The organism is Veillonella parvula (assembly GCF_047241225.1).
GTDB classification, from domain to species: Bacteria; Bacillota; Negativicutes; order Veillonellales; family Veillonellaceae; genus Veillonella; species Veillonella parvula_O.
Window position 1 is genome coordinate 1 of record NZ_JBKTIE010000003.1, and the last position, 57671, is coordinate 57671.

At 39.6% G+C, this 57671-nt stretch carries 50 protein-coding genes and 1 pseudogene (1 of these 51 running past the window's edge); 48 read left to right on the forward strand and 3 right to left on the reverse strand.

Annotated features, from left to right (window positions below; translation table 11 throughout):
* Positions 1-562: 562 nt before the first annotated feature.
* The 16 genes from ACLRYO_RS06055 to ACLRYO_RS06130 all read left to right on the forward strand — a co-directional run bounded on the left by ACLRYO_RS06055 (position 563) and on the right by ACLRYO_RS06130 (position 23012).
* On the forward strand, positions 563-934 hold the full coding sequence (locus ACLRYO_RS06055; protein WP_278467304.1) for a CGGC domain-containing protein: 372 nt from the start codon (positions 563-565) through the stop codon (positions 932-934).
* Between the two features lie 184 nt (positions 935-1118).
* Entirely contained in the window at positions 1119-2291 is a 1173-nt protein-coding gene (locus ACLRYO_RS06060; protein ID WP_021147518.1) for a M48 family metallopeptidase, read from the forward strand.
* A gap of 638 nt (positions 2292-2929) precedes the next feature.
* The gene (locus ACLRYO_RS06065) at positions 2930-3541 is read left to right on the forward strand and encodes a MotA/TolQ/ExbB proton channel family protein (RefSeq protein ID WP_004694376.1); all 612 of its coding nucleotides are present in this window, start codon (positions 2930-2932) and stop codon (positions 3539-3541) included.
* A complete protein-coding gene (locus ACLRYO_RS06070) occupies positions 3538-3942 on the forward strand; it encodes a biopolymer transporter ExbD (protein ID WP_329881084.1) in 405 nt (134 codons plus the stop codon). Before ACLRYO_RS06065 ends, ACLRYO_RS06070 begins: the two co-directional genes overlap by 4 nt.
* Positions 3943-3946: 4 nt before the next feature.
* Positions 3947-4693 carry an energy transducer TonB gene (locus ACLRYO_RS06075; RefSeq protein ID WP_413084743.1) on the forward strand — a complete coding sequence of 249 codons (747 nt, stop codon included), beginning with the start codon at positions 3947-3949 and terminating at the stop codon, positions 4691-4693.
* 177 nt (positions 4694-4870) lie between these two features.
* Positions 4871-6817, forward strand: coding sequence for a TonB-dependent receptor (locus tag ACLRYO_RS06080; RefSeq protein WP_390525538.1), 1947 nt, complete (start codon positions 4871-4873; stop codon positions 6815-6817).
* Between the two features lie 143 nt (positions 6818-6960).
* On the forward strand, positions 6961-8943 hold the full coding sequence (locus ACLRYO_RS06085; protein ID WP_413084744.1) for a TonB-dependent receptor plug domain-containing protein: 1983 nt from the start codon (positions 6961-6963) through the stop codon (positions 8941-8943).
* A 43-nt stretch (positions 8944-8986) separates the two neighbouring features.
* Entirely contained in the window at positions 8987-9940 is a 954-nt protein-coding gene (locus ACLRYO_RS06090; protein WP_413084745.1) for an ABC transporter substrate-binding protein, read from the forward strand.
* Positions 9933-10970, forward strand: a complete 1038-nt coding sequence (locus ACLRYO_RS06095; protein WP_302146598.1) for a FecCD family ABC transporter permease — start codon at positions 9933-9935, stop codon at positions 10968-10970. The genes ACLRYO_RS06090 and ACLRYO_RS06095 overlap by 8 nt, the downstream gene beginning before the upstream one ends.
* A complete protein-coding gene (locus ACLRYO_RS06100; protein WP_316709014.1) occupies positions 10970-11815 on the forward strand; it encodes an ABC transporter ATP-binding protein in 846 nt (281 codons plus the stop codon). The genes ACLRYO_RS06095 and ACLRYO_RS06100 overlap by 1 nt, the downstream gene beginning before the upstream one ends.
* Before the next feature lie 84 nt (positions 11816-11899).
* Positions 11900-12829 carry an ATP-binding protein gene (locus ACLRYO_RS06105; protein WP_287541489.1) on the forward strand — a complete coding sequence of 310 codons (930 nt, stop codon included), beginning with the start codon at positions 11900-11902 and terminating at the stop codon, positions 12827-12829.
* A 2-nt stretch (positions 12830-12831) separates the two neighbouring features.
* Complete coding sequence (locus ACLRYO_RS06110; RefSeq protein ID WP_316709012.1) at positions 12832-14847, forward strand: VWA domain-containing protein; 2016 nt, start codon at positions 12832-12834, stop codon at positions 14845-14847.
* Between the two features lie 3 nt (positions 14848-14850).
* Complete coding sequence (gene cobN, locus ACLRYO_RS06115; RefSeq protein ID WP_413084746.1) at positions 14851-18474, forward strand: cobaltochelatase subunit CobN; 3624 nt, start codon at positions 14851-14853, stop codon at positions 18472-18474.
* 1 nt (position 18475) lies between these two features.
* Complete coding sequence (locus ACLRYO_RS06120) at positions 18476-19387, forward strand: ABC transporter substrate-binding protein (RefSeq protein ID WP_413084747.1); 912 nt, start codon at positions 18476-18478, stop codon at positions 19385-19387.
* Between the two features lie 22 nt (positions 19388-19409).
* Positions 19410-21278: a TonB-dependent receptor plug domain-containing protein gene (locus tag ACLRYO_RS06125; RefSeq protein ID WP_413084748.1), complete on the forward strand. Its 1869-nt coding sequence runs from the start codon at positions 19410-19412 to the stop codon at positions 21276-21278.
* Between the two features lie 411 nt (positions 21279-21689).
* Entirely contained in the window at positions 21690-23012 is a 1323-nt protein-coding gene (locus ACLRYO_RS06130) for a pyridoxal phosphate-dependent aminotransferase (protein ID WP_413084749.1), read from the forward strand.
* 84 nt (positions 23013-23096) lie between these two features.
* On the opposite strand, the gene ACLRYO_RS06135 is transcribed toward ACLRYO_RS06130, so the two are convergent.
* Positions 23097-24023, reverse strand: a complete 927-nt coding sequence (locus ACLRYO_RS06135; RefSeq protein WP_413084750.1) for a transketolase C-terminal domain-containing protein — start codon at positions 24021-24023, stop codon at positions 23097-23099.
* Between the two features lie 47 nt (positions 24024-24070).
* Positions 24071-24871, reverse strand: coding sequence for a 1-deoxy-D-xylulose-5-phosphate synthase N-terminal domain-containing protein (locus ACLRYO_RS06140; RefSeq protein WP_413084751.1), 801 nt, complete (start codon positions 24869-24871; stop codon positions 24071-24073).
* A gap of 271 nt (positions 24872-25142) precedes the next feature.
* On the opposite strand from ACLRYO_RS06140, the gene wbaP reads away from it, so the two are divergent.
* From wbaP to ACLRYO_RS06235, 19 genes and pseudogenes are all read left to right on the forward strand, one after another.
* On the forward strand, positions 25143-26570 hold the full coding sequence (gene wbaP, locus ACLRYO_RS06145; RefSeq protein WP_413084752.1) for an undecaprenyl-phosphate galactose phosphotransferase WbaP: 1428 nt from the start codon (positions 25143-25145) through the stop codon (positions 26568-26570).
* 145 nt (positions 26571-26715) lie between these two features.
* A complete protein-coding gene (locus ACLRYO_RS06150; RefSeq protein ID WP_413084753.1) occupies positions 26716-28053 on the forward strand; it encodes an adenylyltransferase/cytidyltransferase family protein in 1338 nt (445 codons plus the stop codon).
* Between the two features lie 20 nt (positions 28054-28073).
* Complete coding sequence (locus ACLRYO_RS06155) at positions 28074-29126, forward strand: pyridoxal phosphate-dependent aminotransferase (protein WP_413084754.1); 1053 nt, start codon at positions 28074-28076, stop codon at positions 29124-29126.
* An 8-nt stretch (positions 29127-29134) separates the two neighbouring features.
* Entirely contained in the window at positions 29135-30337 is a 1203-nt protein-coding gene (locus ACLRYO_RS06160; protein ID WP_413084755.1) for a CDP-glycerol glycerophosphotransferase family protein, read from the forward strand.
* A 73-nt stretch (positions 30338-30410) separates the two neighbouring features.
* Positions 30411-31130 (forward strand): PHP domain-containing protein, encoded by a 720-nt coding sequence (locus tag ACLRYO_RS06165; protein ID WP_413084807.1) that lies wholly within the window; start codon positions 30411-30413, stop codon positions 31128-31130.
* Position 31131: 1 nt separating this feature from the next.
* Positions 31132-31698 carry a phosphoribosyltransferase family protein gene (locus tag ACLRYO_RS06170; protein WP_413084756.1) on the forward strand — a complete coding sequence of 189 codons (567 nt, stop codon included), beginning with the start codon at positions 31132-31134 and terminating at the stop codon, positions 31696-31698.
* Positions 31695-32549 (forward strand): LicD family protein, encoded by an 855-nt coding sequence (locus ACLRYO_RS06175; RefSeq protein WP_413084757.1) that lies wholly within the window; start codon positions 31695-31697, stop codon positions 32547-32549. Before ACLRYO_RS06170 ends, ACLRYO_RS06175 begins: the two co-directional genes overlap by 4 nt.
* Positions 32549-33532, forward strand: coding sequence for a glycosyltransferase family 2 protein (locus tag ACLRYO_RS06180; protein WP_413084758.1), 984 nt, complete (start codon positions 32549-32551; stop codon positions 33530-33532). The genes ACLRYO_RS06175 and ACLRYO_RS06180 overlap by 1 nt, the downstream gene beginning before the upstream one ends.
* Positions 33533-33571: 39 nt before the next feature.
* On the forward strand, positions 33572-34924 hold the full coding sequence (locus tag ACLRYO_RS06185; RefSeq protein WP_413084759.1) for a GumC family protein: 1353 nt from the start codon (positions 33572-33574) through the stop codon (positions 34922-34924).
* 8 nt (positions 34925-34932) lie between these two features.
* Complete coding sequence (locus tag ACLRYO_RS06190) at positions 34933-36048, forward strand: EpsG family protein (protein ID WP_413084760.1); 1116 nt, start codon at positions 34933-34935, stop codon at positions 36046-36048.
* Positions 36049-36070: 22 nt separating this feature from the next.
* Positions 36071-37609, forward strand: coding sequence for a lipopolysaccharide biosynthesis protein (locus tag ACLRYO_RS06195; protein WP_413084761.1), 1539 nt, complete (start codon positions 36071-36073; stop codon positions 37607-37609).
* Positions 37610-37619: 10 nt separating this feature from the next.
* Positions 37620-38546: a polysaccharide biosynthesis/export family protein gene (locus tag ACLRYO_RS06200; protein ID WP_413084762.1), complete on the forward strand. Its 927-nt coding sequence runs from the start codon at positions 37620-37622 to the stop codon at positions 38544-38546.
* Between the two features lie 30 nt (positions 38547-38576).
* Entirely contained in the window at positions 38577-39272 is a 696-nt protein-coding gene (locus tag ACLRYO_RS06205) for an IspD/TarI family cytidylyltransferase (protein WP_413084763.1), read from the forward strand.
* A gap of 3 nt (positions 39273-39275) precedes the next feature.
* Positions 39276-40301, forward strand: a complete 1026-nt coding sequence (locus tag ACLRYO_RS06210; protein WP_413084764.1) for a galactitol-1-phosphate 5-dehydrogenase — start codon at positions 39276-39278, stop codon at positions 40299-40301.
* Between the two features lie 18 nt (positions 40302-40319).
* Positions 40320-40991, forward strand: coding sequence for a ribulose-phosphate 3-epimerase (locus tag ACLRYO_RS06215; RefSeq protein WP_413084765.1), 672 nt, complete (start codon positions 40320-40322; stop codon positions 40989-40991).
* Positions 40992-41148: 157 nt separating this feature from the next.
* Positions 41149-42327, forward strand: a complete 1179-nt coding sequence (locus ACLRYO_RS06220; RefSeq protein WP_413084766.1) for an AAA family ATPase — start codon at positions 41149-41151, stop codon at positions 42325-42327.
* Positions 42320-42898 carry an RloB family protein gene (locus ACLRYO_RS06225; RefSeq protein ID WP_413084767.1) on the forward strand — a complete coding sequence of 193 codons (579 nt, stop codon included), beginning with the start codon at positions 42320-42322 and terminating at the stop codon, positions 42896-42898. The genes ACLRYO_RS06220 and ACLRYO_RS06225 overlap by 8 nt, the downstream gene beginning before the upstream one ends.
* A gap of 53 nt (positions 42899-42951) precedes the next feature.
* A complete protein-coding gene (locus ACLRYO_RS06230; protein ID WP_413084769.1) occupies positions 42952-43305 on the forward strand; it encodes a hypothetical protein in 354 nt (117 codons plus the stop codon).
* Positions 43306-43717: 412 nt separating this feature from the next.
* Positions 43718-44347 (forward strand): annotated as a pseudogene (locus ACLRYO_RS06235) (IS256 family transposase); the annotation flags it as partial.
* A gap of 136 nt (positions 44348-44483) precedes the next feature.
* On the opposite strand, the gene ACLRYO_RS06240 reads toward ACLRYO_RS06235, so the two are convergent.
* Positions 44484-44945, reverse strand: a complete 462-nt coding sequence (locus ACLRYO_RS06240) for an ArsR/SmtB family transcription factor (protein ID WP_077707904.1) — start codon at positions 44943-44945, stop codon at positions 44484-44486.
* A gap of 388 nt (positions 44946-45333) precedes the next feature.
* Here ACLRYO_RS06240 and ACLRYO_RS06245 point away from each other — a divergent pair, with 388 nt between their 5' ends.
* From ACLRYO_RS06245 to ACLRYO_RS06305, 13 genes are all read left to right on the forward strand, one after another.
* Positions 45334-46641 carry an FAD-dependent oxidoreductase gene (locus ACLRYO_RS06245; RefSeq protein ID WP_118091139.1) on the forward strand — a complete coding sequence of 436 codons (1308 nt, stop codon included), beginning with the start codon at positions 45334-45336 and terminating at the stop codon, positions 46639-46641.
* Positions 46638-46916: a ferredoxin family protein gene (locus ACLRYO_RS06250; RefSeq protein WP_004694335.1), complete on the forward strand. Its 279-nt coding sequence runs from the start codon at positions 46638-46640 to the stop codon at positions 46914-46916. The genes ACLRYO_RS06245 and ACLRYO_RS06250 overlap by 4 nt, the downstream gene beginning before the upstream one ends.
* A gap of 4 nt (positions 46917-46920) precedes the next feature.
* The gene (locus ACLRYO_RS06255; RefSeq protein ID WP_118091138.1) at positions 46921-47910 is read left to right on the forward strand and encodes an electron transfer flavoprotein subunit beta/FixA family protein; all 990 of its coding nucleotides are present in this window, start codon (positions 46921-46923) and stop codon (positions 47908-47910) included.
* On the forward strand, positions 47910-48911 hold the full coding sequence (locus ACLRYO_RS06260; protein WP_118091137.1) for an electron transfer flavoprotein subunit alpha/FixB family protein: 1002 nt from the start codon (positions 47910-47912) through the stop codon (positions 48909-48911). Before ACLRYO_RS06255 ends, ACLRYO_RS06260 begins: the two co-directional genes overlap by 1 nt.
* Positions 48912-49495: 584 nt before the next feature.
* A complete protein-coding gene (locus ACLRYO_RS06265) occupies positions 49496-50254 on the forward strand; it encodes an SDR family NAD(P)-dependent oxidoreductase (RefSeq protein ID WP_278604367.1) in 759 nt (252 codons plus the stop codon).
* A gap of 91 nt (positions 50255-50345) precedes the next feature.
* A complete protein-coding gene (locus tag ACLRYO_RS06270; protein ID WP_278604366.1) occupies positions 50346-50945 on the forward strand; it encodes a hypothetical protein in 600 nt (199 codons plus the stop codon).
* A 46-nt stretch (positions 50946-50991) separates the two neighbouring features.
* Positions 50992-51579 carry a hypothetical protein gene (locus tag ACLRYO_RS06275; RefSeq protein WP_316597954.1) on the forward strand — a complete coding sequence of 196 codons (588 nt, stop codon included), beginning with the start codon at positions 50992-50994 and terminating at the stop codon, positions 51577-51579.
* Positions 51580-51811: 232 nt separating this feature from the next.
* Entirely contained in the window at positions 51812-52762 is a 951-nt protein-coding gene (locus ACLRYO_RS06280; protein ID WP_316597953.1) for an ABC transporter permease, read from the forward strand.
* A complete protein-coding gene (locus ACLRYO_RS06285) occupies positions 52755-53564 on the forward strand; it encodes an ABC transporter permease (protein WP_008603309.1) in 810 nt (269 codons plus the stop codon). Before ACLRYO_RS06280 ends, ACLRYO_RS06285 begins: the two co-directional genes overlap by 8 nt.
* Positions 53565-53630: 66 nt before the next feature.
* Entirely contained in the window at positions 53631-55154 is a 1524-nt protein-coding gene (locus tag ACLRYO_RS06290; protein ID WP_316597951.1) for an ABC transporter substrate-binding protein, read from the forward strand.
* On the forward strand, positions 55147-55914 hold the full coding sequence (locus ACLRYO_RS06295) for an ABC transporter ATP-binding protein (protein ID WP_316597950.1): 768 nt from the start codon (positions 55147-55149) through the stop codon (positions 55912-55914). The genes ACLRYO_RS06290 and ACLRYO_RS06295 overlap by 8 nt, the downstream gene beginning before the upstream one ends.
* Position 55915: 1 nt before the next feature.
* Positions 55916-56656, forward strand: coding sequence for a dipeptide/oligopeptide/nickel ABC transporter ATP-binding protein (locus ACLRYO_RS06300; RefSeq protein WP_316597949.1), 741 nt, complete (start codon positions 55916-55918; stop codon positions 56654-56656).
* A 209-nt stretch (positions 56657-56865) separates the two neighbouring features.
* A protein-coding gene (locus tag ACLRYO_RS06305; RefSeq protein ID WP_278618649.1) for a hypothetical protein crosses the window boundary here: on the forward strand, positions 56866-57671 show its 5' portion. The gene runs 475 nt beyond the window's last position; only the first 806 of its 1281 coding nucleotides appear in the window; it begins with the start codon at positions 56866-56868; its stop codon lies off the right edge, out of view.

A 57671-nucleotide genomic window follows, 5' to 3' on the forward strand; every position in this document is an offset into this window, starting at 1 on the left:
GAGGATAGGAAGCCGCTGATTGCTTAAAGGCACACCTGAGGGTGTGTCTTTTTTTGTATATGGCTTCCTATCCTCCCAGGGGACCTGGTAAGCAGGGCAGTAGAAGATGGAGGAGCAACGCGACGACAGATTCACTGCATCACTTTCTTCCGAATGTAAGATTTACCGAACTGCGAAGCAGTGAAGGGAAATCCACAGTAAGGAAGCAAGTAGGGCAAGTTAAAGGTAATAAGAATTAAACGACGACAGATTCACTGCATCGCTTAGTTCGGAGCGTAAGATGGACATGTAGCGCAGCTACATAGGTCCTTCCACAGCGACGAACACCTCGTATCCTGGAGCAAAGAACCGTACATAAGAACTCGCTGATTAAGCTAAAGGCACACCTGAGGGTGTGTCTTTTTTTGTATGGATTTTTATTCTTTTAAGGGAACTAATGAGCAAAGCAGTAGACGTTGAAGGAGTTACTTATATAATTAGTATTAATTATCGTGCTTTGAAGCACATATTTTTCTCATGGATATGGTATACTTAGGCTTATATCATATTTATAGGAGGTCATATGGCTAAGAAAATTGCGGTTCTCGTGAATGAGGATACAATGCAGCGCTGTTCTTGTGGCGGTTGTTTGAAAGCATTTATGAATAAAGCGGATTCCTTTGAGCGTTATGCTGATGAGGATATTGAGTTGGTGGGGTTCACACATAGTGGTGGGGATCTAGCTAAGAAGATTGAGTCTTTTAAGAAAAAAGGTGTTACTACGGTACATCTTTCTACATGTACGCGTGGTAAGAATGAAAATTATGAAAGCATCGCAGAGCAGTGTGCTGAGGCAGGCTTTGATGTAGTAGGCTATACACATGGTGGCGCTGTTTCTAAAGATGGTAAAGAAGCGGTAGTACTTTCAGCTAAACCAGTAACGACAGATCAATAGTTTGCAATGTTTGAATTAACCATAATAGATTGCACCATCTTATGATAGATGAATGATTGTTCCATTATTCATTCTATATTTATCATGAAGTAATATTATATAGGTAGTGTGGAAATTCTGGCGTTTTCTTACATTATATATTGTTTTATTATATAGCTATATCATTGTTTAAGAGGTTGAGAGAATGAATAAGAAATTTACAGCGGCTACTTTATCTATTGCTATGGCAGTGACAATGGCACCTACTATGATGCAAACGGCTTCTGTTAATGCTGCGTCTGCTGCGGTACAATCTTTAGCTGGTGGTGCTATTGCTATGGCTTACGTATCTACTGCATTAAATAAAATGGATAATTCTGCAGAGGGGCAACAGGAGAGTTTGGCACGCACAAAAGAGAAAACTGGTTACTTAAACGATAGTGCCGCCCAAGAGCGTGTAAATCGAATTATGAAGACATTAGAGGCTACACCTAGTGTAAAACGTTCCTACGTTGTATATGCGAATCCTGATGAGGAGTTTAATGCGTTTGCCACACTTGGTCGCGTTATGTCCATTAACAAGGGTGCTCTAGATACGCTAGATGATGATCAATTGGCCTATGTAATGGCTCATGAAATCTCTCATGGCGAGCATAAAGATATTATTAATGGCGCTAAGAAGCAAATCGGTCTTTCTACAGCGGTCGGCATTGCTGCTGGCGGTAGTGAAGGTGCGGCTATTTTATCTAATGTGGCAGGTAACTACTTATCCAATCAAGTGTTTACGATGAGTCAAGAAAAAGCCGCTGATGAGTTAGGCTTTAAGATTTTAAGTGAGTCTCCATACAATGTGGGTGGTGCAGCTGGTTCTATGGCAGTACTGCGCAACAAAGTGGGGGAACACTACCGCGAAGGGCTTTCACAAGTGGTAGCACCTAATAACCATCCAAAGTTGTCCGATCGGGTGAACAATAATATTTCTCGTATGTACACATATTCTGGGAATCATGTAAACGTATCGAATGGTACTGTGTACGTAAACGGTGATAATATCTATACTCCAGCAGGTAGTGGCCGCTACACAGGCGAAGAGCGTGCTTATTACATGGCTGGTAAATTGGCACGATTGTATCATAACAATCAAGTGACACCAGGTTCTGCATCCTATAGTGGTGACACTGTAACGGTAGCTGGTCAATCCATTGTTTCTACGCCAAATGCAGATGTAGCATTACAAGTGGCAACAAATCTTAACAATGCATTTGTAAAGCCTGCAGGTTCTGCTGTTAATGCGAAAAAACCAGTGAAGGTTAAACAAGAAAAACCTAAAAAGGTAAAAGAAAATAAAAAGATAAAAGCTGATAAAGCTAAAAAATAAATGAGAGTTATAAATGGCATATAATTTGCTTTAAGGATTTATGTTATTATAATCAGAATAATCAGAGGACTGAGCCCATGAAGGCTTAGTCCTCTTTTTATATGGATTGTAATTTTTATAGTTTGAGTATAAGTTTATATGTTAATAAGTTTATAAGATGTATTGAGGGATATACGAGTAAGAAATAGACTGTAAAGATATTGTTGATCATAAGTATAATTATTATTCATGTGTAAATAAATTATATTCATAAAGCAATAATAGATTCATAAAAATACAGAGAATCTTTTGAGAATGGAAAGTGAATTGTAATGGGTTTATACCATGAAATATAAGAAATTATCTTGTTAAACATAGTTGCTATAGAAGGCTTTATTATATTTCTTGTAATATTTATGAATTATTTATGCGATAACTTAGTGTTGTCTATATATGGTGGATAGATGTATATTTAAGGTGGATGAAATATGTGCTTAGAATGGAATCCTATAGAAATACCATAACGGTAGGGGGTATAGGGTTATTGTACTTATACATGCTTTATAGGATAATGTCAATGTTGGTGGTTAATCTAATAATATAGATGACCATTTTTTTGTTAAATAATACGTAATTTTATACATTATATGGAGGCTATGATGGAGTATACAATTCACCTATTTAATGCAGGTGGTTTCGTTATGTATCCACTTGTACTATTCATGTTAGCAGCATGTACTATTTTATTTGAACGTATTCGTACGTACAGAAACATCAATCATGAGTTACAACAGTTGTCCGATAGCATTGATGCAGGTCGTAATAGTAATAATTGGTCTACTCTAGAAAATTCTATAAAAAATAGTGATGACGCATTGAGTAGATTCGTATCTCCTATCGTGGAGTCTGTATATAGTGCGGAAGGTTTAGAGAACCGTTTACATGATGTGGTAGGTTACATGGATGAACGTTTAAAACGCGGTCTTAACTGGCTTAGCATGATGGTAACAATGGCTCCATTACTTGGACTTTTGGGGACTGTTGTTGGTATGATTCGATCCTTCGCAGCCGTTGGAGGCGATATTGGTGCGCCTACTGTTATCACAGGCGGCGTATCCGAAGCGTTGGTTGCCACTGCAACGGGGCTTTCAGTAGCTATCGTAGCATTAGCTATCCATAGTTGGTGTACAGATAAAGTAAATTCTGATATTGCAAAGTTAGAGCAAAAATTAGGTTCTATTATGGATTTATATATTAGGAGTCAACGATGAAACGTAGTTCAGTAGGCATACAAAAAGAACCTACCATCATGATTATACCTATGATTGATATCGTTTTCTTCTTGCTCGTATTTTTCATGATGAGTACGCTATACATGAATACAGAGGAACAAATTCCTCTTAACTTACCAAAGGCCTCCTCTTCCTCTGCGAAGACGATTGAGCCTATCACGATTTCATTAACAGCTACACATAAAATGTATTTGAATGAACGTGAGATTGCCCCTGATCAATTGGGTAATGAAATTCAAGATATTGTTGCAAAAGAACCTCAACAGGCATTTATTGTGCGTGCCTCTGAGGATATTGCATATAAGGACGTTATCAATATTTTAGATAATCTTAAAATTAGTGGTGCTCGGTTTGTTAGCGTAGCTACAGAACGGAAGTGATTCTATGGTAGACAAACGATATGGAATTCCTTTCGTAGCTGCATTGGTATTAAATCTTGTATATTGGGGTGTTGTAGGTGATTGGTTTGGTCATATAAAACCTCCAGAAACACAAAAAAAAGACTTGGTTATCAACCTCGATATGGGGCAGCAAGAACCTCCTCAAGAAAAGAAGGATCCTGAGAAACTAAAGATTCACCCTGACGACAAACCCGTCGCAGGGGGCGGTAAAGCAGGTAGTGTGTTGCCTGATTTATCGGGAAAGCCGACAGAAGGCTTAAAAAATCTGAATCCTTACTTAGGTGGCAATGAGACGGCATCAGTCAATTTGAATGGTAATACTGATAATCCTGTTGGTAATCCAGGAAGTGGCAATGTACCAGGCCCTGGTGGTGGTAATGCTGGCAATGGTGGTAAAGCTAATGATGGGCTAGGCTCAGAAGTGGGAAATCCTGGTACTAGTAATACGGAAGGTACGGGTTACTTTGATGTTTCTGAATACCGAGCTAGCTTAGATGCTAATAAAGTAATGCCGCCACAAGCTGTTCGACGAGGTATTACCGGAGTAGTTACTATTAGAGTTTATTTTGATGGTGAAGGTAATTATGTAAGTGCTAAAATTGAAGAAAGCAGTGGCTCTAGTCTTCTAGATAATGATGCACTTGCACTTGCAGCTAGGTCAGGCGGTGCTATAAATACAACTGGCGAACCCAAATCAGATGTTTTTTATATAAGATATAGCTTTGAGTAGTGATTTGAATAGCTAGATTTAGTTGGAATAAAATGAATAAAAAGCAACTTTAATATGGAATATATATTATGTAGGGGATATGAGGATACTCGTATCCCCTACACTAAATTGCCCGTTGTTGTAGTATTTAAGCTATAAATTAATAGATTTTAAATAGTTTTTAATAGAAGATATAGGATGATAAATGGAATGAATAAATATGTATATGCGGCCACAATGATAGGTTTATTTAGTGTGACTACTAATGGTTATACTGTAGATGTAACAACTAATCAAAGTCAAGAGGCGGCAAATATTATTAATATAACAGCTAATCGTACAGCGTTATTAGATTTAGATACACCGGTATCGACTTCTGTTATTACCCAAGAGGATATACAAAATAGCGGCGCTAAGACTGCCTTTGATGCGGTCGCCAATGTACCGGGTGTAACCATTAATTCCTTTAGTGCGTCTGGCGCAGATTTTGGTGGCATGGATAGCCGTACGAATATTCGTGGCCTCGACCGCGGTGCACTTGTTCTTGTAAACGGTGTACCTATGAACTTAAATGGTAAGAGCGGAATTGGCTCTATACCTACCAGTGCCATTGAGCGCATCGAAGTTGTAAAGGGGGCGGCCTCTACCTTATATGGCGCAGAAGCTTTAGGTGGCGTTATAAATATTATTACAAAAACGCCGTCAAAAGAGGGCGGTTCTGCTATGGTAGCTGTAGGTAATCGAGGCTCCAAGAGATTTGATATTTCTTATGGTACTGATCGATTCCTCGTTGGTATCGATAGAAAATACTGGGGGACTCAAGATCCATCTACACCGGTGCGGTATGACTATACAGGCCGAAAGGGTTATGATTACTACACTACGCGCAATAAAGGTAATTCCTTAGGTGTGTTCATGAGCGGTAAGCTTTCAGATAAGATAACCTTAAATTATACTCGCGCTGAAAGCCGTTCCTCCTTTGGTTTGATTAGTACAGAAAGAAATCCTGTGAGACAGGCTCGTCATTCTACGACATATCATTACAAGGATGACCGTAATAATGCATCTTTGATTTATAAAGATGATAATACGACGGGAACATTGTTTTATAATGACCGTACTATGCGTGGTGAAAGCCGTGTTCATAGTGCTAAACAGTTCAAGCCGACCGAAACCAGTTATGTAGCTCGTCAATATGGTATAGATGTACAACATGAATGGGACTTTAGAGGCGGTAAGGATTATTTGATTGCCGGTGTTACAGGTAAGCAAGAAACCTATCGTGCCACACATGCCCCTGTGTATACACGGCCTCATCGTAATACCTATGCGGTGTACAGTAGCTATTCTCGTGAAATCAATCCCAAATGGACTGCCATTTTGGGCTTGCGTTATACAGCCATTAGTGATCCTATTAAGGACCAACATGTGTTAACGCCTCAGTTCCAATTGTTGCACACCATCAATAAAGCTTCCTCCATGTACTTAAATATAGGGAAAGCTTACACGATGCCTAGCTTGAGTGATTCATTCCGTAGCGTGAACCGCCAATATACAGCAGTAAGTGGTAAAAATCTTAAGCCTGAAGAGGGTTGGAACTATGAATTAGGTTATAAACGTCTTAATAAGAAGGATAGCTGGAAGGTGGACGTGTTCTATATGGACTTCAAGAACTTCTTCCAATGGCAACCTGATGTAAATGGTCGCCCAACCGTTCGCGTAAACGGTGGTAAATTCCACAATGTTGGGATTGAAGCTGAGTATAGTAGACATTTGTCAGATCGACTCAAAATGAGTGTAAGTGGTTCTTATTCTAATCCAAAACAAAAGGAAATGAATGAAACCTATTGGAAACAAGCGGCTCCTAAGTTACAGTTTACAACCGGCATTCATTATAAAAGCCCAACCTGGGAAGCTGGTACATCCTTTAGCTTTGTTACCAAACGTTTGCGCAATCGTGATGGCGGCTTGAATCCTAACATTGCTCTTTGGAATGCTTACGTTGGGTATCACTTTAACAAAGATGCTACATTACGCCTCGATGCACGCAATCTTTTGAATCGTCATAATGTGGTATCCAATGGAGATTATGAATACTGGGATGCACCATTCAATTATGAATTAAGTTATACACAAAAATTTTAATATGTATTAACGATACAATCCCCCGAGAATGCAGTAGCGGTAGGGGTATGGGTTTTGTGCGGGCCAAATAAATGTGTAATAATACAAATAAGTAGTTTATATAATTGTGTGAATGTATATATGTGTTAAGTGAGGCATTTGGTATGAGACAACAAATTAAGCATCGTATATCTATACTTGTAGGTTTAGCATTGATAGGATTGTCTGTGAATGGATATGCAGCAGAGGTAAGTGCTGATAAGACTCCCACTACAGCTGCATCGAGTGAATCTAATGGAGTATCTGAAATCCATACTATTAATGTAACAGCAAATCGCATGGCTCTTTTAGATTTAGATACGCCGGCTGCGATGGATGTTATTACTCAAAAGGACTTAGCTAATAGCGGTGCTAAAAATGCATTTGATGCAGTTAATATGGTACCAGGCATTACGTCTTTTTCCTATGGTGCATCCGGTCTTGAATATGGGGCTATGGATAGCCGTGTGAATATCCGTGGCCTTGAACGGGGATCCTTGATTCTTATGAATGGGGTACCGATGAACCTCAATGGCAAGGGCGGCCTTAGTTCTATTCCGACTAGCTCTATTGAACGCATTGAAGTATTAAAAGGTGCAGCGTCTGCTTTATATGGCGCTGATGCTATGAGTGGTGTTATCAATGTAATTACTAAGACTCCAAGTAAAGAAGGGGGCTCTGCTACGATAGGTTTTGGTAATATGGGCCGCCAAACTTATAAAATTAACTATGGGACGCCTCGCTTCTTAATAGGTGTGGAACGTAACTTTTTTGGCGCTCAAGATCCTGAAACCCCTATCCGCTCCGATATCGGTGGTTATGCTAGAGGGTATGAATATTATACAGCTCGTAACAAAGGGAATTCTTTAGGTGTATTTATGAGCGGTAAATTAAATGATAAGTTGACTTTGAACTTTAGCCGCTTTGAAGGTAATTCTTCTTTTGGGCAGTTAAGTACAGAAACGAATCCTATTAAGCAAAAGCTTCACTCTACAACATATGCTTATAAAGATACTAAAAATAATGCGTCTTTAGTTTATAAAGATGGCAATACTACAGGTACAATCTTCTACAACGATAGAGATTTGTATGGTAAAAGTCGCGTACATAGCAAAAAGGCATATACGTTGAGTGATAATAACTATATTGCTCGACAATATGGTTTTGATGTACAACATGAATGGGATTTCCGCGGTGGTAAGGACTATTTTATTGCGGGTGTACTTGGTAAACGAGAAACATATCGCACCACATCTGGTCCGTACTATGGAAATCCACATCGCAATAGTTATGCCGTTTATGGTACATACTCTTATCAAATCAATCCTAAATGGACTAGTATTTTAGGCTTGCGTTATTCGGATATTAAAGACCCTGTGAAAAATCAGCGCGTATTAATTCCTCAGTTCCAATTACAACATCGTATCAACAAGGAATCATCCATGTATATAAATGTTGGTAAAGCTTTTAGAATGCCGAATCTAAGCGATACTTTCAAGAAAATTAATAAAGGCTATGCCTCTGTTAGTGGACGCAATTTGAAACCTGAAGAAGGTTGGAATTATGAATTAGGCTATAAACACATTACTAACAAAGACAGCTGGAAAGTAGCGCTCTTCTATATGGACTTTAAAAATTTCTTCTCTTGGAAACCAGATAGCAATGGTAAAAACACGATTCGCGTAAATGGTGGTCGTTATAGAAATGTTGGTATCGAAGCTCAATATGACCGTAAATTAACAGATCATTTGAAGATGACTGTGGGAGCATCGTATTCCAATCCTAAACAACGAGAAATCGATAAGACCTATTGGAAACAAGCTAATCCTAAATTGCAATTTACCGGGGGAATCCATTATAACAGCTCAACCTGGACTGCAGGTACTAGCATCAACTTTGTTACAAAACGGATGAAGAACCGCGATGGCGGTACAAACCCAAATCTTATAGCTTGGAATGCATACGTAGGCTATCAGTTCAATGAAAACTCATCCTTGCGGTTAGATGCACGTAACTTGTTAAACCGTCATAATGTCATTTCAAATGGCGACTGGGAATACTGGGATGAACCATTTAATTACCAACTTAGTTATACTCAAAAATTCTAGTCTTTATGTAATCACTAATTAGAACTATACAAGGAGTATCATCATGAACAAGAAAATTGGATTTTTCATATGTTTGATGATACTCCTTTGTGTATGTTTAACAGGTTGTGGACCTCAATCGGAGGCAAATGTAACGCCATATACTCGTTATGTGGAAAGTCACGATGGCGTTCAAGTTGCTGTTCCAGAGCATCCAAAGCGGATTTTATCACTGTCCTCTGCGTTCGACACAATTTTATTGGGACTTATAGAACCAGAGCGTTTAGCGGGCATTAATAAATTGTCTACCTATGAGGAATATTCTTTAGAGGCAAAGCGCGCAAAGTTGATAAAGCCTGTGTTAAGCTCTTATCCTCTGGAAAAAATTATAGCCTTGAAACCGGATCTCGTTATAGCGCCAGATTATATATCGGCTGATGTTATCTATGGTTTACGGCACATGGGTATAGCCACTGTTGTGGTACCTACCCCTTCTACGGTGGACGGAGTGATTCAGAATGTGATGGAGATTGCTCATATTATCGGGGAAGATGAAAAGGGTAGCTTTTACAATCGGAAGATTCACCGTGAAATAGATGAAATAAAGCACCTAGCGGAATCTATTCCCCCTGAGCAGCGCAAGACGGTTCTTTTTGTATCATTTATGGACGGATACACGGGCACAGGAAGTCTTTTTGATGATATGTGTCACTATATGAGCATCTATAATGCTCCTGATCGGATTGGTTTACCACCACGAATACCCTTTGGGGAGGAGCGTGTGCTAGCTATGAACCCAGACTATATTTTTATTCCATCCTATAAGGGAATGGATAAGAATTTGGCGGATAGATATTTAAAAAATCCAGCCTTTCAAAATCTACAGGCTATTAAGGAAAATCGCGTTAAGCCCTTACCGGCAGCGTATTTATATACAATGAACCAGCATATCGGCGAAGCGATGCTAGCTATTATGCATACGGTGTATCCTCAATTAGAAAGGAATTCTCATGACTAAACAGAAACAACGCATCATGGCTATAACTCTGATTGGGGTGTTGCTATGTATTGTGAGTTTATTGGCGCTCCATGTAGGAACCATTATGATCCCTATCGGAGGGGGCGTGCAAAGTATTTTAAATGGCATGGGCATACCTGTGAGCTTCACGGAGCCTATTACGGCTGAGCAAGAGGCGGTACTGTGGTTTATCCGCATGCCACGCCTTATCATCGGACTGCTCGTAGGCGGTGCCTTGGCAATCGCTGGCGCCGTTATGCAAGGCGTTTTCTCAAACCCTTTGGCGGATCCAGGTATTATGGGTGTATCCGCAGGGGCATCTCTCGGCGCCGTTATTGCCATTGCTCTTGGCGTGACATCTCTTGGCATGTTTTACATGCCTGCTTTTGCCTTTGTAGGGGCCTTTGTATCCGTTGGGATTACGATTCTCTTAACGTGGCGTAATAACAAACTCGACACGACTACATTGTTGCTAGCAGGGGTTGCTGTTAGTATGCTGCTCGGTGCTTTTACATCGGGTATCTTGACGATGATTAATGAATACCGCTTGCGGGAATTCCTATTCTGGATGGTGGGCGGTCTTGATTTTCGCCGTTGGGATCACGTTTTGCTAGCTGTGGGCCCTATCGTGACGGGCAGTATTATATTGATGATGCTCGGTCGTCACTTGAATGTGCTCGTTCTGGGCGATACAGAGGCGCGTGCCTTAGGCTTGCCTGTTATGGCATATCGCATGGTATTCCTATTCCTAGCGTCTGTAGTTACGGCTACTGCCGTATGTGTCAGCGGTTCTATTGGCTTTGTGGGCCTCGTGGTACCTCATATCGTGCGTCTTTTGGTAGGGCCAGATCATAGGATATTATTGCCGATGGCGGCCGTTGGTGGTGCGCTGTTCCTTGTATTCTGCGATACCTTAGGCCGCGTCATCGCCCAGCCAGTGGAGATTCGTGTTGGTATCATGACGGCTCTCTTAGGGGCACCGTATTTTCTTTATTTACTTCATCGCTTGCGTCGTAAAGGAGGGGCCTAATGAAACTAGATGTTCAATCTCTATCTGTCACATTAGGAGACACAACCATTGTAAAAGAGGCATCCTTTGCTATTGATCGGGGCGAGTTCGTAGGCATTATCGGCCCTAATGGCTCTGGTAAAACGACGTTGTTAAAAGCATTGCGTGGCCTTTATCCTACATCTGGTGGAAATATTTTCTGGGATGGTAAAAGTATCGCCTCTTTGAGCGATAAAGAAATCGCTCATCATGTGGCGTATATGCAACAGTCTGTAAATGTTTCCTTCGATTATGAAGCCATCGATATTGTGATGACCGCTCGTTATCCTTATTTGAAATGGTGGGAACAAGAAGGCCCTGAAGATAAAGTTATCGTTGAACAGGCTATGAAAGAGGTAGGCGTTTATCATCTGCGGAATCGTTCTGTACAATCTTTGAGTGGCGGTGAGCGTCAACGGGTATTCTTAGCAAAGGCTTTGGCACAACAAACAGAGGTCCTATTACTAGATGAGCCGACGGCTGCCCTCGATCTAGTATATGCTGACGATATCTTTCATGAGGGTCGCAGATTATGTGACGAAGGTAAAACGATTTTAATTGTCGTTCATGACTTAGAATTAGCCGCAAAATATTGCACTAAACTCGTCTTAGTTAGTGATGGTCACATCGTTGATGTAGGTGCACCTCGAGATGTGCTCACTGCAGATAATTTAAAATCTGCCTTCCACTTGTCTGCAGCAGTTTACGACGATCCATATTTCAAACAACAACGTATCTTTGTGTTCCCAAAAGGAACTACGGATATTGAGGATTATAAACAAACAGAGACTAGTGGAGAGATGTCAATTGATCCTCAACTGAAATAGACATATAAGTGCCTATGTATAGGTCAGTAAATTTCCTGTTTATCTTGATATATTTGTATTGCTATTCCTAGCGAGGTCAGGCTTATGTTATATCCATTTACTGCTATTGTTGGTCAAGATGAAATGAAATTGGCTCTTTTGCTAAATGCCATCAATCCGTCCATTGGCGGTGTGTTAATTGAGGGCGAAAAGGGTACTGCAAAGTCTACGGCTGTACGTGCATTGCCAAGCTTGTTACCTCCGATGGAAACAGGGACTGATGCGATGACCGTAGTAGAATTACCTATAAATGCTACGGAAGACCGCGTTGTAGGGTCTATTAATTTAGAAAAGGCATTGCAAGAGGGGGTAAAAGCTTTTGAACCGGGGATTTTACACGCAGCACATCAAAATATTCTCTATGTAGATGAGGTGAATCTATTAGATGACCATATTGTAGATATTTTGCTAGACGTGTCCGCTATGGGGGTAAATACGGTAGAGCGTGAAGGGGTAAGCCATTCTCATCCATCTCGCTTCATCCTCGTCGGAACTATGAACCCTGAAGAGGGGGACCTAAGACCTCAGCTATTAGATCGCTTTGGGTTGTCCGTCATGGTCTATGGTGAACAGGATCCAGCACAGCGGATGGAGGTGATTAAGCGACGTCTTGCATTTGGCGATGCTCCAGAAGCGTTTATAGCGTCTTATGAGGAATCGGAGCAAGCATTACATGAGCGCTTGCTACAAGCTCGCAAATTATTACCAACCATTATTCCCTCCGATGATAGTTTGCTTAAGATAGCGAGCATCAGTATCGGCGTTGGCGTTGATGGACATCGCCCAGACATTACGATGATGCACACCGCTCGCGCTCATGCAGCCTTTCACGGTCGCTCACAAATCATAGATGACGACATTAAGGTGGCCGCAAGATTGACGTTAAAACATCGCATGCGGAGATTGCCTTTTGAAGAACAAGGTCACGACGAAGACCGCATCGATACAGCAGTATCTGCGGTAATCGAGGGCTAGCTATGGAAACATCTGTACAAGAGGCTCTCAAAATAGGCCTTGTAAACGACCAGATACATAGCATTGTCATTTCTGGGGGAACTGGTGTCGGTAAAAGTTTTATGGTTCGTCAGTGCCTCAATACATGGCATATTCCCTATCGTGTTATACCGGTTTATATAGATAGCTCACAACTTCAAGAAAGCATCGATTTTGAAGCCTCTCTCGAGCAAGGCAAGATGGTTATGTCCTCTAGTCTATTAGATGACGATAATACGCGATGCTGGCTCATCGATGATGGTCATGTGGTATCCCCAGAAGTGCGTCATGCCGTATTAACAGAGGCAAAACGCCGCCAAATCTTGTTGATTATGACCATAAACCATGAGCATAGAGCCTTAACTGATGCGGAATGGGAACTCGTAGATGTACACGTATCTATGGAACCAGCTTCATTGGAGTCTAGGGTGGCGGTATTACAACAAACTCGAGATGTAATTTCTTGTGCAGATACTGTGTTACCTTCAACAGAAGAGCACTCATCTAAGGATGTAGTCAGTTTAATCGATCATAAGCGGATTTCATCGATTGCCGTTCCTGATGCAATGATTTCATTAGCCATTTCCTATGCACTCCAAGCTCGTACTGTAGGTTACGGTGCAGAGTTTATATTGCTTCAAGTTATGAAATCACTGGCGCTTCTTGAGGGGGTTTCTTACTGTAAGCCCATTCATGCAGAGCGGGCCGCTCTTTATGTACTGCCTCATCGGATGAAGCGTGATGACACAACCACATCACAGCCTTCACAAGGGGAGAATGGAAATAGTAAAACGGATAGAAATCAACTAGAAAATAGGGCCGAACATGCATCGGACCAAGCTGATGAAGATGAACAATATGAAGCGGACCAAAATGATTCTATGGGCAATGAAGCAGCTCCTAAGGATTCAAACGCTAATGATGGGGACACTCATTCTGCTATGAATAGTACAGAAGATGCATCTTCTCAGCAAGACGATTCAAGTGAAGCTGATGGTTCTAATCAATCTAACGACTTAGATGCTACACAGAAGGAATCCTGTGATTCCGAAGTTATGAACGTAGGTGGAGACGACTCACAACGCTTATCCTCTTTATGTTTGCCCGATACGGTTGCCCGTATAGCTAACCAATTATTCCAATGGAAACTAGAATCCTCTAAAACAGTAGACCGTCAGTATCGCAAGGGCTCAGGTCGTCGCCTCATGACCAAAACAAAGGACACTAGAGGGCGTATGATTCGAGCTTACCAAGATGAACATGCGCTAGAGGACTTAGCGCTGGTCGATACGTTGCGAGCAGCAGCACCCTACCAACGATTGCGGGCTGCTACTAAGACGGAACAAGAAAAACTATCTACTCAGTCCCAGCAATTAAAGCATCAAGGCGGCAAGGGATTAGCTATAGTGATAAAATCTCAGGATTATCGCCGAAAAGCCCGTGAAAAGCGCATTGGTGCATATCAACTTTTCGTGGTAGATGCCAGTGGATCTATGGCGGCGCGTCATCGCATGGAGGCCACTAAAGCGGCTATTCTCAGTCTCTTGCGAGACTCCTATATCCACCGTGATTCGGTAGGGCTCATTGCGTTCCGCAAGGAGTCGGCAGAGGTGTTATTGCCTTTTACGCGCAGCGTTGAGCGAGCAGAGCGATTGTTAACCTCTATGCCTACAGGCGGTAAAACGCCGTTAGCTCACGGTTTACGGATGGCCTATACCCTGTGCGATAGATTGTTACGTGCCCATCGGGCGGAACGAATTCAGATTATATGTATCACCGATGGTCGAGCTACGTCGGGTGATTCTGAGGACCCTGTAGCGGAATCCAAGCAATGGGCTCGTATCCTTGGTACTTTGCCTGTAGATTGTATCGTTATCGATACGGAAACGGGTTTTATCAAACTTGGATTAGCTAAGGAATTATGTAAATTGATGAATGGCAGTTATTATGCCATGGATACTATTACGGCAGATCGTATTTTGCGAGTGTCTCGGAGGTAGATCATGAGTCGACTCATGTATATTTCTAACTTAGGAAAACAAATCCAATATATAGAAAAGGCCGTTGCTACCTACCCTGAATTGATGCAAGGTGAGGTGGATATTTGCAATATGAAAAAACCTCCTCTCTGGGACGGTGATTTTGAAAGTCGCCTTCGTGCTGCCGATGTAGTACTCGTAACAAACATGGGGGTTGGCTTAGACTCGCCATTCTTAGAACGCCTTGAACGATGGCTATATGCGCATCATCCAAAATACTGGATCGATGTGGTAGAGCCTAAGAAAACGGATATTCTGTATCGTAATATAGATGAGGATAAACGGATTCGTCTTGAAAGTTATCGTCGTACTAGTGGCATCATGAACTATGTGCGGCTCATTAACGGTGCTTTCAGTACAAAACCAATTTCTGAATGGGAAGAACCTGACCGAATTCCGTGGCAAGCCATTATGGGGCGAGCAGGCAATATCTACGAGACCTACGATGAGTTTATGGATGCCGAAGGAAACCCAGATTGGCCGTCCATCGCGGTGTACTTTTACCGTGACGAGTGGATTATGGGGGATATTTATTATCAACAGGCCTTATTTGAAGAAATTTATAAACATCAGTACAATCCGATTATCTTTTATGGGCAATACGGTTCGAATCCTCGCGTAGGCATTCCGAATATGAAATTGTCCATGAACCATCTTTTTGGGAAGGATGTATTCCCCTTTGATGTGCTTATCAATACTTGTAAATTCTCCTTCCAGTCCTTAGGGGCTCAAACCTTGGAGGAGCTAAAATTACAGGACGTACCTATCATTCAAGGGTATACCATATACATGGATGAGAAGTCCTGGGTTGAGAATCCTCAAGGAGTTACGCCGTTAGATGTGAATTTATCCATATCACAGCCTGAGTTAGACGGTGTTATTCAAGGCGGTGTAGTGGCCTGTCAGACCTTTGATGAGTGTGGTCACTATGTGTATTTACCCGTGAAAGAGCGCATTGCGGCCGTCGTTCAGCGAGCTATTAAATGGTCTAAGCTGCGCCATATTCCTGTATCTGAGCGAAAGATAGCCATTGTTTTACATAACTATCCGCCTAAGAATTCTAATATTGGTTCTGCAGCAGGCCTTGATACACCTGAGTCGGTGCTACGATTATTAGAACAGATGAAAGAGGAAGGTTATACGATAGATTCTGTGCCTGATACGAGTGCAGATTTAATGGACATTGTTACATCCCACATGACAAACGACCGCTCCATGCTTACCGATGAGTTGCTAGCCTCGGCTAAAGGTCGCTTGAGCAGTAAGGATTACAAAGCATACTTTGAAACACTGCCAGCAGATACGCAACAAGTCATGGTTACATCTTGGGGGGAAGCCCCAGGAGATGTATTTGTCTACGATGATGAAGTCATCATACCAGGTTTTTCAAATGGCAATCTGTGGATTACGGTGCAACCACCGCGCGGGTTCGGGGAGAATGTATCCGCCATTTATCACGATCCTTGCTTACCTCCACCACATCAATATTTGGCCTTTTATCACTGGGTGCGGAACGTCTTTCAAGCTGATGCGGTCATTCATGTAGGCACACATGGCTCCTTAGAATGGTTGCCTGGTAAGGGGGCTGGTCTCAGTGCTAGCTGTTATCCTGAAATCGGCATCTCTAGTTTGCCAAATATTTACCCGTACTGGACAACCATCATTGGAGAAGGCATACAGGCTAAGCGGCGTAGTTCAGCCTGTTTAGTGGGCCACTTGTCGCCACCGATGACGACGGCGGGACTCTACGATGAATTTGAAGAACTAGAAGCTTTACTAGATGAGCACAGTCATTTTGAACAGGAGCATCCTGAGAGTGTAGCTGACATAGGCGAAGTGATTCGCGAAAAGGCCCTGGCCTGTCATCTTATCGATGAAGAAAAGGGACCTATTATGGTGGTGGACGATATAATTACAGAAGTTCACGAAAAGCTAAGCGATTTGAAACATATGCAAATGCGCAATGGTTTACATATATTGGGTCAAGGCCCTGAGGGGACAGATTTAGAAGAATTTATTACCGCTATCATACGGACCCCTCAAGGAGATATTGCATCAGGTCTTGAAACGCTAGCCGCTGAGTTAGGGCATGATTGGTCGTATCTAGAGGAACATGCTGGCGAAATCAATGATGACGGAATTCGTAATAGTGTGATTATCGATAGAATTTGGCAGGAATTACGAGCGTTTGTGTCTAATATTATACATAAACCAGATTATAAGGCGCCTCAAAGTTTAGAGCCTTTGGAAGATGACATAGTTCGTGAGTATATACCTAAATTAGGTCAAACCCAAAATGAGCTCAGCTCTATCTCTAAAGCGTTACAAGGAACCTATGTTGAACCTGGTCCTGGTGGAGCCCCATCGAGTGGTCAAGTCGATGTATTACCTACGGGTCGTAACTTTTATGGTTTAGATGAAAGAGCCTTGCCTACAAAGATAGCCTACCAATTAGGTATAGAGCTTGCAGATCAAGTTATGGCTGATTATATTTTAAATGAACAGCGCTATCCCGAGACGATAGGGATTATCTTATGGGCTAGTAGCAACTCTAGAAGTCATGGTCAGTGTTTAGGTGAATTCCTCTACTTGTTGGGGGTTCGTCCTAAATGGCAATCTAACGGTCGTATTTCAGGTCTCGAGGTCATTCCGCTAGATGAATTACAACGCCCTCGTATCGACGTGATGGGTCGCATCAGTGGTCTTATTCGAGATATGATGCCTACTGCCATTAGTTGGCTCGATAAGGCCGTTGAAATGGTAGCAGAATTAGATGAGTCCTTGGAAGACAACTACGTGAAAAAGCATATTCATGATGATGTGGATTGGCTCGTTGAACAAGGTGAAGATCCTATGCTAGCCACTAAAAAGGCACGCCTTCGTATCTTTGGCGACCCACCACAAGCTTATGGCACGGGTGTGGGTGCCCTGATTGAAGGTAAAAATTGGGAGTCCTTAAGCGACATTGCACAAGTTTACAGCAAGTGGAGTAGCTTTCACCTGCATGAGGACATTCCTCAGGATATGAGGCTATTCCAACGGCGATTAACTACGATGGATTTAACCATTAAGAACGAAGATAATCGGGAAACGCACATTTTGAGTGCTGATGATTATTATAGCTATCATGGTGGTCTCATTGCGGCGGTGCGAAATGCAAAAGGTAGTGCTCCTCGTGCCTATGTGGGGGATAGTACAGATCGCAGCCGCGTCGTGATGCGGTCCTTATCGGATGAGTTTCGCCGCGTTGTACAAGGGGAAACGCAGAATCCGAAATTCATTCAGGCCATGATGAACCATGGCTACAAAGGGGCATCGGATATGTCTAATGTGGTTTCTCATAGTTTTGGCTGGGATGTTACCAGTGATGTGGTGCCTGACTGGGTTTATGAGGGGTATGCTAACAAATATGCCTTAGACAAAGTGGTGCAAGACTGGATGCGCAATGTAAACCCTTGGGCCTTACAGCGCATTGCAGAAATTTTGTTAGAAGCTGCTCAACGTGGCTATTGGGATGCAGCTCCAGATATGCTGGAGGAATTGCAGTCTCTATATATTTCAATGGAAGGTGTTATAGAAGGTCGTTAATATGAAACAAAGAATATCTATTATATGTACCATATTAATGATGGTACTTCTGGTGGTCGGTTGTGGTCCTACGCAGATGGAGGCTACAGGCACCACACATCAAGTTACGGATGGTACAGGGGTAACCGTTACGGTGCCTAACGAGCCGAAGCGCATCGTTCCTATTGCTGCGAGTACAGAGGATATAGTGTTATCTTTGGTTGATCCGAGCCGAGTGGCAGCTGTTGGCACTGTGCCTAACAATGTGCCTGACGAGTCTGCCAAGGTCGAGAAACATGTGAAAGCAACTGCTGAATCCATGCTGTCTGTACAACCTGATTTAGTGTTAGTTCCAAACTGGATGTCTCCAGATGCGATTGGGGAAATGCGGAATATGCAGATTCCTGTTTACGTCTATAAGACTCCGACTACGGTAGAAGAGGCAAAGGCTGTTATTCATGAAATTGCAGGACTCTTACATGCATCGGATGAAAAGATGATTGCTAGTATGGATGCAGATCTGAAAATTATAGAAGAACTAGCAAATAAACATACCGGTGAACGCCCTGTAGTGGCATTTTATACGCAATTTGGCCTAACCGGCGGCAAGGGATCAACCTTTGATGATATGACTAAATATTTGAAAGTTACCAATGCGGCGGCTCAATTAGGCTTAGGCCCTTTTGATAATGGGACGCGAGAGGATTTAATTAAAGCGAATCCGGATATTATTATTATTCCATCTGTGTCTTACACTTCAGATGGCACTACACCGGCAACCGCGGAGCAGCTCTATTCTGACCCTGCTTTGCAAGGTGTTAAGGCCATCGCCAATCGTCGTGTGTTCCTTGTAGATTCCTCGCAGGTCATGAGTTATTCCCAATTTATGACCCGCGCAATGGTTTCTATGGCACAAAATATATATAGCAAGTAATTTAGTGTGTGTGGAGGTTTTTATGAAAGTATCAAGAATGCAACGATTATCCCTATACGTAGGGTTAGCCCTCGTATTTGGTAGCACTTTGAGTGCTCCTAATGTATTAGCTGTTGAAGCTGGTGATGCGAAAGAAGCGCATACCATTGTTGTTACCGCAACTCGTAGTGAACAACAACTTTCAGAAGTGCCAGCTAGTGTAGGCGTAGTAACAGGTGACGATATTCGTGAGCGCCATGCTACGAATATGAACGAAGCCTTGAACATCGTACCGGGCGTAGATATTAATACGTATGGTGGTGGCGTAGGTTACACGAACTCCAATGCATTCCGCATCAATGGGTCTGACCAAGTATTGTATTTGGTAGATGGCATCAATATGGGTGCAGCAGGTGTGAATCCGCCGATGACTATTTTGAAAGATATGTCTAGCATTGACCGCATTGAAGTCCAACGTGGTGCAGGCTCTACATTGTATGGTTCTGGTGCCATCGGTGGTGTAGTAAACGTAATTACTGCAAAACCTGAGCAAGGGGTACAAACTAAACTTCGTGTGATGGGAGGCAGCAATGATTTAGAACAATACGCTATTACAAACGAAGGTAGCAAAAAAGATTGGTACTGGCGTGTAGGAGTACAAAAAGATATCATTGGTTCTTACAAAGATGGTCATGGCGTGCGCGTTCCTCAACATGGCAACAGCCATACTGCATCCTTCATGGTGGGCAATAAAATCAATGAGAAGAACGATGTAAAAATATCTTACGACACATATCGTGGTGATGTAATGTACTCCGACCATTTGGGTGCCCTTAATCACATTCGTTATGGTAATGAAGCAAATGACTCCTTACGCGCGATTTGGAACAACAAAATCAGCAATCGTTGGAGTCATCAATTATACTTGATGAATAATCATTATAAAACAACATATGATGGGTACTTAACGGATGTGAAGACTCGTGGTATTGGGGATCAAATTACGTATAAAGCGAAAGACCATACTGTAGTAGGCGGCTTCGACTGGCGTCAAGATAAAGTGGTTAACATGGGTGGCGTGAAGCTTACGAACGCGTCTTACTTCATTCAAGATGAATGGAAATTCGCTCCTAAGTGGACTGTAACGCCTGGTATCCGTGTAGACCATCATTCTGCTTTCGGTACACATACATCTCCATCCATCAGCCTCGGCTATGATGTAAATGAGAAGACAAATGTGTATGCTGCGTATAAAGAGTACTTCTTGGCACCTACACCATACCAATTATTTGATGGTTTCAATGGCAACCGCAACTTGAAACCTGAAACAGGTCATGAATTTGATTTAGGTGTACATCATAAATTCGGTAAAACTTGGAATGGTAATCTTAGCTTCTTTAGCCGTAGTACAAAGGATAAGATCGGTTGGGTTATGACTGATCCGGCAAACTTCACAGGTCAATATCGCAATTTTGACACTGAAAAAGCTCGTGGCATCAATGCAGATGTGCGTAAACAATTGACTAATCACTTGTCCGCACGTCTTGGCTATACGTATACTCATATCGATGCAACACCAACTCGCAAAGCAAACCGTGATGGATATGTACCAAAACATGCTGTTAACGCAGGCCTTGATTACAACGATGCTAAATGGGATGCTCATTTGGATATTCGTGGTATTATCAATCGTCCTGGTACAGCAGATAATGTATTTCCACGTAAAACATACTGGTTGGCTGATATCAGCGCTAACTATCGGGTACGCGAAAATGTTACTGTATTTGGTCGTATCAATAATATCTTTGATACATACTATGCGGAACAATCTAGCGTTCGTTGGGGCAACCCTGGTGAATGGTGGCCAGGTCAAGGTCGCAACTTCCGTCTAGGTGTAGAAGTGACTATCTAATAGATATAACTACTGCAATGGTTCGATTATAAAGCTATACTAATAATTGACAATTACGTCGTAGTTATTTGTATAGCTTCAAAAAGTAATCTATATCATGGTGAAAGAGCCTCTCGTGGGGCTCTTTCATTTTTATTATAGTTTTTGATGGTATATTGAGACCGCACTAAGTACCATGAGAGTTATTTTCAATAACCGATAAATTAAGTATAGGTAAATAAGTATATGTTATAAAACTATAGATTTTCTATAGTAAAAGCTCTATAATATTATGTATCTATCTATAGGTATTCATAGTTTATGTTTTGTGATGTACTTGTATATTTGCTTGTATAGTAAGTGTTTTGTTACTTTCACAGTTATCAAAACCTTCCAATGGAGAAGGTTGATTTTTAGAGGAGTTGGATCGAAATGAAACAACCAGAATTATCGCCGTATATGATGGCTCGGAAGCCGTCTGGCATTCGCCTAGGACAAATTAAATTCTTGGAACGTAAGAACCCGCCTATCTTGGTGAATGGTTCTATTGGCAATGTAATGCGTCCTATGCATCCCGCCATGCAGCGTAGGTTGTTTGATTTGGGCGGTGTCAATAGCCCGTTCCATAATGGGATTGTGCCATATGTACCAACTACGGGCACTGATGAGTGTCGAGAAGCATTCCTCCACATTTTGCGCAGCCAAGGCTTTGATACAACAGGGCTTGATGTACTTGTAACAGATGGTGCATCCATGGCGATGGAAATCATCATGCTCGGCGTATGTGGTGGCGCCGGCGAAGAAGAACGTCCTCTTTTGATGTTCAATCCTTCTTATACAAACTATGATGCAGTAGGTCTTCGCATTGGTCGTAAAACGGTTACTGTAGAACGGGAACTCAATGAAAATGGTGAGTTCGAATTGCCCTCTGTAGAGACTGTTGAACAACGCATTATCGAGACAAAACCTGGGGCGTTGCTTATCATTCCTTATGATAATCCTACAGGTCAATTATTTAGCAAAGAAACGCTCATTGAATATACAAAATTGTGCGTTAAACATAATTTATGGATTATCTCTGACGAAGCGTACCGTGAATTGGCTTATGAAAAAGGGAAAGAAACATCTAGCATTTGGGCCTTAACCGATAAAGATGTGCCTGGCATCGAAGGCCGCCGTATCAGCCTTGAAACGGCTAGCAAGGTTTGGAATGCGTGCGGACTTCGCATTGGAGCTATCATTACAGATAATAAATTATGTTATGAAAAATCTGTTGCGGAATATACGGCAAACCTCAGCGCTAATACATTGGGCCAATATATCTTTGGCGCATTGAAACATGAGTCCTACGCGCAATTGCACAACTGGTATGAGCAACAACGCGACTACTATCGTCAAATGATCTTTGAACTCCACAAAGGTTTTAAAGAGGCAGAACCGGACTTTATCGTGTCTCGCCCTGAAGCGTCTATTTACTTTGTAATCGACGTGAGAAAGGTTGCAAAACCTGGCTTTGATGGCGTAGAATTTGCTTCTTGGTGTGCCGAACACGGTGCAGTAAGCCTTGATGATGGCAAGGAATATACACTTCTCATGGCACCGCTCAATGGTTTCTATAGCGGTAAAAACGGCAATGATAACCCTGGTAAAACACAATTGCGTGTGTCTTTCTGTGAAAACCCAGAGCTATTGCGATTGGCTCCTGAATTATTATCTAAATTATTCAGAGCCTATGAGGCACAACGAACTGAATAAATCGTACTGAAAATAAAAGTGCTCCATGTTTACAAGTGTTGTAAACGTAGAGCACTTTTCTGTTTAAAAGCCTGTAGTGAATGTTTAAATGCTTGCAGCGAATGTATCTGTGTTTAGAGCTGTAGTCATGATATCCTGCAGTATCTGATTAATTTCCATATGATTGTTTCGCAGTAATTCATCGGGATCATATCTGTCATAGAAGCCTTTTTGAATGCCGTAGTTCATGACGCTGATGTTCTGCCTGCCATAGTATGCGGCAATTTTCTGTCCGAAGCCGCCGTCAATGATGCCGTCCTCCAGCGTGATGATGAGAGAATGGTTTTTCCGTAATCGGTCGAGCAGAAATGTATCCAGTTCCGATATCAAAAGCGGTTTTATCACGGTCGGTGTGACAGCATGTTTTGCTTTCATCGCCTCGGCCAAGGCAAGGGCGCGCCGGTAAAAATTACCGACACCTATAATCGCAATTTCATGGCCCTCCTGGACGGTTTCCCAGTTGCGGATGGAAACATCCGTAATACTTTGTGTCCGAAGAGGCTCGTGATTCGGTGTCCCTACGGGAACCCGTATGGCGATAGGATAATCATGATGCTGCAAGCCGAACTGAATGGATGCCTGCAATTCCTCCGCTGTAGTAGGCGCAATATAGGTCAGATTCGGGATGTTGGTGAGCATAGGTATATCGCTGAATCCCAGATGCGTAACGTCCTTTGTACCGTAAATGGAGGCGCGATATACGAGAATCAAAGCATTGCTGTTGTTAATGCATACGTCGTTTATCAGCTGATCGTAAGCCCGTTGTAGGAACGTGCTGTATATCGGTAAAATCGGCTTTGCATCGGCGTGAGCGATGCCGGCCGATAAGGTCATGGCATGTTCCTCGGCGATACCCACATCGATATATTGAGCGCCCAATTTCTGACGGACCTCCGGCGTCAGGCAAAATCCGCCGGGCGTGGCCGCCGTGATGAGGCAGGCCGATTTGTTTGTTTCCAATTCGGCAATCAATTCCTTTGCGGCGATAGCTTCGTATGTATTATTATAATTTTTATTGACTACGCCTGTGGTGACGTCGAATTGTGAAAGTCTTCCGGCGCCATTTCTGCCGCTGTATAACCGAACCCTTTCGTCGTGCGGATATGTAAGATGATGGGGCGCGGATAATTTATTACTGATTTAAATTCCGCAATTAATGATAAGACTGAGTTGCCTTCTTCGATATAGTGGTAATCAAAGCCGAGAGCTTTAAACATATTATTCGTACAAGCTCCGTTCGTGTCCCGCAGTTCTTTTAAATGCTTGTACAAGCCGCCGTGGTTTTCAGCGATGGACTGGTCATTATCGTTGATGATTATGATGCAGTTGGACCGCAGCGTAGCAAGATGATTTAAGGCCTCAAAGGCCTCGCCGCCAGATAATGCACCGTCCCCGATGAGTGCGATGATGTTTTCCTTTGTTTGATTGAGGTCGCGACCGATTACGAGCCCACACGCCAGACTGAGGGCGGTGGATGCGTGCCCTAGGTGAAACAGATCGCAGTTACTTTCACGTGGATTACTGTAACCTGAAACGGTGCTGAATTTATTTTCCTGCGTGAACCCTTCGAGCCTGTCGGTCAATATTTTGTGAGCGTAACTCTGGTGGGATATATCAAATATGATCTTGTCGCCGGGGCAGTTAAATACGTAGTGAAGCGCAAGAATGATGTCTGTAGCGCCCAGTGACGGACCTACGTGACCGCCTCGAATCGACGTTCTGTGAATGATGGCTTCGCGTATTTCACGCGCTATTTCCAGTAACTCTGCTTCGGTGCATTGTTTTAAATCACCGGCTGAATGTATTTGTGAAAGCTTCATATTGTTACCTAAACTTTATTCTACTGTCTAAATGAGACTTCGATTAGTAAATGTTAGAAATTATTTGTGTTCATAGATGAAAAAAATATGAACACTGTCTATTATTATAACATGAGATGAAGTTGATGATTACAGTATGAGATAAAGACGATTATCGGTAGAGAAATCTACGAGAAAATTTCAAATGAATCATGAAAAATAAATGAAACTGTGTTATCATAAAAGATATAATTTAGTTTGCTCCTTACATTTATTAAGAGAGGAAAAATCTATGAATAAACAGTGGGTTGGTTCCCCGTTATTAGTACAGGCCTTAATGATTATTGTCGATTATATTGCTGTTATTTGTGGCATTATTTCCGCATGTAGTATCAGAACTGCATTACCGTTCTGGAATGGTACTAATAGTTTACATGTAGATTTTTTCTATGGATATGTTATTACCCCTATAGTATTTATTATTGTGCTGTTATTAAACAGTGCATATAATATGGATAAGGCTTATTGGGATAAGATTAAAATTATATTCCGCTCCATAACAATCGGTATAGTTGTATCCATCGTTCTGATGTATGCCGGGCATATTATCGACAATGTATCCCGTTTATTTGTCGGCTTATCTTATATATTTATACTGTTATATGTTATCGTTTTACGATATATATTGATTCAAATATTGATAAAGCTGAAATTATTATATATTCCCATCTTATTGGTCGGAGCGGGAAAAACAGCGGAATTAGTTGATCGGTATCATGATAGAATGCTTATTAATTACTATAAAATTATCGGCTTTGTGGACGATAATCCGAAGTCCTCATTATTAGCGCAAAAGTATCCGCGTTTGGGCGGCTTTAATGACGTGGAGGACGTCATTAAAATATATAACGTATCCACTGTATTGGTGTGTGCGCCCGGTCTTGAATCAAAAAAATTAGTGTCCTTAATTAACCGCTTACAGCTGCTTGTAAAAAGGGTTTCCTTCGTACCGGAGCTGTTCGGATTGCCGGCCAGCAATATTTCGGCTCGCGGTATGATGGAGGAACAGGCCGTCGTATTGCGTGTGCAGAACAATTTAGCTCGCAAGTCCAACCGTATTATGAAACGCATTTTTGATATCGTGGCCACCGTATGTGGCGGTATCTTGATTCTGCCGATTATCGCTGTCGTGGCGGTGTTGATTTATCTCGACTCTCCGGGACCTATCGTGTTTGGTCATAAGCGGGTCGGTCAAGGGGGCAAGGAGTTTCTTTGCTACAAATTCAGATCCATGGTTCCTAATGCGCAGGAAGCGTTGGAAATCTATCTAAAAGAACATCCGGAAGCTCGCGAAGAATGGGAACGGGACTTCAAGTTGAAGGACGATCCGCGGGTTACGAAAATCGGTAAATTTTTACGCAAGACCAGCCTCGATGAACTGCCGCAGCTGTGGAATGTCCTCATGGGCGATATGAGCCTTGTAGGACCGCGTCCTATCGTTCGAGATGAAATTGTAAAATACGGCGATTATATCAATGATTTCTATCTTGTACCACCGGGAATTACAGGTGTGTGGCAGGTGAGCGGTCGCAGTGATACCACCTATGAAGAACGGGTGTTAATGGACTCCTGGTATGTGCATAACTGGTCCGTGTGGATTGATATTGTATATTTGATAAAAACGGTATTGGCCGTTGTGAAGGGAAAAGGGGCTTACTGATATCGATTAGGTATTCCCGATAAAAATAATTTAAGAGAATAATCTTAATGATTTAGATATTAAATATTTCGGATAGAAATATATTTATGATGATTATATTGTTTTTGATTGAGAGATTAGTTTTGAGATAAGGTTGAGGGCAGTGATGAAAAAGGTAATTACGTATGGTACATATGATTTATTTCATAAGGGCCATCATAATTTGTTGAAAAATGCCAAAGCACTAGGGGACTATTTAATTGTCGGAGTGACATCCAGTGATTTTGATAAGAACCGAGGTAAGCTTAATGTTCGTGACTCTTTAATGACGAGAATCAAGAATGTTGAGGAGACCGGCTTTGCCGATGAAATTATCATAGAGGAATACTTCGGGCAAAAAATTGATGACATTAAGAAGTATGATGTTGACATTTTTACGGTCGGTTCGGACTGGAAAGGTCATTTTGATTACTTAAATGAATATTGTGATGTAGTGTATCTTGAAAGAACAAAAGGCATCTCCAGTACTGATATTAGAAATTCGGATACGATAAAAATTGGCTTGTGGAATGCAGAACAGGTGACGCAAAGATTTTTGTATGAAGCCAAATACGTAAGCGGTATTGAAGTCGCTTCATTGTATCTCAATAAACAGTCTTCGTATCTGCAAGCCATTCTTGATGCTTATGAAGAAGTTGAGGTTTATGAGAACCAACAGGATTTTTATGACTCCATAGATGCTGTATATATTGTTGAGGAACCGAAACATCAATATGATGCCATTATGCAGGCATTGGAGCATAAAAAGCATGTATTAGTTGAATTCCCGATACTTGTAACGGATAAAGAGCTTCAAAATATCATCGACTTGGCGAGACAAAATCATTGCATCTTTATGGAGGGGTTAAAAACATCCTACTGTCCGGCATTTAGTAAATTAATTGCCATCGCTAAGAGCGGGATTATAGGGAATATATTGAGCGTAGATGCCAACTTCACACAGATTCTCGGTAATAATATCGAAGAACAAATTCGTTTGGTTGATGGCGGCAGCGTGAATGCATTAGCCTCATATCCTTTCTTGGCTTTTGTTAAATTATTGGGCATTGAATATAACAATATTCAATTCTTTAGTCGCAATGATGAGAAAGATATTGATATGTTTACTAAGATTTCATTGTCTTATCCAAATGCTATAGCATCCGCTAATGTTGCAATAAATGCTAAGAGTGAAGGTCATCTGGTTGTCTCCGGCGATAAAGGCTATATATACGTTCCTGCCCCATGGTGGAAAACAGAGTATTTTGAAGTACGCTTTGAGGATATTAATATGAACCGTAAATATTTTTATAAATTTGACGGTGAAGGGTTACGTTATGAGATCTCTGAGTTCGTTCAATGTATTTTGAATCAAAAGGATTCTATATTATTGACGATAGATGAAATTAAAAGTATCACCCATTTATTGAATCAGTATAAATCTGTAAATAAGGTTATATTTTAATGTAATTGAGGAGTAATGACATGTATATTAACCCTTTGATAAAAAAATTGGAACGAAAATATCCCGATGGTGGTAGAACCGATATTTTACGATTGGATATGAATGAAAATCCGGGAGGATTGCCGTTAGAATTTGTGGAAACAATAAAAAAGCAGATTACGCCCGAATTTATTTCCACATATCCTGATAAAGTGCCATTGATTCAATCGTTGGCCAACTTTCACCAGTTATCGGTAGATAACATTGCCATAACAGATGGATCGGAAATGGCATTAAAATATATATTTGAAACCTTTGGTAAGCCTGAATCCACATTTGTCAGTGTATTCCCTACATTTGAGATGTACGGGGTATATGCCAATATGTACGGATTAATCCATAAAAAGGTTGATATCAACAGCAATTTTGATATTGATGTTGACGCATTGGTAGATTGTATTGATGGATATACAAGCATTGTCGCTTTATTGAATCCGAATAATCCTATTGGTCGTCCATTTACAGATGAAGAGTTTAAATTGATTGCTGATAAAACTAAGTCTGCAGGAGCACTCTTGATTATCGATGAAGCTTATCATTACTTTTACCAAGGTACCCAAATTGATTTATTAAAGCAGTATGACCATATCATTATATTGCGTACTTTTTCAAAATTATTCTCCATCGCTGCTTGCCGCATAGGTTATGTAGTAGCATCCCCTGATATCATTACGATGATAAATAATGCAAGACCGACCTTTGATACAAATTCCATTGCTTTATTATTTGCTAATGAAATCATTAATAATAAACAATTAATCGATACTTTGATTAATGAAGAATTGCAAGGGCGTGAATATCTTATTAAGTGGTTAGAGTCTAACAATTATCAATATGTATACGGTGGTGGTAATTATATTACCATAAAGACAAAATCTGATGCGGAAATGGTGGCATCTCGCCTGTTATCTGAAAAAGGTATCGCTATCAAGACCTCCGGATATGATATTCTCAAGGGCTATATTCGTGTTTCCACAGGTGCAATCATGTATATGCGATTATTCGCTGAAGCACTGCAAGATATAGATAAATAGGTTTGATTATGGGGTTACGAACATTAAAAAATCGATTACGTAAGAATAAAATCATATATCTGACCATTAACTTTAGTGCTTTGTGTGTACAATTAGGGGCCAGAGCGTTTTTCAGAGGCATTTCTTTTTTCATTCCTATCAAGAATAATCGTATCTTATTCAGAGCCTATGAAGGGCGCGGGTATACTTGCAGTCCTAAATATATTAGTGAATGTATCAAGTCTGATAAGGCCTATGAGATTATATGGGCTTTCAACAATCCCGAATCATATAGTTTGTTAAAGGATGACGGCATTATTATCGTTAAAAGAGGATCATTAAAGTATATTTATTATTATGTGTCGTCTAAAGTTATTGTGTTTAATGATTTGCTTGAATCGTTCTTGCCGACCGGAAAAGGTCAGGTATATATCAATACTTGGCATGGCGGAGGCGCTTATAAAAAATGGGGCATGCTGCTAAATTGGAACTGGATGGGGCGATTACGATATTATTTGACTCACAAATTTACGTATTTCCTATCCTCTTGCAGACTATACACGCAGTATGCTTCGCAGGCCTTTTCCGTTGATGAAAGCCGATTTATCGATTCAGGTTTACCGAGAAATGATATGTTTTTTATGGATGAATTTTCGTTGCAGACGAAGCGGTTGAACATTCTTTCAAAATTAAACTTGGATCCTGCTTTTAAATATGTACTGTACGCGCCTACATATCGTGAATTTCAGGGTAATAGCACTTACAATATTGATTTTTCTATGTTGAAAGCGGCCTTGGAGAAACGCTTTGGCGGGGAATGGATGATTTTGTTCAGAGGTCATTACTATCTGGATCCGGATAATATTTTGCCGGACTATGTGATGGATGTGTCCGAACATGATGATATGCAGGAAATTTTATTGGTATCCGATGTTTTGATTACAGATTATTCTAGCTCTATTTGGGATTTTTCACTGTTGAAACGACCTTGTTTTTTATATACGCCGGATAAGCCCGAATACGAGGCGGTAACTAATTTTTGTACGCCTTTAGAAGAATGGCCTTATACTTTTTCCTTAACAAATCAAGAATTGATGCAACATATACTTGATTATGATGAGCAGCAACATTTGGATTGTGTATACTCTCATCAATTGAAGCTGGGTATATATGAAACCGGATCCGCAACAAATCGTGTAGTAGAGATAATATCTGACATCATCACTAGGTAAAAGAGAATAAATCGAGTGGCAGAAGTAATATCCGATAGCATTAATGAGTAAAAGAGGATTAATTATGGTAAAGATGGTATGTCATGTTCATACTAAGTATTCATATGACAGTACATTGCCTTTCTGGTTGCTATACATGCGATGTGTGATGAACGGGATCACACATATTACGATAACAGAACATAATACTATTGAAGGTGCGATAGCATTCAAACGATATTGTGAAAGAAAGGGCGAGAAGGTTCAGGTTATAGTCGGAGAAGAGATTATGACTACAGCCGGTGAGATTATCGGATTATTTTTGAAGAAAAACATTAGTGGCGGTTTGTCTCCGGAAGACACTATTTCCGAAATAAAGAAGCAAGGCGGTATCGTTTATGTTCCTCATCCATATGATGAAAAACGATATAAAACAGTTTTAAAAGAAAACTATATTGAAGTATTGGCACCGTTAATTGATTGTATAGAAGTGCATAATGGTCGTAATATCAGTCCATTGTATGATATGAAGCAAAATGAAATTGCGGAAAAATATAATTTGCGTAAGGTAATAGGCGGAGATATACATACGTTTATTGAAATCGGAAAAGATTATATCGTTTCGGATATAATCCCGGATACACCTGATGCATTTATAAAATCGATAGATTCAGGACGTTTTGTCTGTGCCCCATGCATACCACTTGCGCATAAATTAACAGTTGTTGACCGTATTATATCATTTATACAACGAGGGGATTTTTATGGATTGTATCGAATTGTCGTTAAGCGACTTAAGAGAAAAAAGTTATGAATTGGCAGAGGTAGTCAAGTCGTCATATCAACCTGATATGATTCTTTTTATAGCCAAAGGCGGTTATTTGATTGGGCGGTATATCGGCGAACGAATCGGAGCGCCCATTGTTCCTGTATATGCGGAGCGGCAAGCAAGCGGATTAAAGAAATTGGTCTCTCCGCTGTTAAAGATTTTGCCTCAATTCGTCAAATTATTTCTCAGAAAAATGGAAGTTAAATCCGGTGTTCATAATACTATAAAAGAGCGACAAGTATCATTTCCGGGTTGTAATGGCGAAGCAGGTCTATATGAAAATAAGAGGCTTTTAATTGTAGATGACTCAGTAGATACGGGAGGCTCTATTGTCTCTGTTATTAATGAGTTGAATAAAATGGATGTTTCGTTTTCAGATGTTAGAGTAGCGACATTAAATGTATTTGATGAAGCAAAAGAGAGATTACCGGAATATTATAATTTGTTTTCCAATACGATTATGATTACGCCTATGTCTAATGACTCAAAGGAACATAGTCAGTTTATTAAGATGTACAATATGTATCTCGTAGAGAATAGGATCACATCATGAAAGAATTAACAATAGATGAGTTAAAGACCGTTGAATTAAATATACTTAAGGATGTAGCGAAATTCTGCGATGATCATAATATACAATATTTTTTGTGCGGAGGCACATTATTAGGTGCTATACGCCATGGAGGCTTTATTCCTTGGGATGACGATATTGATATCGCGATGCCTCGCGAGGATTATAAGCGTTTTTTCCGACTGTATAATGAGTCTGAAAAGCGATACAGAGCGGATTCCTTAGAAAATAACTCCAATTGGCATATGTCTTTTGGTCGTGTAGGCGATACCGAAACGGTATTATATGAACATACCTTAAAGGATAAATATAAACAATATCATGCTTTTATAGATATTTTCCCTGTAGATGGAATTCCGTCGAACCATATTAAGCATAAACTTTTATTACTCGTACAGAAGACCTTGGGAATTGTTGGTAATGCATCAGCCTTTGCATACACGCCAAGTAAACATTTCTGTGACTCAAAAGAAGACAATATTGCTCTAAAGAATAAAATTCGAACTTATATAAAGTATGCGTTAATAACCTTGTGCAGCGGATTAAATACACAAAAAGTTCTTTCACTTGTCAATACGATGGCAGAAAGATATTCAATACCTGCCTCTGAAGTCGTCGGATTAACAGTGTATGTATGGAATTGGGATTTTGAAACGTTACAGAAAACATCTATAGATTCGTATGTTAAATTGCCGTTTGAGGATACTGAATTTAATGGTCCCGTAGGGTATGAAGAGTATTTAGAAAATACCTTTGGTGATTATATGACCCCGCCACCGGAAGATCGACGTGTGAGTCATCATAATTTTAATGTGTACTGGGATGATAAATAATGAATAACATGGAAAAACCGCTCGTTAGTATTATCGTTCCGGTTTATAATACCGAGTTTTATTTAGAACGTTGTATTCAGTCTTTATTGCAGCAGACCTATAAGAATATTGAAATACTTTTAATTGATGATGGCAGTACTGATGGTTCGTCAAAATTATGTGACTATTTTGCAGAGCAGTATTCTCATATTCATGTGGTTCATAAGGAAAATAGCGGCGTTAGCGCCGCTCGAAATAAGGGCTTGGATATTGCACGCGGGGAGTTTATATTATTTATAGATAGTGATGATACAGTTTCCTCAGACTATGTTGATTCATTTATAAATGTAAGTCTTGATGCGGATCTTATCATTGGTGTCATAAACGATGTATATATTGACGAAGAGGGTTCTGTATATAAACAAGAGGTGCGAAAATATTCGACAAATTTATATGGAACTTTGCGGGAAGAATATTATAGTCTTTTAGAATTATTGCGCGTTCCGGTTATTAAATTGTATAGGAAAAAGATTATCGATACATATCAGTTGAGATTTGATGAAACATTATCCGTCGCAGAGGATCAAGCATTTAACTTTTCTTATTATCGTAATATTACATCGTATTTAGTTGAGCCTAAATGCATATATACGTATTATCATCATAAAGGCAGCAATTCATTGGCGTCATCAATAAACGAGAAAACCTTTGAAGATGAAGTATTTAAACTGGATTTAGAATATATTTTTCTTAAGGATTATAATGTTACGAATTATAATACCGTCTATATACATCAGCTGTTAGGCGTAATGAATAAGTATATAAATTTGCAGGATAATCATAGTATTCAATCCAGTTATACGCGGATTAAACGATTGACAAAGTTAAATCCGTTAGTAATAGAGGCACATTTAAATCTTAAGAAGAAGATAATCTTATATTTATTACAATATAAAATGTATTGGTTTGTTACGATATATTATCGGTTTAAAAGTATATGTTAAGATATACTGTGATTAATTTATTTATCAGAAAGGATTAGTATGGGACCTCAAGTTATTTCTTATCAGGCAATAAAAGAAATTATTCAAGAAAATAAGCGGATTTTGCTCTATTTGATGGTAGGGATGTTAATTATATTTCTTTTATTAGCGTTTTTACTTCCTAAAAAATATACGTCTAGCGTAATGATCCAAGTAAAACCGCAAAATAGTGCATTAAGTGCATTGTCCGCTAATGCGGGCTTACTGGCATTAGTAGGTATTTCTACAGGAGGATCTGTATTAGACTACATGTCATTATTAAAAAGTGACAGAGTTATTAATCCTGTAATTAAGAAACTAGATAATGAAGATGCAGAGGATGAGCGATTCAATGCTGAGGATTTTGTAAAGAAATATATGCAAATCGATAATCCGAGAGGAACCTCTATTTTATCCTTTACAATCACTGCTGATTCCCCTGAGAATGCACAGCGAATCGCACAAGATGTGGTCGATTCCTTGCAAGAGTCCATCGCAGGTGTCAGCTCCACGCAGGACTCTACACTTATTAAAATTCTTGGTAAAAAGAATGAAGATGCTAAGCATAAAATGGATCAAGATGTAGCCGCACTTGAAAAGTATAAACAAGAGAACGGTGTTTTTTCTCCTAGTGAACAAGAAAAAATGCTCTTGGAACAAGCCTCGGGCTACGAAAAAGCAAAATCTGATGAGACGGTTAAGTTGAATACTAATTCAGCAATTTTAAGTTCCATAGAATCTCAGATTGATACGCAAAATAAAAATCTTATAGATTCTCAGATGGCGGATAATCCTGAAATTCAATCGATACGAAAAGAATTGTTTAATGCTAATGAACAGTTGGCTAAATTACAATTTAAATTTACTGATGATTATCCGGAAGTTGTTAAGGTAAAAGAAAATATCAGTTATTTAGAAAAACAATTGGCGAAAACGGTAGCACAATCTATTTCCTCTGAAAACGTTACAATTAGTCCTGTACAAATGGATTTATTACAGAAGCGTGTTGTTGTTAAGAATAATGTAGAAGCAGCGAATGCAGCGCTTACAAAACTTGATGAGTTAAGTAAACAAAATCTTGAAAAGTCTAATCAATTCTCGCAAAAATCCGTTAAATTTCTAGAGCTACAACGTAATGCGAAAGTCTCTACAGATACTTATAATCTCTTAACTAAGAGCCTTGAAGAATTAAAAATTAAAGAAAACCTTGAGGCTATGGATATCCGTGTTCTTAATACACCAACATATCCGGTTAAACATTCCTGGCCACGCAAACTATACGTTATGCTTGTAGGCGGACTATTATATTTAGTAATTGCAGGTGGGTTTATTTACGTTCAATATACTAGACGTATGAGTGCAATGAAAGAATAGGTGGTCCTATGGTATTTTGGATTGGCCTTGCGATTTTTACATTGGTAGCCGTTATTGCTGAGCGGCTGGTACCGATTCAATATAAAAAAATCATTCCTTTAATTGTTCTTGTTGTACTGACCTTTTTAGGGATGTTTAGATATGAAATCGGCACGGACTATGACTGGTATATTGTCCTATTTAATCAAGTAACCCTTAACGATGAATATCCAGAGCCATCATTCTTGCTTATTGTTGAGGCCCTTCGCTATTTTCATATGTCATATCAGGCGATGTTTATCGTCTATGAATTATTGATTATGACATTTCTGTGGAAAGCCATTCGACGATATACCAAAGATACAGAGATTCAAATATTAATCTTAGCGATTTTTCTATGCTTACAATATTTCTTCTCTCTTAATGGTATACGCCAAGGGTTCAGTATGGTTCTGATATTTTGGGGCTACCAATATTGTTTGGAGCGAAAATTGCTGAAATATCTGCTGGTTGTATCTGTTGCAGTGTTATTTCACTATAGTGCCATTGTGGCGTTAGTACTGTATTGGATCCCTAAGAAAATATACTCCTGGAGTATCTATGTAGCTGCATTTGCACTTACATTTATCGTATTTAAGTTGAATATAGTACTGTCCGTTTTATCCGTTTTATTAGGGGTATTGAGTGTAGACGGCCGATATCTAAATTATGTTTCGGACGTAGATTCTGTCAGTATGACAGGATTATATATGATATATCAATTTATACTGTTTTCCATATCTCGTTTAGCCATCTTAAAGTTAAAGCCGGAATATAAAGGATTAATCAACATATGGTTTATCGGATTGTTAGGGCATTTTCTATTTTCCTTCTCATTGCCGATTACGAGATTAACGAAATATTTTGATTATTTTATTATTTTGATTATGCCGTATACTATACAATATTTAAACTCTATTCTTCAACTTCAGATCAAGGATAAGATTTATAACTTTAAATGGGGCTACATAGTATTGTTATTTTTTGTAGCTATGTTCTTACGCGGCATATCCAGTATTCCACACGATTACTTTACAAGTTGGCGAAACCCATATCCATCGAGTATGAATATAGAATATGATTTTAATTTTAAAATTTTCGAGTAGTTGTAGATAGGAGATTAAATATATGTCTCGAAGTTCTTCTACACAGCGAAAAGTAGGTACCTTATTATCTTATGCATTGCTGCTAGGGAATACGGTTATTAATTTAGCTTACGTTCCTATACTTCTGTCTTTCATCGGCGTTGCGGAGTTTGGTCTTTACAGGTTATTGGGGTCTGTTATTGCTTACTTTAATGTATTGGATTTCGGACTCTCTGCGACGATTACTCGTTTTTTAGTGAAATATAAAACACTGAAAGATCAGGTTAAAATAGATAAACTATTAACCATGTCGCTGCTGTTGTATGTGGGAATCGGTGTTATTTTGAGCCTTTGCGGACTCATTGTGTATTACTGCATTCCTTATATATTTAAGGACAGCTTAGCGCCTGAGATGATTGATAGTGCAAAGAAGATATTTCTCTTACTATTGTTAAATCTTTTAATGCTGTTTGCGTCGAAAGTCTTTGATGCGGTTATCATATCCGAAGAGCGGTTTATCTTTCATCGGTTAATCAGTTTGATACAGATTTTATTACAGCCCTTTGCTATTGTGGGTGTGCTAATCTTTTATCCTACAGCGTTAAGTGTAGTATTGGTACAAACTGTATTTAATTTGTTGCTGGTTCTCGTAAAGGTTATATATTGTAGGCGTGTATTGCAGGTTCGCTTTGTCTATCATGGCTGGGATTCAGAGATTCTCCTAGCTATGCGAAACCTTTCACTCAGTTTATTTGTAGTATCTGTAGTCGACCAAGTGTTCTGGCAAAGTAATCAGTTGCTGATCGGTATAAAAATCGGGGCGGAATCCGTTGCCATATATGCTATTGCAAGCCAGATTTATATTAACTATATGAATATTTCGCTAGCCGTATCCAGTACATTGTTGCCTAAGATTACGGCTATGGTGACGAATCGATGTAGTGATGAAGAATTCCAGCATTTATTTTTGAAAGTCGGTAGATTACAATTTTATTTATTGTCGCTGATTTTGAGCGGATTTATATTGTTCGGACATAGTTTTCTTCATTACTGGGTCGGTGATGGATTTGATTTAGTATATTGGATTACGCTGATTATTATCGTTCCTTTCACTATTGATCTCATTCAAAATGTGGGGCTTTCGATTATGCAGGCTCGTAATGTGTATCATGTGAGGGCCGTTATATACGTATTTGTCGGGATTCTTAATGTCGTATTGGCGTACTATTGGATTGATATGTATGGAATAGCGGGGGGGGCTGTTGCCACAGGTCTTTCCATGCTTTTAGGTAATGGTATTATTATGAATGTGTATTATCATCGGTATATGAACTTAAACATTGTTCATTTTTGGAAGCAAATTGCGCGCCTATCTGTAGTTATGATACTGTTAACAGTTCTAGGCCTGTATGTGATTCCTCATATCGATTTAAACAGTTCTATTTACATTTTTGTAATTAGCATGCTGTTATATTCTTTCATTTATTTTGGTGTTCAATGGATTAGTAATTTTAATTCTTATGAGAAAAATCTTTTTTATTCATTCTTTTTGAAAGTAGGATTAATAAAGAAGAGTTGCTAAGGAGATAAGCATGAGAAAACGTAAGTTGTTGATAGCTCTTGTAGGCGCATGTTTAGCATGTAATGTGGCTATGGCGGCTACTAATACAGATATGAATAACGGCAGTGGTAGCGGTGCCGGAGAATATATGGGACAGGTGTCTGTTCCATATATGCCGAATGTACAGGATGTTTCTGTTGTCGATAGTGGTGTAAAGGGTAGAGAAGTTGTCACTTTTAAAACAAATGCCGTTAAACATCCGACTAAAGAGCAGAAATTGAAGATGGTCTTGGAAAACGGTGAGTATATCGACCCGAAAGATAGTGTGTTCTCCATAGCACGTCCTGATATCGGAGAATATCGTCTGTCGAAGTATGACAAGATTAATTTACATGTTCTAGGTTACACTAGCAGTGAGTTAGGGTTTACTGACTCGACTACTGACAATACTAGTAATTCCGGTGTTACCTTAATGATTGGTCCGGATGGACGTATTAATACACCGTATACAGGGGTTGTAAAGCTTTCAGGATTAACATTGCAAGAAGCATCGGCGTTATTAAGCGAAAAATTCTCGCATTATATTCATAAACCGGATGTGACCGTCAATGTATCGGAATACGGTGGTCGACAGGTTTATGTAATGGGTGAAGTACCAAAACCTGGTATTTACAAATTGGGAGCCGATTACATGAATGTATTTGCGGCGATTTCAAGTGCACAAGGAACGGCGAGAAAGGCTAGACCTCGCCATATTCAGGTCGTTCGTGTCATTGATGATACCGTATATGTACGTGAAGTTGATTTGGAAAGCTTCATAAAGAAACAGGATATTAAACAAAATATTGCATTGCAGGATGGAGATATGATTTATGTTCCTAAATCGCATCGTCTCATTCCGAGCGATATTGCTCCGTTTGCATCCTTTGCATATATGATTCATAATGCAACTGATTGATAGATTATCTAAATATAAGGGGACGTGTACATGAATATTGCATTGATTATTGCTGGGGGCGTAGGTAATCGGTTCGGTGCAGACATTCCTAAACAGTTTGTAGAGGTTGAACATAAGCCAATCATGGCTTACACATTAGAAACATTTGAGCAAACCATGGAAATAGATTCGATTGTTGTGGTTTGTGTTGCCAGCTGGGAAAGCTATATAGAACGATTAAAAAATAAATTTGGCTTTAACAAAGTAGTATCGATTATAACGGGAGGCAACTCCCGCTTTGAGTCTATTAAAAAGGGACTTGATGAGGCCAATAAATTCACCGAGGCGGATGATGATATCATAATCATTCATGATGCAGTGCGCCCTTGTGTTACATCGGATCAAATTAACAGCAGTATTTTAGTGGCGCGTGAGCAAGGGGCTGCTTTAGCATTGGCACCTTGCTTTGATACCATGTTTGTCAGTGAAGACGGCAATATAATTGACGGTGTGTATCCAAGAGAAAAATTGTTCCGTGGACAAACGCCGGAATCAATCTGTATATCCTTAGCGAATGAAGTATATAATATCGCTATTGATGAAGGATATTGCATTGATTCTCCAACCCAGTTATTGTTGCATTATAACAAACCGGTAGGAAAATCTCTGGGATCTTCTAACAATTTAAAGATCACAACCCAAGAAGATATTATGTTATTTAAAACGATTTTGACTGATAGGAGATAAGTTATGAAAGCATTAGTCTTACATGCTGTAGGTGATTTGAGATATGATGATGTTCAATTACCTAAGCGTGAAAGCGATGAAGTGACTGTATCGATTAAAGCGGCCGGTATTTGTGGCAGTGATGTACCGCGTGTATTTAGTAAAGGAACATATCATTTTCCTACCGTTCCAGGCCATGAATTTTCTGGTATTATCGCTGATGCAGATAATCAACATATGATTGGAAAAAAGGTTGTTGTTTTTCCTTTGGTTCCATGCGGAATTTGTGAATTTTGCAAAGTTGGTAAATATGAATTATGCACTAATTATGATTATTATGGCTCTCGTCGTGACGGGGGATTTTCCGAACAACTAAATGTCAAAATCAGCAATCTGGTTTTTCTTCCGGATGATATGGATTTATCATTAGCGGCTTTGGCTGAACCGGCATCAGTTGCTTTGCATGCTATCAGACAGTGTGGTGTTCAAGGACTGAAGTCAATCGCTATATGGGGATTAGGGCCGATTGGATTGCTTTGTGCTATGTGGGCGAAGGCTTTTGGGGCACGTGTTATCGGGATTGCTCGAGATGATAAGAAAATTCAGTTTGCCCACGAGTTGGGCTTTTATGAGATTATTAATAGTGAGCATGAAGATGTTGTAGAATCTATCAAAGCTATGACGGATGGTACCGGCGTTGATTATTGTATTGAAGGTACGGGTGCATCGAAACCTCTTGGACAGGCTTTGATGGCTTGTAAGGCGGAAGGTGTCGTATTAACGATGGGAAATCCGCAAGGTGATATAGAACTTTCACAACAAGAATATTGGGCTATATTGCGCAAACAGCTACAGTTGCGAGGTACGTGGAATAGTAGCCACAATGATTATATAGACGATTGGAAAAGTGCTATTCAGGGGTTATATGATAATACAATTCAGGGAGTGCCGTTAATAACACATCGATATCAGTTTAGTGATTATCAAGTGGCGTTTGAAAAGATGCGACAAAGAACTGAGCATGTATGTAAGGTTATGTTTATTAATTAATAGAATTGGGAGAAGAATATGTTACCCGCAAAATTATCTGCATCGCTGATGTGTGCTAACTTGCTAGATATAGAAAAAGATATACGTGAATTAGAGCAGGCCGGAATTGAATATTTACATATGGATATTATGGACGGTGAATTCGTTCCTAATTTAATGTTAAATAACCTATTCTTAAAAGCTGTTCGTTCTATAACTAAGCTACCGTTTGATATTCATTTGATGATTACTAATCCAGAACGTAAACTAGATTGGTTTGATATTAGACCGGGCGATATCGTATCTATTCATTATGAATCCACATCTAATGTGTTGGGAAGTTTACAGTTAATAGAGGGAAAAGGGGCGTTGCCCTCTGTCGCATTAAGTCCCGCAACATCTATCGAGTCAATTCACTACGTTTTGGATAATATAAAAATGGTTAATATCATGGCTGTTAATCCTGGGTTTGCAGGTCGTAAAATGGTACCTATGACATTGCAGAAAATTCAAGACACTCGTAATATGTTAGATTCTTTAGGATATGGACATATTATGTTGGAGGTTGATGGCAACGTATCCTTGGAAAATGCATCTCATATGAGACATGCTGGTGCAGATGTATTCGTGGGCGGATCTTCAGGTCTCTTTTTATCAGACAAAAGCATACAGGTAAGCGCGAGAAAGTTGAAAGATGTAATTAATTGTTGAGGTAGTTAGGGAGTTACAGTTAAAGTGCTTCTAACATATTGAATTGATGGTAAAGCTTGTACGTTTGGTTTAATCAGTATTATTTGATGTAATTGTATTTTTATTATGTTATAATGGCACTACACTAAATATAGAATATATTAAATAGGAGATAGTTATGCTATTAGATTTTACCTTTGAGAATGTAAGATCCTTTAAAAATAGGGCTACTTTTTCAATGGATGTGGGAGATAGTATTTCTCGACTACAAAGAAAAAATACTCATCGACAGAAAGATACACATATATTAAAATCTGCTTATATTTTAGGTGGCAATGCTGCGGGTAAGTCTAATTTGCTTTATGCATTAGTAATGTTACGTGAAGTGGTTTTATTAGGTACTGCATCAGATTTAACACCTTTATTTACAGATACATATGCTTCTAATAAGGAGAACACTAAGTTTTGTATTCGCTTTTATAAAAATAATAAACTCTTTAAATATTCCATTGTTTATAATGCGGAATTTATAAGTGAAGAATCATTATATGTTAATGAACACATCGTGTTCAATCGGGAAAAATTAGAATTTACTGTTCCTCCTATATTAGAAATGTTAAAAAATTCAGTACGTAATAATCAGCCGCTTTTATATTTTGCACAAAATAATAATGTCTTAGAGGCGAAAGAAGCTTATGAGTGGTTTAGTCAAGATCTTGTGGCTCCCCGCTTATTAGGAAACTCAATATTGGATCAGCAGATTTTTAAGCCGTTATTAAGTAATAGTGAATTAAAAGAGAATACATTATTTTTCCTTAAAGCTGCTGACTTTAATATTACTGATATTAATGTATCTGAAATTATATATGATGAAAATACTGAATTTAAGAGGAAGCAGTTACAGGTAGATTTTGTTCATTTAGGTGAGGATGGAAATAAATTTATATTGAATTGGTCTGCTGAAAGTACTGGTACAAAAATTTTTATAATGCTTGCTATGTATATTTTGCAGTATAATTATAAAAATACTGTCTTTATAATTGATGAGTTTGATCGTTCCTTGCATCCTAAACTTGTTGAGGTATTAATAAGATTATTTAACGAATGGAATACAAAGAATCAATTTATTTTAACAACTCATAATAATGAGATTATAAATAATTCTTTGCGTAGCGATCAGATTTGGTTTGTTGATAAAAACTATCAAGGTGTATCAGATTTATATAGTGCATTTGATTTTGACTCTATACCTACAATGAATCAGTTAAAAAAGAATTATCAAAATGGGTTATATGGAGGTAATCAAATTATTAATGAGGATATGTTACTTGATATTTTGAGGAATCGACATGAGTAGGGTATCAGCAGGGCGAAGACAAAAGGTTAAACGGCTTATTGTTGTTGATGGTGAAACGGAGAAAATTTATTTAAATATCATAAAACAAAAAATTCGAGGGGCTTCAATAGATATAAAGAAGATTAATCCATGTGGAGCAGAGGCTATTACTGAAGGATTAACTAGTGGAAACGCTTATGGAATAGCTAGAAATATTCAATATGAACACTTTTATATATCTATTGATAAGGACGATTTAACAGTAGAACAATTTAATAAAATTTGTGATGATGAAAGAAATAATAATAATGTGACTTTAATATTTACTAATGAGGCTTTTGAAGTTTGGCTATTAGCACATATTCAGTTAATGAATTCTAGTATTATAAGTAGGACGAGATTAAATCATATGCTTGGAGCATTTTTAAACGAGGAATATGATAAAACGAATTCTAAACAAATTATGAAGATTATTGAATGTGCTAATGATTGTATTAATACACCAAAACAAAACACTTCAAGTATTAATACTATTTCATTTTCTGCACAATGTACTAACTTTGGAGTCTTACTGGATTTGTTACAAATATAATTTTAATGCTTGACGTATATAAGTTAAGGGGTACTGTGTGGAGGAGAAATGTAATGGAGGCTTTACGATATGAGTGTTTTATTAGAAATAGTTGGGAGAAATATTTACAGCGTAAAGTAAATAAAGGTGAAGATCCTGCCGGGTTAGGTTGTGCGGATACTTATAATTTATCATCTGAAGATTCATTATATGAAGTAATTAGTGCTTGTGCTTATACAATGCAAATGTATAAAAAATATATTATGAGATATAAAGCTGATAGTCTTAATGAGAATGAAGCTGATTATAGTCGGATGAATAATATAATACATAAGGTGATTAAAGGAGAAAATAAGGCACAAGTTTCTCTACATATTAGTGAATTTAATGAAATTATCAAAAAGTATAATATAGAATTATTAGAATAGGATATAGATACTTTGTATGCTAAATATAATTGTATTCTGTTTTTAGCAATAAAATACTACTAACTAAATATTATATGAGTAATATTAAAGAAGACTTGCAGACTAAATGCTTTAATATTTAACAAAGAGTCATCTTTTAGTAATACGAGTTATAGGATAGATTGTGTTATTTTTAATGCCGATGCAGCTAGTAAATAACTAGCTGCATCGGCATTTTATCTTTTTGAGTAAACTATAAAGGACAAACAAAACGTGTTGTAAAAAACTGGAAGCCCTTTCATTTACAAGGCTGAATAGGGTTTTATCTTTCTAGAAAGATGTTATTTTTAGAAGGAGTATTTTTATGAAACAAGTTAAATATTTTAATTGTGGTTTGAATTGTAGAAAACACGGTAGAACTAATGTGGGTTCCCAAAGGTGTATTTTCCATGCATTTCAACAAGTTAAGCGCTATACAACGACACGGCCCAAAAGTATTGCTGGAGATGAATTATATGGATTAGCAAAAGCATTATTAGTCATAAAAACACAGGATCAAGCCACATTTTGGGTTCAAAATGTAATGTCTTGGAAAATACGGCATAAAGTATTTTTAGCTGGAACAACAATAGATGAATATGGGACAATACGACTCAAGCATGAACGTCTAATAAAGGCAGAAAATTCTTTGGTTAAATTAATCAATAAAAATCTATTATTTACCTATTTAGACGAATCCTTAGAATTTGAATGTCCAGCTACAAATAATCGAATTGAAGGCGGAGTTAACGCACAATTACGCACTATGTTACGTAATCACCGTGGGATGTCCATTGAAAGACGAATAAAAGCGGTGTTCTGGTGGTGCTATGTGTACTCACCGAACCCGCTTTCATTTAAAGAAATACTTAAGGTTATGCCGACCAATAAAAGTATCTCTGACATATATAATACCATGATACTACAATCTAGGTTAGAAAGTTCAATTCCAACATGGGGTGATGCCATTGTTTGGAGTGATTTACATAATTATGATCAATCTTTTTTCAATTCATGGGATTAAATTCGCAACACGTTTTGTCCTATAACCCGTTATATAGATACCATGTATGGTATAGTATTACGTAAAAAAGAGCTATAATATTCAAAATTATAGCTCTTTTCGTTTTTCCCTAGATATGGTAAGTAGGGAAGGGCTTTTATTTACTTTCTTCATCATGATGCGGTCCCTTAGTACGTATTTCGACTGCCAGTTGCTCGCTAGGTATGGAGCTTTCTTCAGTTGCTGGATATGAAGTGTCTTCTAAGATAACCGTTTCTAATAATTTGTCAATTTCATCAGACTGGATGGATACTTCTTTGTTGTACCATTCGCCAAATTCGTGAATAACCTCTTCGTTGCGACGGAAATAGGTATATTGGTCGATTTTACGCGATTCTACAAGTTCAGCATTTTCTAAAATGCTCATAAATGTAGAAATAGAAGATTGAGATACACCGCAGCGCTTTTGGATGCTCTTAACGCTCACACTATGTGGAAAATCGATAAGAGTGTTAGAGTGTACTTGTACACCGAATTCTTTCTCTGGGTGTTTTAGCCACAATATAATATCTAACCGATGCGGATTTGATAATGCTTTCAAGATTTTTAACGGGTCCATAGGGCCTCCTCTTAATTAAAAAATAACGAGTTCCCAACCTTGACCGTGGACTTGCATTATGCGGTCGTATTATACGCGTCTTGCTCCGTATAGGGTTTTTGCTACTTTTATCATACGCTACTTTCACCGTGAAAGCTAGACTTACTTATAAATTTCACGAATTGATGAATTTTATTGCACTTATTTAGAACGGAAAGTATACATTAGTATTAATATATAATGAGTATATATACAACCTGTAGAGACTTTTATAATATATTTCTGAAAAATATAGAATATATTCATCTTTCTGTGATAATTTTTAAAGGTATTTTGGTTCTAAATAGAGAAATATATATACTATATGAACTTATGTAAGTCTAAGCTTTCATTTAAAGGAGCTGAGTATATGGCAATTGATCGCAATGAAACATTTGATGTTATCGTTGTTGGCGCAGGGCCAGCAGGTTCTGCGGCGGCATTACGCCTTGCGGAGCAGAGGGTAAAAGTTTTACTCATCGAACGCGGTACCGCACCAGGCGCTAAAAACATGATGGGGGGACGCATTTATACACATTCTTTGGAACGTCTTGTTCCGGACTTTAGAGACCGTGCGCCGTTGGAACGAAAGGTGACAAAAGAGCGTATTTCTATTGGTACAGGCAATGAAATGACCACTATCGAGTATAGTTACCAAGATGGTGAACCTAATGAAGAATCCTACGTAGTATTGCGTGCTAAATTTGATAAATGGTTAGCAGAAGAGGCGGAGAAAAAAGGGGCTCTCCTCGTGTCTAATGTACAGGTAACTGAGCTTATTACCGAAGGTGAAGGAAAACGTCGCCGTGTAATAGGGGTTCGCTGTCACGATGACGAAGTATATGCAAAACTAGTTATCATCGCAGAAGGTTCTAATACATTATTATTGGAAGAAGCTGGTCTTACAGGTCCTACAGATCCAAAAACAATGGCTGTAGGGGTGAAAGAAGTATATAAACTCAAAAAAGAGGATCTTGAAAATCGTCTCATGCTATCTGGCGATGAGGGGATGGCGTGGCTTACTTTGGGCGATATGACCGATGGCTTATTGGGCGGTGGCTTTATTTATACGAATAAAGACAGCCTTTCCGTAGGTATGGTTGTAGGCCTTGAAGATATCGGTAAAGCAAATAAATCGGTAGATGAAATGCTACTAGCTTTCACAAGCCATCCAAGAATTGCACCATTATTGAAAAATGGTCAATTGAAGGAGCATAGTGCGCATCTCGTGCCAGAAGGCGGCTTTAAAGCTCTGCCTACATTGGGCGGTAATGGGTATGTTATCGTTGGTGATGCGGCGCGTATGTGTATGAACTTGGGGTATACCATTCGTGGGATGGACCTTGCCATCGAATCTGGCATGTGTGCAGCCGATGCGGTTAACGTAGCATTGCGCGATGAAAACATGGAGCGCGTTGCTAAATTGTATGAACGTCAAATCAAGAATTCTTGGTTATATAAGGACATGAAGCTTTATAAAAATATGCCTGCCTTCCTCGCATCAAATCCTCGCATATTCAAAGAGTATCCAGCTCTTGTGAATCATGTGATGCGCGATGTATTCACTGTAAATGGTGATGGTGCAGTACCAATGATGAAAAAATTGATGGGTAGTGTAAGTGACGTTGGTTTAGTTACCTTGATTCGTGATGCTTGGAAAGGGGTGCGTTCCCTATGAAACTAGAAGAGCGCTTGGGCGCCAATAAATACTATGTAGATGAAACGTCTCCTCATATTATTGTGGATGGCGCTGGCTTTAGCTTGGAAGAGAAAATGAAACTCGTAAACGGCTGTCCTGCCGGTCTATATACATTACAAGAAAATGGTGATTTAGCCTTTGATTTCGCTGGGTGTCTTGAGTGCGGCACCTGCCGTGTTCTTTGTGGCGAAACAATCGTAAAAACTTGGAAATATCCGCGTAACGCTAAGGGCGTAGAATTTAGACAGGGGTGAGTGTATGGAGTTATTAGTATGTATCAAACAGGTTCCAGATACATCTGAGATTAAGCTGGATCCGGAAACGAATAATCTCATCCGCACAGGTCTGCCTAGTATTGTAAACCCTTACGATATGCATGCGTTAGAGGCAGCTCTTGCGGTAAAAGACCAATATGAAGGTAGTCGTGTAACCGTTGTCACTATGGGGCCTCCTCAAGCTGAGGCGGCACTTCGCGAGTGTTTATCCCTCGGTGCAGATGATGCGGTGCTTATTACAGACCGTGCTTTCGGCGGTGCTGATACATTGGCTACAAGCTATACGATTGCCTCTGCCATTCGTCATATTCAACGTACCATGAATCGCGAGTTCCAAATGATTTTCTGCGGCAAGCAGGCTATCGATGGGGATACGGCGCAAGTAGGTCCTCAAATTGCGGAGGAACTAGGCATGGCGCAAGCTACGTATGCTTGTGAGTTGACCGTAGATCAGGCGGCTCAAAAGGCGATTGTGAAACGAGAGCATGAAAATGGTTATGAAGTGATTGAGGCTCCATTACCATTATTGGTAACAGCTACGGCTGAACTCAATGAGCCTCGTCAACCAGGGCTTTGGAGCTCTATTTACGCGAAACGTTATGAAATTTCCCATATTACATTGCGTGATATGCCTAATATTGATGAAAGCCGTATTGGTCTCAATGGCTCTCCTACGCGCGTTCGTAAGGTATATCAACCACCGCTTCGGGGCAAGGTAGAAATGCTTTCATCCGTGGAAGAAGGGGCTAAAAAGGTTCTTGAATTGGCCTATAATATCAAGCCAGAAAAGTTTTCTCATCTATTGGTGCCTAGCGAAGAACCTGTGGATGAGCCTGTAGATAACAACGATGAGGGCGTGGATGTAAAAGATCCTGTGCAGCGGGCTGCCACTGTTGAAAGTGTATCCTCTAGTGAGTTTAAGGCTTTAGCGGCCGTTAAAGGTGGAGAAGGTTCCAAAGGAGGTGATCGATAATGGGAGTGACAAATTTTGATGAATATAGAGATGTCTTTGTCGTAGCCGATACCATCGATGACGTAGTGCATCCGGTTACGTACGAACTTATCGGTCAAGCTCGTCGAATCGCTAAGGAATTGGGCCAACTCGTTCAAGTTATGCTTCTTGGTGAGAATGTTCAATCCGAGGCGGAGGAACTTGTGGCACATGGTGCCGATATTGTTCACGTTTTTGAAAGCCCTCTTTTAAAATACTATACAACAGACGGCTATACAAAGGTTTTGACAGATTTCTTTGAAGACCATAAGCCTAATATCCTTTTGATTGGCGCTACGAATAATGGCCGTGACTTGGCACCTCGCATGTCAGGTCGCATGAAAAATGGTGTCGTAGCTGACTGTACCATTTTGACGGTAGATACTACAGAAGGCCTTGTAGAATGGACGCGTCCTGCCTTGGGTGGCAATATTTTAGCTGAAATTATTTCTCCAAATCATCGTCCACAAATGGGCTCTGTCCGTCCTAATGTATTTAAAAAGCCGGACCGCATTGCAGATAGCTGGGGCCGTATTCAAATTGAACAATTTGACCTTAAACCTGAAGATATTCGCATGAAGCGCCTTGACTTCATTCCGTTCAGCAAAGATGGTTACAACATCCAAGAAGCAGATATCATCGTAGCCGGCGGCCGCGGTATGGGTTCTAAGGAGAACTTCGATAAGCTCTACGAACTTGCCGATGCTATCGGCGGTGTTGTAGGTGCTACACGTCCCCTTGTAGAAAAGGGCTGGATAGAATTGCCATACCAAGTAGGCCAAACAGGTAAAACTGTAAGCCCTAAACTATACTTGGCATTCGGTATCTCTGGTGCTATTCAACACGTGAGCGGTATCTCTGGTGCTGACACAATCGTGGCTATCAATAACGATCCAAATGCAGAAATCTTCCAACACGCTAACTATGGGATCGTGGGGGATTGCATGGAAGTGTTAAATGATATGTTGGCGCATTTGAAATAAAAGACGTAGTATTTGAGCTCTACTTATCAGACTAAATAAGACATAGGGATACCTATCCTCAGCCTTCATGGGTACGCGTAGCGCCCAAGGCGGCTTCGAATAGGTATCCCTATTTGGCTTACTGCTGCTGTAGAGCTCAAATATTAGTGTATTATAAACAAATGCTCCAACATATTATTTATACAAAGGGAAAGTCGCTTCCAGAACGGTAATCCTTTTTCATTTCTATGCGTTTTGCCTTCAAATGCGTCAATATGTCATTTTAGAGAGAAGGGAAAAGCGCCCAAGGCGGCTTTGAATAGGTATCCCTATTTGGTTTATTGTTGCTGTAGAGCTCAAATGTTCAAGTATTATAAACCACTGCGCCGACATATTATTTATACAGAGGAAAAGTCGGTTTAAGAAAGGGTATCCTCTTTTTATTATCATATTCCTAAATCCATATGCCACTTTATGTGTTCTTTTAATACTATATGCGCCAATGTATCATTTTTATTAGTATAGGAGAATGGACTAGAGTCCATTACATATTAAAGTGGTATAATTAGGCTATAGATATAGTTCGGATTGATAAGGAGGTATTTATGGCTCGTAATGTTTTTGTTACTGGTGCAACGTCTGGTATTGGTCTTTGTATTGCCGAGGCATATGCAAAGTATGGCGATAATGTTTTGATTTCCGGTCGTCGCACTGAGGTGTTGGCTGAGGTACAGGCTCGTTTGTCTAAGGAATATGGCGTGCGCGTTGAGACTTTGGTTCTTGATGTGCGTAGTCGTGAGGATGTTGAAAGCAAGGTTCCAGCAGCAATTGAAGCGTTTGGTGGCGTTGATGTCCTCGTAAATAACGCAGGTCTTGCGCAAGGTTTGGATCCTTTCCAAGATAGTGCTGTCGATGATGCGGTGACTATGATTGATACAAATGTGAAAGGTCTTTTATATGTAACAAAGGCTGTACTACCTTATATGATTGATAAAAACGCAGGCCATATTGTGAATATGGGCTCTACTGCTGGTATATACGCATATCCAGGTGGCGCTGTTTACTGTGCTACAAAGGCGGCCGTTAAGACGTTGAGCGATGGTATTCGCATGGATACGATTGCTACGGATATTAAGGTCACAACCATTCAACCGGGCATCGTAGAGACTCCATTTAGTGAAGTCCGCTTTCACGGTGATGCTGAAAGAGCTAAAGCTGTCTATGCCGGCATCGATGCGATCCAACCTGAGGATGTGGCGGATGTTGTACTATACGTAACAAACCAACCTAAACGCTTGCAAATTTCTGATGTCACAATCATGGCTAACCAACAAGCAGCTGGGTTTATGGTGCATAAGAAATAGTTATTTGAAATTTTATTTCATTTAGTATATAATCGATAGGAAAGTTTTGATAAATATAATTTTACGAAACTTATTTTCGGAGATTGTTGTTATGACAACAAAGATAAAGATATTACTAGTAGCTTCTTTAGTATGTGCATCTATTGGTTTATATAACATTGTTAGTGCCGAAGCGCCGGCTAATAAAGGTGAGTCTATGCCTGTGATTGGTGGCATATCAGTTGAAGCGGCAGAACCAAATGTTATTATGCCGAGTCCGGTACATGTGTTCACCACAGTTCAACAAGCAGCGGAGTATATGAATATAACACCACAGATGCCAAAGTTGTTACCTGTAGGCTTTAATATTCAATCTGTCATAACCTTAGAAAAAGATATATTACAAGTTGTTTATGTCTATGGACCTGGTGCGGAGCCATATTACAACAAAGCTAGCGGTGCACTTATTATATATCGAACATCTAAGTTAACTGGTGATATTAGCGGTGACCACAAGATTCATAAGGTTATAGAAACTGAAAGTGTAGATGGTACAAAGGTTACTTTCAAAGGTGATAAAAACAAGGTCTATCTTGTATCGTGGATGAAAGATGGGCAGAATCACTCTTTAGAGTTTCAGCATCCCATTATGCGAGATATGGCGAAGGCTATAATTCGTAATATTGTTGAGGAAAAATCACATACAAAATAAATGTGTTTTTAATAATTTTCGTGTTGAGCGAAGGGAGATTATACCCATGGTTAAAAAATTGGTCTTGATGGCAGTTGCTTGTGTATGTGTAGCTTCTTATACTGTTGCTGGTGCTCAAGGTACTCTTGATGTAAAGCCAGATCAACCTAAATCTGTGGTAGCTCAACAAGAAGCGCCAATGGTTGGTATGCCAAGCCCGTTTCATGAGTTTGCTACTGTAGATGAAGCGGCTAAATATATGAACATTACACCTCAAATGCCTAAGGTATTACCTGTAGGTTACAACATTGAGTCTGTAAGTACTATCGAAAAAGATATATTGCAAGTAGTTTATGTTTACCAAGCTGGTGAAGACGCTACTCGTAATCAAGCTGCAGGCAAACGCATCGTCCATCGCATAGCCAATGAAATAAAAGAAGATATCAGCGGCGATTATAACGATTTTCGTGTAACAGCTAATGAAAAAGTAAACGGCACAAAGGTTGTTTTCAAAGGCGGTAATAAAATGGTATATCTCATAGGTTGGACAAAAGACGGACAAACTCATGGGATGTACTTCGAACGCCCTGTAACTCGTGACATGGCTAAAGCAATCGTTGCTAATACGGTAGCCCCAAAACAACATACAAAATAATATAAAAGTCAAGGCCTAATGGGATAGGCATGCGAGCTGTAGTGAAGCACTCGCATGGACACTGTAAGGGTTTTATATAGAACGGCTCCTCGTATGAGGGGCCGTTTTAGTATATATGCTAAAATTTCATAATGAGAATCATTCTAATATACATATAGGGGTATATCTAAAAATTTGAATAACTGTTAAAATAAAATATAACTGTTTTGTGATAAAGAAGGCAGGTGATGTATTGTATCGATTAATACTACAGCGTTTGGCAAGTATTGTAGGTATTTTATTGGTTGTTACCATCGGTACATTTGTATTGATAAAATTATCTCCTATTGATCCCGTGTCGATGAAGTTTAATCTTCTAGGAGCTACACCAGATCCAGTTGTAGTTGCACAGACACGAGAGCAGTTGGGGCTCAATGACCCTTGGTGGCAGCAATACCTACGTTGGTTAGGTCAAATTATACAAGGGGACTTTGGTGAGTCCATTCTGTACGCTTTACCAGTGGCGACCATTCTTGGCGGTGCCTTGCCAAATACCTTGGGGCTAGTATCCTTAGCTCTTGTTATGGGGATAGTGGCGACCATACCGCTCGGTATGTTATCTGCAAAGTATCAAGACTCATGGATTGATCATGGGGTTCGTCTCGTTACATTCCTAGCATTAGCAATCCCTGGGTTCTGGGTCGGTTTATTATTACTGTACTTATTCGGTGTTAAATTACAGCTAGTGTCGGTAACGAATACCAATGGCTTTTCTGCCTATGTTCTGCCCGCAGTAACCCTTGCTTTATGGATATGTGGTCTCTACATTCGTCGATTGCGCAATGCTATTTTAGAAGTGTCGCGACAGCCCTTTGTACAGGGGGCGCGAGCATTGGGCTTGCCAGAATGGATGGTCTACACCCGTTATATATTCCCTCATGTGGGTCTTATATTGCTGCCTATGATGGGAGTAACTATGGGCGCTATGCTAGGTGGCTCTGCCGTTATTGAAACGGTATTCTCCATAAAAGGTATTGGTTATATGATGGTGCAGGGCATTATGGCTCGCGATTATGTATTGATGCAAGGTTATATCATCTGGATTACCTTGGTGTTCATCGTGATTAATATCATCATTGATATATTGAGTGTTTGGCTGAATCCGAAGCGAAGAGCCGCCATAAAAGGAGGCTCCTATGAATAGACAAAAGCCCTATACCTTATACGCTATGTTGGTATTAGCAGCTCTGTGGATCGTATTTTTCTTATGCGCTCCCTATATAGCACCCTTTGATCCTGAAACAACGAGTATCGCGGACCGCTTACAAGACATTAGTAGTACCCATCTATTAGGTACTGACCAACTCGGTCGTGATGTGTGGTCTCGTATTCTGTACGGTGGTAAAGCCTCTTTAGGGATTGCTTTCACCATCATTGGTATTAGTGGGGCCATTGGCATCGCTATTGGTGGATTAGCAGGGTTCTCTACACCTCGCGTTGACCGTTGGTTATCTCGTTTAATCGATTTAGTACTTGGCTTCCCGAATATGGTTATAGCTATTGCTTTCATCGGTATCATGGGTCCTAGCATAACGAATGTAATCATTTCCTTATGTATTACGAAATGGGCGGAATATGCCCGTATCACGAGGGGCCTCGTACAGATTGAACGCCACGCGGAGTACATTACCTTTGCTCGCATGTCGGGCGCTTCAAATCTACGAATTTTGTGGCGCTATATTCTGCCGAATGTATTGCCACCGTTGGTGATTGTTATTATTCAACATCTAGGGGACGCCATTATTTTGGTAGCCAGTTTTTCGCTCATCGGCATCGGTGTACAACCGCCGGATCCGGAGTGGGGCGCTATCTTGTTGAGCTCCCGAGATTTTCTACAAACGGCGCCGTGGCTGCTAATTTACCCGGGGCTCGCTATTTTTATTACTGTTGTTTTATTTAACTATATTGGCGATGCGTTGCGCGATGCCCTCGATGTATCTCGTTAACCGTGCTGTGTTTAGATTTTTTATGGTGAAAGCCTCAACGAGGCGATATATTTTAAAGGAGATATTATGAAACGTTGGTTGTTAGCATGTTTGTCCATGCTATGCATGGTAGCTCTCTTGGTCGGCTGTGGTAATGATACTGCTAAAGACAGCAAACAAGGGAAGCATATGAATGTTGGTTTGTATTGGTTTGGTGAAACATTAGATCCAACTCACGAATGGGATGCGTGGACATTGACTCGTATCGGTGCAGGTGAAAACTTAGCCGTTGTAACACCGGATATGAAATTTGCCCCACAATTGGCAGATTCTTGGGAAAATGTGGACCCTACAACATGGAAATTCCACATCCGTGAAAATGTAAAGTTCCATAATGGTACGCCTATGACGCCTCAAAAGGTTAAAGAGTCTATCGAGTACACGATGAAACAAAGTGCTCGTTCCGCGAAAGCTGTTAAAATCGAGTCCATCACAGTAGATGGTCAAAACTTGATCATTAAAACTACAGAGCCTAATGGTTCCTTGTTATCTAGCTTGACTGAACCTGCTTTCGTTATCATGGATACTGCAGATCTTAAAGACGTAGCATCTAAACCAGTTCTTACAGGCCCTTATAAAATCACTGCTTTCAAAAAAGGTGAAACAATTGAACTTGCAGCCTTCGCAGATTACTGGGGCGGCAAACCAGGTCTTGATTCTGTAACTGTAAAAGATATCGAAGACAACAATAAACGCGCTATGGCGTTGCAATCTAAAGACGTAGACGTAATTCAAAAAGTGGACTCTGCTAACCGCAGCTTGTTCAAAGACGGTTTCAATATTCAAGATGTTGCTGGCGTTCGTGTGTTTATGTTGAAAGCAAATCACACAGAAGCATCTCCATTGCATGATAAAGCTGTACGTTCCGCTATTGCTCATATCATTAACTATGATTCCATGGCTAAAATCATCGGCAATGGCTCTACACCAGGGGCGGCACCATTCCCTCCATCTGCCAATTTAGGTTATGATGCGATTGCTAATAAACCGATGACAGATGTGGCGAAAGCTGAGCAAATCTTGACTCAAGCTGGTTACGCTAAGAATGCAAACGGCATGTATGCAAAAGATGGCAAAGAATTAGCGATTACTATTGCTATTTGGGGTAAAGACACAAGCTTATACGAAGAAATTCAACAAGAATTGAAAAAAGCAGGTATTGCTGTAACTCTTAAGAAATTACAAAGCCCTGATGAAGTAGATACACTTGGTACAGATGGTTTCGATTTAGTAGAACGCAATGTAGTGACTATGCCTACAAACGATCCTTACTGGTTCCTCAGCTTATTCTACAAAACTGGTGCGAAAGCAAACGTTGGTGGCTACTCTAACCCTCAAGTAGATGCGTTAATCGACCAATTGTCAGTAACATTTGATCAAAATGAACGCTCTAATATTGCAAAACAAGCGCAACAAATCTTAGTTGATGACGTAGCAGATATCTATTTGTTGTATCCAAGTGCAACAGTTGTATCCACTACAAAAGTTAAAAATGTACCGGTACATCCAATCGATTACTACTTATTAACAAAGGATTCTACTATTGAATAAATCTGATTGTATCGTATTTGATAAGGTTACAATTTCATATGGTACGGAGCAAGCGGTACGCGATGTATCCTTCTCCGTGCCCAATGGTGAGGTCTTTGCTATCGTTGGTGAAAGCGGCTCTGGTAAATCTACGTTAGTTCGTGCCGCCTTTGGTATGTTGAAACAAGCTAGCATTAGTGGTCAAATTTTGCTAAACGGCACCGATATTTCTACATTAAGTGATAGCGATTGGCGACAATTGCGGGGCACAAAGATTTCCATGATCTTTCAAAATCCCAGCGCCTATCTAAACCCAAATCGAACCGTAGAAAATCACTTTAAAGATTTATTCCGTGCCCATGGTGAAAGCTATGATGTAAGCCGCGTTATAGATATGCTTAATCTTGTTCACTTAACTGACGGAGAGCGTATCTTGCAGTCCTATCCGTTTCAATTGAGCGGTGGCATGCAACAACGGTTAGCAATAGCCTTGAGTCTCATCTTGAAGCCTGGTATCGTATTTGCTGACGAACCGACTAGTGCCCTAGATATGCTCGTGCAAGCCTCTGTATTGGACCTTATGAAAGAGGTAACGCAGGCTCTTGGAGCAACGGTGATTATTGTAACCCATAATATCAAGGCGGCTGCTCGCATTGCCAATAGCATTGGGGTTATGAATAAGGGGCAACTCGTTGAAGTGGGATCCGCCACAGAGGTTATGGCCCATCCAAAGGATGAGTATACTCGTATTTTGTTAGATTCCGTAATGAAAGTGGTGTAGTATGATTCAAGTTGAGCATTTATGTAAACAATATACAAACCACCATCATACGGTTCGTGCCGTTGATAACGTATCCTTTTCCGTGACTCCCAATGAACGCGTAGGTATTGCTGGTGGTAGTGGTTCCGGTAAAAGTACTCTGCTTAGACTGATTGCTTTATTGGAAAAGCCTACCTCTGGCACCTTACGACTCTTTGGTGAGGAAATACATTCTATTCAAAATTATAGAGACATATATCGTTCTATGCAGATGATGTTCCAAAATCCCTTGGCGGTGATTCCACCGAGGATGAACTTGGAAGCATTTCTCTTAGAGCCGTATATCAACTATGGTCTCATGGATATAGCGGCAGCAAAGGACGATATCCGTAAGTGGATTCAACATGTAGACCTACCTGAAACGATCGTTAACAAATACCCGCATGAGGTCAGCGGCGGTCAATTGCAACGCGTTGTATTAGCACGAATAATGTTGATGAATCCAAAACTAGTACTCTTTGACGAACCTACATCAGCCCTTGATGCGGTGAATCAAAAGCTGGTGCTAGACCTATTACAAAAACTCCATACGGAACAACCCTTCGGCTACATATTCGTCAGCCATGATATCGGACTATTACAAGCTGTAACAGACCGAATCATCGTCATGAAAGACGGACAAATCGTAGAAACCATCGAATCAAAACGACTTAAAGAAGCGGTACATCCATATACACAAGCACTTGTGAAAGCGAGTGTGTAAAAAGAAAGCCCCTCTATAATGGATTGAGATAAAAGTTATTTTAACTTTAAATCAAAATACATTTTGAGGGGTTGTTTTATATTATAGAGGTCTTTGTTGATGGTTATTATAAATAAATAAATATATTAATTTTGATATAATAATATTGTCTATGTAATTATTTAATATATTAATATGATTAACTAATACTATTATTGGGTGGTGGTTATATGTTATATGATGAAAAAGACTTACGTGTATTTGATAATTCAGACTCTCGAAACTATTTTAAAGAAATATTGCAATCGTATTATAGTCAGAATTATCGAGCGACGATAGTTTTATTATATTCATTTGTGATTTATGATTTATTTATTAAGTTACAAACTATGGCGGATGAAGGTGATAGTAAAGCAAGGCAACAATTAGAAAAAGTTAATGGTATGATAAGTTCAGATGAAAAATATTCAAAAGTAGAGCGTGAAATTATTGATTTTTTTAAAGATAATTGTTCTTTGTATTTTGAAAGGTTCATAGAGGATATTGAATATCTTAGAAATTGCCGGAATAAATGTGCTCATTTGAAAGTGAATGATAATTCTCTATATGTTCCTAATGATTATCATGCTAAAATGATGATTTGCTCTATGTATGATCATGTTCTTTCTGTGAAAGCTCCATTTATTATGGATTTATTTGAGATTGCAAAACATGATGTTGAAAAGTTTACTGAGCAGATAATATTTGATCCAGATGGATTGGATGAATCAATAAGAAAAAAAATTACAGATAAATATTTAAAGAGAATGACTAATATTTCATTAAAAAAATCATATAAAACATTTCTTAAATTTCTATATAATACAGACGATGAGGAGTGTATTAGAAATATACTTGGAGTATATGCCTTCTTATTTTCTATGACCTCTTATTTGATAGAAGAAGGTCGAATAGATCTACTCCGAGAGCAGGCAATATTGGATGAATTCTCTAAAATCAGTGTTGATGAATTAAAAAACAATTCTGTTCGTGCTGA

Bases quoted from the DNA above. Each gene is read 5' to 3' on its own strand.
- ACLRYO_RS06130 (WP_413084749.1), top strand. From the start codon at position 21,690: ATGAAACAACCAGAATTATCGCCGTATATGATGGCTCGGAAGCCGTCT.
- ACLRYO_RS06210 (WP_413084764.1), top strand. From the start codon at position 39,276: ATGAAAGCATTAGTCTTACATGCTGTAGGTGATTTGAGATATGATGAT.
- ACLRYO_RS06150 (WP_413084753.1), top strand. From the start codon at position 26,716: ATGAAAAAGGTAATTACGTATGGTACATATGATTTATTTCATAAGGGC.
- ACLRYO_RS06080 (WP_390525538.1), top strand. From the start codon at position 4,871: ATGATAAATGGAATGAATAAATATGTATATGCGGCCACAATGATAGGT.
- ACLRYO_RS06190 (WP_413084760.1), top strand. From the start codon at position 34,933: ATGGTATTTTGGATTGGCCTTGCGATTTTTACATTGGTAGCCGTTATT.
- ACLRYO_RS06300 (WP_316597949.1), top strand. From the start codon at position 55,916: ATGATTCAAGTTGAGCATTTATGTAAACAATATACAAACCACCATCAT.
- ACLRYO_RS06255 (WP_118091138.1), top strand. From the start codon at position 46,921: ATGGAGTTATTAGTATGTATCAAACAGGTTCCAGATACATCTGAGATT.
- ACLRYO_RS06195 (WP_413084761.1), top strand. From the start codon at position 36,071: ATGTCTCGAAGTTCTTCTACACAGCGAAAAGTAGGTACCTTATTATCT.
- ACLRYO_RS06260 (WP_118091137.1), top strand. From the start codon at position 47,910: ATGGGAGTGACAAATTTTGATGAATATAGAGATGTCTTTGTCGTAGCC.
- ACLRYO_RS06075 (WP_413084743.1), top strand. From the start codon at position 3,947: ATGGTAGACAAACGATATGGAATTCCTTTCGTAGCTGCATTGGTATTA.
- cobN (WP_413084746.1), top strand. From the start codon at position 14,851: ATGAGTCGACTCATGTATATTTCTAACTTAGGAAAACAAATCCAATAT.
- ACLRYO_RS06110 (WP_316709012.1), top strand. From the start codon at position 12,832: ATGGAAACATCTGTACAAGAGGCTCTCAAAATAGGCCTTGTAAACGAC.
- ACLRYO_RS06085 (WP_413084744.1), top strand. From the start codon at position 6,961: ATGAGACAACAAATTAAGCATCGTATATCTATACTTGTAGGTTTAGCA.
- wbaP (WP_413084752.1), top strand. From the start codon at position 25,143: ATGAATAAACAGTGGGTTGGTTCCCCGTTATTAGTACAGGCCTTAATG.
- ACLRYO_RS06230 (WP_413084769.1), top strand. From the start codon at position 42,952: ATGGAGGCTTTACGATATGAGTGTTTTATTAGAAATAGTTGGGAGAAA.
- ACLRYO_RS06270 (WP_278604366.1), top strand. From the start codon at position 50,346: ATGACAACAAAGATAAAGATATTACTAGTAGCTTCTTTAGTATGTGCA.
- ACLRYO_RS06105 (WP_287541489.1), top strand. From the start codon at position 11,900: ATGTTATATCCATTTACTGCTATTGTTGGTCAAGATGAAATGAAATTG.
- ACLRYO_RS06250 (WP_004694335.1), top strand. From the start codon at position 46,638: ATGAAACTAGAAGAGCGCTTGGGCGCCAATAAATACTATGTAGATGAA.
- ACLRYO_RS06220 (WP_413084766.1), top strand. From the start codon at position 41,149: ATGCTATTAGATTTTACCTTTGAGAATGTAAGATCCTTTAAAAATAGG.
- ACLRYO_RS06065 (WP_004694376.1), top strand. From the start codon at position 2,930: ATGGAGTATACAATTCACCTATTTAATGCAGGTGGTTTCGTTATGTAT.
- ACLRYO_RS06140 (WP_413084751.1), bottom strand. From the start codon at position 24,871: ATGAAGCTTTCACAAATACATTCAGCCGGTGATTTAAAACAATGCACC.
- ACLRYO_RS06125 (WP_413084748.1), top strand. From the start codon at position 19,410: ATGAAAGTATCAAGAATGCAACGATTATCCCTATACGTAGGGTTAGCC.
- ACLRYO_RS06290 (WP_316597951.1), top strand. From the start codon at position 53,631: ATGAAACGTTGGTTGTTAGCATGTTTGTCCATGCTATGCATGGTAGCT.
- ACLRYO_RS06090 (WP_413084745.1), top strand. From the start codon at position 8,987: ATGAACAAGAAAATTGGATTTTTCATATGTTTGATGATACTCCTTTGT.
- ACLRYO_RS06275 (WP_316597954.1), top strand. From the start codon at position 50,992: ATGGTTAAAAAATTGGTCTTGATGGCAGTTGCTTGTGTATGTGTAGCT.
- ACLRYO_RS06165 (WP_413084807.1), top strand. From the start codon at position 30,411: ATGGTATGTCATGTTCATACTAAGTATTCATATGACAGTACATTGCCT.
- ACLRYO_RS06055 (WP_278467304.1), top strand. From the start codon at position 563: ATGGCTAAGAAAATTGCGGTTCTCGTGAATGAGGATACAATGCAGCGC.
- ACLRYO_RS06240 (WP_077707904.1), bottom strand. From the start codon at position 44,945: ATGGACCCGTTAAAAATCTTGAAAGCATTATCAAATCCGCATCGGTTA.
- ACLRYO_RS06070 (WP_329881084.1), top strand. From the start codon at position 3,538: ATGAAACGTAGTTCAGTAGGCATACAAAAAGAACCTACCATCATGATT.
- ACLRYO_RS06225 (WP_413084767.1), top strand. From the start codon at position 42,320: ATGAGTAGGGTATCAGCAGGGCGAAGACAAAAGGTTAAACGGCTTATT.
- ACLRYO_RS06120 (WP_413084747.1), top strand. From the start codon at position 18,476: ATGAAACAAAGAATATCTATTATATGTACCATATTAATGATGGTACTT.
- ACLRYO_RS06100 (WP_316709014.1), top strand. From the start codon at position 10,970: ATGAAACTAGATGTTCAATCTCTATCTGTCACATTAGGAGACACAACC.
- ACLRYO_RS06060 (WP_021147518.1), top strand. From the start codon at position 1,119: ATGAATAAGAAATTTACAGCGGCTACTTTATCTATTGCTATGGCAGTG.
- ACLRYO_RS06180 (WP_413084758.1), top strand. From the start codon at position 32,549: ATGAATAACATGGAAAAACCGCTCGTTAGTATTATCGTTCCGGTTTAT.
- ACLRYO_RS06175 (WP_413084757.1), top strand. From the start codon at position 31,695: ATGAAAGAATTAACAATAGATGAGTTAAAGACCGTTGAATTAAATATA.
- ACLRYO_RS06095 (WP_302146598.1), top strand. From the start codon at position 9,933: ATGACTAAACAGAAACAACGCATCATGGCTATAACTCTGATTGGGGTG.
- ACLRYO_RS06185 (WP_413084759.1), top strand. From the start codon at position 33,572: ATGGGACCTCAAGTTATTTCTTATCAGGCAATAAAAGAAATTATTCAA.
- ACLRYO_RS06205 (WP_413084763.1), top strand. From the start codon at position 38,577: ATGAATATTGCATTGATTATTGCTGGGGGCGTAGGTAATCGGTTCGGT.
- ACLRYO_RS06285 (WP_008603309.1), top strand. From the start codon at position 52,755: ATGAATAGACAAAAGCCCTATACCTTATACGCTATGTTGGTATTAGCA.
- ACLRYO_RS06265 (WP_278604367.1), top strand. From the start codon at position 49,496: ATGGCTCGTAATGTTTTTGTTACTGGTGCAACGTCTGGTATTGGTCTT.
- ACLRYO_RS06160 (WP_413084755.1), top strand. From the start codon at position 29,135: ATGGGGTTACGAACATTAAAAAATCGATTACGTAAGAATAAAATCATA.
- ACLRYO_RS06200 (WP_413084762.1), top strand. From the start codon at position 37,620: ATGAGAAAACGTAAGTTGTTGATAGCTCTTGTAGGCGCATGTTTAGCA.
- ACLRYO_RS06215 (WP_413084765.1), top strand. From the start codon at position 40,320: ATGTTACCCGCAAAATTATCTGCATCGCTGATGTGTGCTAACTTGCTA.
- ACLRYO_RS06155 (WP_413084754.1), top strand. From the start codon at position 28,074: ATGTATATTAACCCTTTGATAAAAAAATTGGAACGAAAATATCCCGAT.
- ACLRYO_RS06245 (WP_118091139.1), top strand. From the start codon at position 45,334: ATGGCAATTGATCGCAATGAAACATTTGATGTTATCGTTGTTGGCGCA.